The sequence below is a fragment of the Streptomyces sp. NPDC058620 genome, from assembly GCF_042717135.1.
Classification (GTDB): domain Bacteria; phylum Actinomycetota; class Actinomycetes; order Streptomycetales; family Streptomycetaceae; genus Streptomyces.
Genome location: NZ_JBHXQO010000039.1, coordinates 1 through 56,161, shown reverse-complemented (window position 1 = coordinate 56,161; position 56,161 = coordinate 1). Strand labels below are relative to the sequence as shown.

Annotated in this window: 56 protein-coding genes, 1 tRNA gene and 1 pseudogene (1 of these 58 cut by a window edge); 18 read left to right on the top strand and 40 right to left on the bottom strand. The window is 68.9% G+C overall.

The window, feature by feature from the left end:
- The 13 genes from ACFWSK_RS27950 to ACFWSK_RS27890 all read right to left on the bottom strand — a co-directional run.
- Positions 1-796 carry the 5' portion of an alpha/beta hydrolase family protein gene (locus ACFWSK_RS27950; protein ID WP_383791774.1) on the bottom strand. Its footprint begins 80 nt before the window's first position, so 796 of the gene's 876 nt are visible here — the first part of the coding sequence; it begins with the start codon at positions 794-796; its stop codon lies off the left edge, out of view.
- A gap of 135 nt (positions 797-931) precedes the next feature.
- Positions 932-2,122 (bottom strand): kynureninase, encoded by a 1,191-nt coding sequence (kynU, locus tag ACFWSK_RS27945; RefSeq protein ID WP_383791771.1) that lies wholly within the window; start codon positions 2,120-2,122, stop codon positions 932-934.
- Positions 2,115-2,963 carry a tryptophan 2,3-dioxygenase family protein gene (locus tag ACFWSK_RS27940; protein WP_383791768.1) on the bottom strand — a complete coding sequence of 283 codons (849 nt, stop codon included), beginning with the start codon at positions 2,961-2,963 and terminating at the stop codon, positions 2,115-2,117. The genes kynU and ACFWSK_RS27940 overlap by 8 nt, the downstream gene beginning before the upstream one ends.
- A 240-nt stretch (positions 2,964-3,203) precedes the next feature.
- Complete coding sequence (locus ACFWSK_RS27935) at positions 3,204-3,617, bottom strand: DUF3151 domain-containing protein (protein WP_362848404.1); 414 nt, start codon at positions 3,615-3,617, stop codon at positions 3,204-3,206.
- Positions 3,618-3,655: 38 nt separating this feature from the next.
- The gene (locus ACFWSK_RS27930) at positions 3,656-5,170 is read right to left on the bottom strand and encodes an MFS transporter (protein ID WP_383791765.1); all 1,515 of its coding nucleotides are present in this window, start codon (positions 5,168-5,170) and stop codon (positions 3,656-3,658) included.
- Between the two features lie 118 nt (positions 5,171-5,288).
- Positions 5,289-6,443 carry a MalY/PatB family protein gene (locus ACFWSK_RS27925; RefSeq protein ID WP_383791761.1) on the bottom strand — a complete coding sequence of 385 codons (1,155 nt, stop codon included), beginning with the start codon at positions 6,441-6,443 and terminating at the stop codon, positions 5,289-5,291.
- Between the two features lie 83 nt (positions 6,444-6,526).
- Positions 6,527-7,549: a class II fructose-bisphosphate aldolase gene (gene fbaA, locus ACFWSK_RS27920; protein WP_383791758.1), complete on the bottom strand. Its 1,023-nt coding sequence runs from the start codon at positions 7,547-7,549 to the stop codon at positions 6,527-6,529.
- 178 nt (positions 7,550-7,727) lie between these two features.
- Positions 7,728-8,267, bottom strand: coding sequence for an orotate phosphoribosyltransferase (gene pyrE / locus ACFWSK_RS27915; RefSeq protein WP_383791755.1), 540 nt, complete (start codon positions 8,265-8,267; stop codon positions 7,728-7,730).
- Positions 8,268-8,297: 30 nt separating this feature from the next.
- Positions 8,298-9,092 (bottom strand): aldose 1-epimerase, encoded by a 795-nt coding sequence (locus tag ACFWSK_RS27910; protein ID WP_383791752.1) that lies wholly within the window; start codon positions 9,090-9,092, stop codon positions 8,298-8,300.
- Positions 9,093-9,113: 21 nt separating this feature from the next.
- Positions 9,114-10,046, bottom strand: coding sequence for an SRPBCC domain-containing protein (locus ACFWSK_RS27905; protein WP_383791749.1), 933 nt, complete (start codon positions 10,044-10,046; stop codon positions 9,114-9,116).
- A gap of 86 nt (positions 10,047-10,132) precedes the next feature.
- Positions 10,133-11,731, bottom strand: coding sequence for a polyamine aminopropyltransferase (locus tag ACFWSK_RS27900; protein WP_383791746.1), 1,599 nt, complete (start codon positions 11,729-11,731; stop codon positions 10,133-10,135).
- A gap of 175 nt (positions 11,732-11,906) precedes the next feature.
- Positions 11,907-12,428, bottom strand: a complete 522-nt coding sequence (locus ACFWSK_RS27895) for a DUF2617 family protein (protein WP_383791743.1) — start codon at positions 12,426-12,428, stop codon at positions 11,907-11,909.
- 317 nt (positions 12,429-12,745) lie between these two features.
- Complete coding sequence (locus ACFWSK_RS27890; protein WP_383791740.1) at positions 12,746-12,988, bottom strand: hypothetical protein; 243 nt, start codon at positions 12,986-12,988, stop codon at positions 12,746-12,748.
- A gap of 127 nt (positions 12,989-13,115) precedes the next feature.
- Between ACFWSK_RS27890 and ACFWSK_RS27885 the strand changes: the two genes are divergently transcribed.
- The gene (locus ACFWSK_RS27885; protein WP_383791737.1) at positions 13,116-14,309 is read left to right on the top strand and encodes a pyridoxal phosphate-dependent aminotransferase; all 1,194 of its coding nucleotides are present in this window, start codon (positions 13,116-13,118) and stop codon (positions 14,307-14,309) included.
- 108 nt (positions 14,310-14,417) lie between these two features.
- Here the strand turns inward: ACFWSK_RS27885 and ACFWSK_RS27880 are convergent, their stop codons facing one another.
- From ACFWSK_RS27880 to clpB, 3 genes are all read right to left on the bottom strand, one after another.
- Positions 14,418-14,963, bottom strand: a complete 546-nt coding sequence (locus ACFWSK_RS27880; protein WP_383791734.1) for a YbjN domain-containing protein — start codon at positions 14,961-14,963, stop codon at positions 14,418-14,420.
- 77 nt (positions 14,964-15,040) lie between these two features.
- Complete coding sequence (locus tag ACFWSK_RS27875; RefSeq protein ID WP_383791731.1) at positions 15,041-16,306, bottom strand: MFS transporter; 1,266 nt, start codon at positions 16,304-16,306, stop codon at positions 15,041-15,043.
- 356 nt (positions 16,307-16,662) lie between these two features.
- Complete coding sequence (gene clpB / locus ACFWSK_RS27870) at positions 16,663-19,263, bottom strand: ATP-dependent chaperone ClpB (RefSeq protein WP_383791728.1); 2,601 nt, start codon at positions 19,261-19,263, stop codon at positions 16,663-16,665.
- A gap of 211 nt (positions 19,264-19,474) precedes the next feature.
- On the opposite strand from clpB, the gene ACFWSK_RS27865 reads away from it, so the two are divergent.
- Positions 19,475-19,876, top strand: a complete 402-nt coding sequence (locus tag ACFWSK_RS27865) for a pyridoxamine 5'-phosphate oxidase family protein (protein ID WP_383791725.1) — start codon at positions 19,475-19,477, stop codon at positions 19,874-19,876.
- A gap of 112 nt (positions 19,877-19,988) precedes the next feature.
- Here the strand turns inward: ACFWSK_RS27865 and ACFWSK_RS27860 are convergent, their stop codons facing one another.
- Both ACFWSK_RS27860 and ACFWSK_RS27855 read right to left on the bottom strand, forming a co-directional pair.
- A complete protein-coding gene (locus ACFWSK_RS27860; RefSeq protein ID WP_383791722.1) occupies positions 19,989-20,309 on the bottom strand; it encodes a (2Fe-2S)-binding protein in 321 nt (106 codons plus the stop codon).
- The gene (locus tag ACFWSK_RS27855; protein WP_383791719.1) at positions 20,306-20,500 is read right to left on the bottom strand and encodes a hypothetical protein; all 195 of its coding nucleotides are present in this window, start codon (positions 20,498-20,500) and stop codon (positions 20,306-20,308) included. The genes ACFWSK_RS27860 and ACFWSK_RS27855 overlap by 4 nt, the downstream gene beginning before the upstream one ends.
- Positions 20,501-20,651: 151 nt before the next feature.
- Here ACFWSK_RS27855 and ACFWSK_RS27850 point away from each other — a divergent pair, with 151 nt between their 5' ends.
- Together ACFWSK_RS27850 and ACFWSK_RS27845 are read left to right on the top strand one after the other, a co-directional pair.
- Entirely contained in the window at positions 20,652-21,632 is a 981-nt protein-coding gene (locus tag ACFWSK_RS27850; protein WP_383791716.1) for a helix-turn-helix transcriptional regulator, read from the top strand.
- A gap of 190 nt (positions 21,633-21,822) precedes the next feature.
- Positions 21,823-22,839, top strand: a complete 1,017-nt coding sequence (locus tag ACFWSK_RS27845) for a LuxR C-terminal-related transcriptional regulator (RefSeq protein ID WP_383791714.1) — start codon at positions 21,823-21,825, stop codon at positions 22,837-22,839.
- Positions 22,840-22,863: 24 nt separating this feature from the next.
- Here ACFWSK_RS27845 and ACFWSK_RS27840 read toward each other — a convergent pair whose 3' ends face one another.
- The 4 genes from ACFWSK_RS27840 to dnaK form a co-directional block, all read right to left on the bottom strand.
- Positions 22,864-23,316, bottom strand: a complete 453-nt coding sequence (locus ACFWSK_RS27840) for a heat shock protein transcriptional repressor HspR (RefSeq protein WP_383791711.1) — start codon at positions 23,314-23,316, stop codon at positions 22,864-22,866.
- A 1-nt stretch (position 23,317) separates the two neighbouring features.
- A complete protein-coding gene (gene dnaJ, locus ACFWSK_RS27835) occupies positions 23,318-24,505 on the bottom strand; it encodes a molecular chaperone DnaJ (protein ID WP_383791708.1) in 1,188 nt (395 codons plus the stop codon).
- Between the two features lie 93 nt (positions 24,506-24,598).
- Entirely contained in the window at positions 24,599-25,249 is a 651-nt protein-coding gene (grpE, locus tag ACFWSK_RS27830; protein ID WP_383791705.1) for a nucleotide exchange factor GrpE, read from the bottom strand.
- Positions 25,246-27,102 (bottom strand): molecular chaperone DnaK, encoded by a 1,857-nt coding sequence (gene dnaK, locus ACFWSK_RS27825; protein WP_383791702.1) that lies wholly within the window; start codon positions 27,100-27,102, stop codon positions 25,246-25,248. The genes grpE and dnaK overlap by 4 nt, the downstream gene beginning before the upstream one ends.
- 297 nt (positions 27,103-27,399) lie before the next feature.
- On the opposite strand from dnaK, the gene ACFWSK_RS27820 reads away from it, so the two are divergent.
- From ACFWSK_RS27820 to ACFWSK_RS27805, 4 genes are all read left to right on the top strand, one after another.
- Positions 27,400-28,107, top strand: coding sequence for a sugar transferase (locus tag ACFWSK_RS27820; RefSeq protein WP_383791700.1), 708 nt, complete (start codon positions 27,400-27,402; stop codon positions 28,105-28,107).
- 95 nt (positions 28,108-28,202) lie between these two features.
- A complete protein-coding gene (locus tag ACFWSK_RS27815; protein ID WP_383791697.1) occupies positions 28,203-30,470 on the top strand; it encodes a (Fe-S)-binding protein in 2,268 nt (755 codons plus the stop codon).
- 307 nt (positions 30,471-30,777) lie between these two features.
- Positions 30,778-31,959: an FG-GAP repeat domain-containing protein gene (locus ACFWSK_RS27810; protein ID WP_383791694.1), complete on the top strand. Its 1,182-nt coding sequence runs from the start codon at positions 30,778-30,780 to the stop codon at positions 31,957-31,959.
- A gap of 96 nt (positions 31,960-32,055) precedes the next feature.
- Complete coding sequence (locus ACFWSK_RS27805; protein ID WP_383791690.1) at positions 32,056-32,967, top strand: YIP1 family protein; 912 nt, start codon at positions 32,056-32,058, stop codon at positions 32,965-32,967.
- A gap of 114 nt (positions 32,968-33,081) precedes the next feature.
- Here the strand turns inward: ACFWSK_RS27805 and ACFWSK_RS27800 are convergent, their stop codons facing one another.
- Positions 33,082-33,582 (bottom strand): phosphoribosyltransferase, encoded by a 501-nt coding sequence (locus ACFWSK_RS27800; RefSeq protein ID WP_383791688.1) that lies wholly within the window; start codon positions 33,580-33,582, stop codon positions 33,082-33,084.
- A gap of 6 nt (positions 33,583-33,588) precedes the next feature.
- Positions 33,589-34,164, bottom strand: coding sequence for a dCTP deaminase (gene dcd, locus ACFWSK_RS27795; RefSeq protein ID WP_383791684.1), 576 nt, complete (start codon positions 34,162-34,164; stop codon positions 33,589-33,591).
- Between the two features lie 523 nt (positions 34,165-34,687).
- Here dcd and ACFWSK_RS27790 point away from each other — a divergent pair.
- Positions 34,688-34,758: transfer RNA gene (locus ACFWSK_RS27790), tRNA-Gly, on the top strand.
- A 54-nt stretch (positions 34,759-34,812) separates the two neighbouring features.
- Here ACFWSK_RS27790 and ACFWSK_RS27785 read toward each other — a convergent pair.
- The 11 genes from ACFWSK_RS27785 to ACFWSK_RS27735 form a co-directional block, all read right to left on the bottom strand.
- On the bottom strand, positions 34,813-35,991 hold the full coding sequence (locus ACFWSK_RS27785; RefSeq protein WP_383791680.1) for a tyrosine-type recombinase/integrase: 1,179 nt from the start codon (positions 35,989-35,991) through the stop codon (positions 34,813-34,815).
- Entirely contained in the window at positions 35,991-36,200 is a 210-nt protein-coding gene (locus tag ACFWSK_RS27780) for an excisionase family DNA-binding protein (RefSeq protein WP_383791794.1), read from the bottom strand. Before ACFWSK_RS27780 ends, ACFWSK_RS27785 begins: the two co-directional genes overlap by 1 nt.
- A gap of 523 nt (positions 36,201-36,723) precedes the next feature.
- Positions 36,724-38,202: an ATP-binding protein gene (locus ACFWSK_RS27775; protein WP_383791677.1), complete on the bottom strand. Its 1,479-nt coding sequence runs from the start codon at positions 38,200-38,202 to the stop codon at positions 36,724-36,726.
- Between the two features lie 3 nt (positions 38,203-38,205).
- Positions 38,206-39,072, bottom strand: coding sequence for a bifunctional DNA primase/polymerase (locus tag ACFWSK_RS27770; protein ID WP_383791674.1), 867 nt, complete (start codon positions 39,070-39,072; stop codon positions 38,206-38,208).
- An 85-nt stretch (positions 39,073-39,157) separates the two neighbouring features.
- Positions 39,158-39,619, bottom strand: coding sequence for a hypothetical protein (locus tag ACFWSK_RS27765; protein ID WP_383791671.1), 462 nt, complete (start codon positions 39,617-39,619; stop codon positions 39,158-39,160).
- Positions 39,620-39,825: 206 nt separating this feature from the next.
- Complete coding sequence (locus ACFWSK_RS27760; protein ID WP_383791668.1) at positions 39,826-41,943, bottom strand: FtsK/SpoIIIE domain-containing protein; 2,118 nt, start codon at positions 41,941-41,943, stop codon at positions 39,826-39,828.
- A gap of 63 nt (positions 41,944-42,006) precedes the next feature.
- Positions 42,007-42,561 (bottom strand): hypothetical protein, encoded by a 555-nt coding sequence (locus ACFWSK_RS27755; RefSeq protein WP_383791665.1) that lies wholly within the window; start codon positions 42,559-42,561, stop codon positions 42,007-42,009.
- A 24-nt stretch (positions 42,562-42,585) separates the two neighbouring features.
- Positions 42,586-42,924, bottom strand: a complete 339-nt coding sequence (locus ACFWSK_RS27750; protein WP_383791662.1) for an RRQRL motif-containing zinc-binding protein — start codon at positions 42,922-42,924, stop codon at positions 42,586-42,588.
- Positions 42,924-43,772 (bottom strand): DUF2637 domain-containing protein, encoded by an 849-nt coding sequence (locus ACFWSK_RS27745; RefSeq protein ID WP_383791658.1) that lies wholly within the window; start codon positions 43,770-43,772, stop codon positions 42,924-42,926. Before ACFWSK_RS27745 ends, ACFWSK_RS27750 begins: the two co-directional genes overlap by 1 nt.
- Positions 43,769-44,053 (bottom strand): DUF6303 family protein, encoded by a 285-nt coding sequence (locus tag ACFWSK_RS27740; RefSeq protein WP_383791655.1) that lies wholly within the window; start codon positions 44,051-44,053, stop codon positions 43,769-43,771. Before ACFWSK_RS27740 ends, ACFWSK_RS27745 begins: the two co-directional genes overlap by 4 nt.
- Positions 44,050-44,316, bottom strand: a complete 267-nt coding sequence (locus ACFWSK_RS27735) for a DUF6284 family protein (protein WP_383791652.1) — start codon at positions 44,314-44,316, stop codon at positions 44,050-44,052. Before ACFWSK_RS27735 ends, ACFWSK_RS27740 begins: the two co-directional genes overlap by 4 nt.
- A gap of 530 nt (positions 44,317-44,846) precedes the next feature.
- On the opposite strand from ACFWSK_RS27735, the gene ACFWSK_RS27730 reads away from it, so the two are divergent.
- Positions 44,847-45,623, top strand: coding sequence for a GntR family transcriptional regulator (locus ACFWSK_RS27730; protein WP_383791649.1), 777 nt, complete (start codon positions 44,847-44,849; stop codon positions 45,621-45,623).
- Positions 45,624-45,635: 12 nt separating this feature from the next.
- The gene (locus tag ACFWSK_RS27725; RefSeq protein WP_383791646.1) at positions 45,636-46,184 is read left to right on the top strand and encodes a UTRA domain-containing protein; all 549 of its coding nucleotides are present in this window, start codon (positions 45,636-45,638) and stop codon (positions 46,182-46,184) included.
- A 528-nt stretch (positions 46,185-46,712) separates the two neighbouring features.
- Here ACFWSK_RS27725 and ACFWSK_RS27720 read toward each other — a convergent pair.
- Positions 46,713-47,933, bottom strand: coding sequence for a hypothetical protein (locus tag ACFWSK_RS27720; RefSeq protein WP_383791643.1), 1,221 nt, complete (start codon positions 47,931-47,933; stop codon positions 46,713-46,715).
- A gap of 340 nt (positions 47,934-48,273) precedes the next feature.
- Between ACFWSK_RS27720 and ACFWSK_RS27715 the strand changes: the two are divergent.
- From ACFWSK_RS27715 to ACFWSK_RS27705, 3 genes and pseudogenes are all read left to right on the top strand, one after another.
- A pseudogene (locus ACFWSK_RS27715) lies at positions 48,274-48,390 on the top strand (DNA-binding protein); the annotation flags it as partial.
- Positions 48,391-48,727: 337 nt separating this feature from the next.
- Positions 48,728-49,075 carry a transcriptional regulator gene (locus tag ACFWSK_RS27710; protein WP_383791640.1) on the top strand — a complete coding sequence of 116 codons (348 nt, stop codon included), beginning with the start codon at positions 48,728-48,730 and terminating at the stop codon, positions 49,073-49,075.
- On the top strand, positions 49,072-49,743 hold the full coding sequence (locus ACFWSK_RS27705) for a nucleotidyl transferase AbiEii/AbiGii toxin family protein (protein ID WP_383791636.1): 672 nt from the start codon (positions 49,072-49,074) through the stop codon (positions 49,741-49,743). Before ACFWSK_RS27710 ends, ACFWSK_RS27705 begins: the two co-directional genes overlap by 4 nt.
- Before the next feature lie 518 nt (positions 49,744-50,261).
- Here ACFWSK_RS27705 and ACFWSK_RS27700 read toward each other — a convergent pair.
- The gene (locus ACFWSK_RS27700; protein ID WP_383791633.1) at positions 50,262-50,714 is read right to left on the bottom strand and encodes a hypothetical protein; all 453 of its coding nucleotides are present in this window, start codon (positions 50,712-50,714) and stop codon (positions 50,262-50,264) included.
- Between the two features lie 686 nt (positions 50,715-51,400).
- Here ACFWSK_RS27700 and ACFWSK_RS27695 point away from each other — a divergent pair.
- Both ACFWSK_RS27695 and ACFWSK_RS27690 read left to right on the top strand, forming a co-directional pair.
- Complete coding sequence (locus tag ACFWSK_RS27695) at positions 51,401-52,204, top strand: DPP IV N-terminal domain-containing protein (protein WP_383791630.1); 804 nt, start codon at positions 51,401-51,403, stop codon at positions 52,202-52,204.
- Positions 52,205-52,356: 152 nt separating this feature from the next.
- Positions 52,357-52,641: a hypothetical protein gene (locus ACFWSK_RS27690; RefSeq protein ID WP_383791627.1), complete on the top strand. Its 285-nt coding sequence runs from the start codon at positions 52,357-52,359 to the stop codon at positions 52,639-52,641.
- 122 nt (positions 52,642-52,763) lie between these two features.
- Here the strand turns inward: ACFWSK_RS27690 and ACFWSK_RS27685 are convergent, their stop codons facing one another.
- Together ACFWSK_RS27685 and ACFWSK_RS27680 are read right to left on the bottom strand one after the other, a co-directional pair.
- Complete coding sequence (locus tag ACFWSK_RS27685; RefSeq protein ID WP_383791624.1) at positions 52,764-53,246, bottom strand: hypothetical protein; 483 nt, start codon at positions 53,244-53,246, stop codon at positions 52,764-52,766.
- Positions 53,247-53,356: 110 nt separating this feature from the next.
- A complete protein-coding gene (locus ACFWSK_RS27680; protein WP_383791621.1) occupies positions 53,357-53,716 on the bottom strand; it encodes a DUF6228 family protein in 360 nt (119 codons plus the stop codon).
- Between the two features lie 148 nt (positions 53,717-53,864).
- On the opposite strand from ACFWSK_RS27680, the gene ACFWSK_RS27675 reads away from it, so the two are divergent.
- The gene (locus tag ACFWSK_RS27675) at positions 53,865-54,224 is read left to right on the top strand and encodes a type II toxin-antitoxin system RelE/ParE family toxin (RefSeq protein ID WP_383791618.1); all 360 of its coding nucleotides are present in this window, start codon (positions 53,865-53,867) and stop codon (positions 54,222-54,224) included.
- Between the two features lie 6 nt (positions 54,225-54,230).
- Positions 54,231-54,572, top strand: a complete 342-nt coding sequence (locus ACFWSK_RS27670; protein WP_383791614.1) for an XRE family transcriptional regulator — start codon at positions 54,231-54,233, stop codon at positions 54,570-54,572.
- A gap of 583 nt (positions 54,573-55,155) precedes the next feature.
- On the opposite strand, the gene ACFWSK_RS27665 is transcribed toward ACFWSK_RS27670, so the two are convergent.
- Positions 55,156-56,161 (bottom strand): IS30 family transposase (locus tag ACFWSK_RS27665; RefSeq protein WP_383791611.1); only part of this gene is annotated, 1,006 nt, incomplete at its 5' end.

Genomic DNA, 56,161 nt, shown 5'->3' with positions numbered 1-56,161 from the left:
CGTCCTCCAGCAGCGTCAGCCCCACCATCTCCCCCGCCTTCGCCGCCGCGTCGACGAACGACTCCGACACCGCAGGAGGCACGGTCAGATCGCAGATGCCCTGCACCACGGCCGTCGCGATACCGGTGGGCAGCAGGACGGCCGGGTCGACGAATGCGCTCCGCTCCGCGAAGTCCCCTTCCCCGCCCAGGAGTTGCTGCACCGCACCGGAGCAGACGTCCAGCTCGACGGCGGTCGCGAAGTCGGCGACCGGTGCCAGCGCGACGACACCGCGCAGCGGCGGCGGCGCGGGCAGCCGCCACGGCGACCCCTCGGGAAGTACGTGCCGGGCAGCGGCCCACAGCGCCAGCTGACCGCCCGCCGAGTGCCCGGTGACCACGGTCCGCCGCACATCGGCCTGCGGCAGCTCCCGCCCGGCCAGCAACGGCATCGCGTCCATCGCGGCGGCGACGTCGTCGAACGTCTCGGGCCAGCGGCCCGCGGCCGGTTCGGAACCACGCTGCCGCGGGATCTCGCCCCCGCGCCGGTACTCGACGCTGGCGACGGCGAAGCCGCGCCGGGCCAGGAAGTCCGCGAACGGCGACACATGGTGCCGGTCGTACGGGGCACGCCACGCCCCGCCGTGCAGCAGGACGACGAGCGGTGCCCCGGTCCGGCCGTCCCGGGGGGCGTAGAAGTCGATCACCTGGTCGGGATGACTGCCGTAGGCCGCGGACCGGTCGGGGGCGATCACCGGATGGGCGAACGCCGACTCCTCCTCGGCGGCATCACGATCACGCGCGGCAGAATCCGACATGCTGCTCCAACCGTCCTACGAATATGCCCAACTGGCTTGACCTGCGGGGACGGTATCAGCACCGGGCAGCCCCTCTCGATCACCGGACGGGCACATTCAGCCCGTCCGGCGACCGAGAACACAGCGGCAGCCGGGCTATCCCTTCAGCACGTCCGCAAGAATCCGCGCCGCGCGCTCCGCGTCCGCGAAGCCCACGTACAACGGCGTGAACCCGAACCGCAGCACATCCGGCCGCCGCAGGTCCCCGACGACGCCCCGCTCGATGAGCGCGCGCATCACCGGCTCGGCGTCCTCGCACCGCAGCGCGACCTGGCTGCCGCGCTCCGCGTGCGCGGAAGGGGTGACCGAGGTGACCCGGCCCTCCGGCACGTACGCGGCGACGCACTCCAGGAAGAAGTCCGTCAGTGCGAGGGACTTCGACCGTACGGCGGCCACCTCCACCCCGTCCCACACGTCCAGCGACGCTTCCAGCGCCAGCATGGACAGGATGTCCGGGGTGCCGACCCGGCCCCGTACCGAACCGTCGGCGGGTGTGTACCCGGGTGTCATCGCGAACGGGTCGGCGTGCGAGGTCCAGCCCGGAAGGGGGGAGTCGAAGGCCGCCTGGTGACGCTCGGCGACATACAGGTAGGCGGGCGAACCGGGGCCGCCGTTCAGGTACTTGTACGTGCAGCCGATGGCCAGGTCGACCCCGTGCTCGTCCAGGCCGACGGGCAGGGCGCCCGCGCTGTGGCACAGGTCCCAGACGGCGAGGCCGCCCGCCGCGTGCACGGCGGCGGTGAGACCGGGCAGATCGTGGAGCCTGCCCGTGCGGTAGTCGACGTGGTTGAGCAGGACGACCGCCGTACGGGGGCCGAGCGCGGCCGGTACATCGGCGGGTGCGACCGGGACGATCCGGTGGCCGGTCATCCGGGCGGCGGACTCGGCGATGTAACCGTCCGTGGGAAACGTCGTCGCGTCGACCAGGATCTCGTCGCGTCCGTCCGCGGCGAGGCGGCTCGCGGCGACGACGGCCTTGAAGACGTTCACGCTCGTGGAGTCGCCCACCACGATCTGTCCCGCCGCGGCCCCGACGAGCGGGGCGATGCGGTCGCCGATCCGCTCGGGCGCGGTCCACCAGCCGCTCTCGTCCCAGGACCGGATGCGCAGCGCGCCCCACTCACGGGTGACGACCTCCTGGAGCCGCGCGGGTACGTGCCGGGGCAGCGCGCCCAGCGAGTTCCCGTCGAGGTAGACGGTGTCGTCGAGCGTGAACAGCTCGCGGAGCTTGGCCAGTTCGTCGGCGGCGTCGAGTGCCGCCGCCTTGTCGGCGTAGGTCTCAGACATGGCTGCGCGCCGTCCACAGCTCGGGGAAGACGTTCTTCGTGGCCCGCTTCTCCAGCCAGGCGACCCCGGCCGAACCGCCGGTCCCGGTCTTCGAACCCATCGCGCGGCGGGTGGCGACCAGGTGGTCGTTGCGCCAGCGCCAGACCAGCTCACCGACATCGGTGAGCGCCTCACCGAGGCGGACCAGCTCGTCGTGCTGGTCGGGGTTGGCGTAGATCTGCGCCCATACCGTCTCGACCTCGGGCGACGGCTCGTACTTCTTGGCCAGGTCCCGGCCGAGCACGGACTGCGGCACCGCGTGCCCGCGCCGGGCGAGCAGGGCGAGCACCTCGTCGTACAGGCCGGGCTCGTGGAGCGCCTTCTCCAGCTCGGCGTACACGCGGGGCGCGCCCCGGTGCGGTACGAGCATGGAGGCGGACTTGTCCCCGAGCAGGAACTCCATCCGCCGGTACATCGCCGACTGGAATCCGGAGCCTTCGCCGAGCGCGCCGCGGTAGGAGTTGAACTGGGCGGGGGTGAGGCCGGCCAGCGGGGTCCAGGAGGCGTTCAGCGCCTCCAGCTCCCGCACGGACCGCTTGAGCGCATCCCGCGCCACAGGTATGCGGTCCTCGCGCATGGCGTGCGCCGCGGTCTCCCACTCATGGACGATGACCGTGAACCACAGCTCCATGACCTGGGTGGTGACCAGGAAGACCATCTCGCCGGGGTCGTCCGAGCGAAGGTGCTGGAGGTGGGTCAGGACATCCGCCTGGACATAGTCCTCGTACGGAGTCGTTCCCGCGAAGTCCAGGTGCGGGGTGTCCGCACCGGTGGCTTCGGGGTCGGGGTGGTTCGTCGACATTTCTGTCTCCTCGACACGAGCTTCCGGGTAGCGGTCCGCCCCTTCCCTGAGGAAGTGGAGCTCCGGTCCCCTGCCCGCATCCTAAGCCGGGCCCGCGGGCGTCGTCGTCCCGAGGCAGGTCAGGGGCGCGAGCGGGCAGGTCAGGGGCCGGGCCGTCCCTCCATCACCCTGCGCCGGGGCGGGCAGCACACGGGCCCCGCGGACGGGATGCGTCCACGGGGCCCGGTACGGAGGAGGCTGTCAGCCCAGGGTGTCGGCGGCGGTCTGCGAGGAGTCGCGCAGGAACGTCGAGCAGCGCTCGTACTCGTCCTTCTCGCCGATGTCCCCCGCGGCGCGGGCCAGGGCGTGCAGCGCGCGCAGGAAGCCGCGGTTCGGCTCGTGCTCGAACGGGACGGGGCCGTGGCCCTTCCAGCCGGCCCGGCGCAGGGCGTCGAGGCCGCGGTGGTAGCCGGTCCGGGCGTACGCGTACGACTCGATGACCCGGCCGCCCTCGTACGCCTCGTCGGCGAGCTGCGCCCAGGCCAGCGATGAGGTGGGGTACTTCGCCGCGACATCGGCGGGCGCCGCGCCGTTGGCGAGCAGCTCGCGCGGCTCCGGGTCGTCGGGCAGATGGGTCGGGGAGGGCCCCCCGAGCAGGTTCTCGTGGATGGACATGGGTTCAAGTGTGCCTGGTGGGACGGGCCCGTGGGGCATCACCCCGCCTCCCGTTCCGGTGCGCGTCCCGGCCGGCTCACGGGCTCCAGGGGCGGGGCCGTCACTCCGCAGTGCACGGCGCACACCGGCCTGGCCGCCTTGGGCGGGGTCCGCACCGCCCACCAGGCGATGACCGCGCCCAGCACCAGCAGGCCCGCGCACATCGGCATCGCGCGCCGGAAGGTCGAGGCGAACTCCTCGGCGTCGCGGTACGCCTCCGGGCCCATTCCGGCGAGCAGCGGCAGTGCGGCCACGGCGATGAGCCCGGCGGCCCGCGCCGCCGCGTTGTTGATGCCACTGGCGAGCCCGGCCCGCTCGGCGTCCACGGCCGCCAGGACGGTCGCGGTGAGCGGCGCGACGAGGACCACCAGGCCGAGGCCGAGCACGAGGACGGCGGGCAGTACGTCGGAGACGTACGAGGAGACGGTGGCCCCGGGCCCGACCCGCAGCATCAGCAGCATTCCGGCGGCGGCCAGCAGGGGCCCGGCCGTGAGGGGGATACGGGGCCCGATCCGCCGGCCGAGATCACCTGCCCACGCGGAGAACAGCAGCATGAGCACCGTCGTCGGCAGCAGGGCCGCGCCGGCCCCGAGCGCCGAGTATCCGGCGACGACCTGGAGCTGCATCGCGGAGAGGAAGAAGAAACCGCCGAGCGCCGCGTACACGCACAGGGTCACGATGTTGACCACGGTGAAGAGCCGGGAGGCGAAGATCGACAGCGGCAGCATGGGGTCGGAGCGCCGCGCCTCCACCTGCACGAACGCCGCACCGAACAGCACCCCGCCCACTGCCGCACCGATGACCACAGGCGAGGCGCCCTGCCCCGGCGCCTCGATCAGCGCGAACGTCACGCCCGCCAGCGCGAGTGCCCCGAGGGCCGCCCCGAGTACATCGAAACGGCCGTGCGCCTGGGGGTCGCGGGACTCCGGTACGTGGCGCAGGGCGACCGGCACGCAGAGGGCGGCGATCGGCAGGTTCAGCAGGAACACCCAGCGCCAGCCCGGCCCGTCGACGAGCCAGCCCCCCACGAACGGCCCGATCGCGGCTCCCACCCCGCCGAGCCCCGACCAGAGTCCGACGGCACGGGCCCGGTCGTCCGGATGGAAGCCGGCCTGGATGAGCGCGAGCGATCCCGGGGTGAGCAGCGCCCCGCCGACTCCTTGCAGGGCGCGGGCCGCGATGAGAACGCCCGCATTGGGTGCGATCCCGCAGAGCAGCGAGGCCACGGCGAACCACACGACCCCGATGACGAACACCCGCCGCCGCCCGTACCGGTCCCCGAGCGCCCCACCGAGAAGGATGAGCCCGGCGAGCGTGAGCATGTAGGCGTTGACGGTCCACTGAAGCGCGGCGAGATCGGTCCCGAGGTCCTCGCCGATGCGGGGCAGGGCCACGTTGATCACGGTGGAGTCGAGCATGGCCATGCTCGAACCGAGGACGGTGGTGAGGACGACCCAGCGTCCGGCGGGGGAGGCGACCCGGATTCCGTCACCGTCGGCACGCGCATCGTCCATGCAGCCAGCATCACCGGTCCCCGCCCGTGCTGCGAGTGGGGCGCCGCCTTGTCCTCAGACGCCGGACGGGGAGGAACGCCCGCCGCGTGCGCACCCGGCCTCCCCCGCACCGCGCCCCCTACCGCTCCACACTCACCGCCCGGATCAACGCCTCCACCCCCGCCACCACCTTGCTCCGCGGGCACCCCACATTCAGCCGCAGGAACCCCGGCGCCCCGTACACCGCCCCCGGCATGATCGCGACCTTCTCGCGTTCGATCAGCACGCGCTGCAACGCCTCGTCGTCCACACCCAGCGGTCGCAGGTCGATCCACGCGAGGTACCCCGCCTGCGGCGGCTCCCACCCCAGCTCGGGGAACGCGCCGTTCAGCCGTTCCGCCACCAGAGCCAGGTTCCCCGCCACATACGCGCGGACCGCGTCCAGCCACCCCGCACCTTCCCGGTACGCCGCGATGTGCGCGGTCAGTGAGAGCACCGCCGGCGAGGCGAGCCCTTCCGCCGTCTCCATGCGCCGCAGAAACTCCGCCCGGTCCGAGGCCCGGCCGATGATCCCGTACGACCCCGTCAGCGCCGGGAAGTTGAACGCCTTCGACGCGGACGTGATGACCGCCCAGCGTCCGTCACCCCCCACCCGCGTCCAGGGGACGTGCGGGTACCCGTCGTGCACGAAATCCGCGTGTATCTCGTCGCTGATCACCGCCACCCCGTGCCGCCCGGCCAGCGCCGCCATCTCCGCCAGCTCGTCCGCCGTCCACACCCGCCCGGTCGGATTGTGCGGCGAGCACAGCACGAGCACCTTCGCGTCGGCCCGAGCGAGCTCGCCCTCCAACGCCTCCACGTCCCCCACCGGAACCCCCCGCAGCTCGCGCCCGAGCCCGGTGATCGCCTTGCGGAAACCGTCGTACGTGGGGGTGTGGACGACCACCCCGTCCCCGGCGTCCGTCCACATCCGCAGGAGCTGCGAGAGCTGGCTGAGGACGGACGGCCCGTAGACCAGCCGTCCGGTGTCGAGCCCGGTGCCGTACCGGGTCTCGTACCAGTGGGCTATCGCCGACCGGAAGTCGTCCTGCCGCCAGTCCGTGTAGCCGAACACCCCGTGGTCGAGCCGGGCCCGCAGTGCCGCCAGCACCTGCGGGGCGGTCTCGAAGTCCATGTCGGAGATGGTGAACGGCAGCAGCCCGTCCACTCCGAACCGGTCGGCGACCCCGTCCCACTGGACGCACCAGGTGCCCTTGCGGTCGACGACGGCGTCGAAGTCGTAGGACGTACTCACAGCGGTTACCTCACCTCACTCGGACATGCCATGGGCCCGGCACCCCAAGGGGTACCGGGCCCACCACACGATGATCGTGCCGACTACTTCAGCTTGGTGCCCGTGGAGCGCAGGTTGGCGCACGCCTCGGTGACACGCGCGGCCATGCCGGCCTCGGCCAGCTTGCCCCAGCTGCGCGGGTCGTACGCCTTCTTGTTGCCGACCTCGCCGTCGACCTTCAGGACACCGTCGTAGTTGCGGAACATGTGGTCCACGACCGGGCGGGTGAAGGCGTACTGGGTGTCGGTGTCGAGGTTCATCTTCACGACGCCGTTCTCCAGCGCGGTGGCGATCTCCTCAGCGGTGGAGCCGGAGCCGCCGTGGAAGACGAAGTCGAACGGGGACGCCTGGCCGTACTTGGCGCCGACGCCCTCCTGGAGGTCCTTCAGCAGCTCGGGACGGAGCACGACGTTGCCCGGCTTGTAGACACCGTGGACGTTGCCGAAGGACGCGGCCAGCAGGTAGCGGCCCTTCTCGCCCAGGCCGAGCGCCTCGGCCGTACGCAGCGCGTCGTCGACGGTCGTGTACAGCTCGTCGTTGATCTCGTGCGTGACGCCGTCCTCCTCGCCACCGGTCGGGGTGATCTCGACCTCAAGGATGATCTTGGCGGCGGCGGCCTTGGCGAGCAGCTCCTGCGCGATGGACAGGTTGTCGGCGAGGGTCTCGGCCGAGCCGTCCCACATGTGGGACTGGAACAGCGGGTTCAGACCCTTGGCGACGCGCTCCGCGGACACCTCGATCAGCGGACGCACATAGGTGTCCAGCTTGTCCTTGGGGCAGTGGTCGGTGTGCAGCGCGACGGTGACGTCGTACTTGGCGGCGACGATGTGCGCGAACTCGGCCAGGGCGACAGCGCCCGTGACCATGTCCTTGTTGTACTGGCCGCCCAGGAACTCCGCCCCACCGGTGGAGATCTGGATGATGCCGTCGCTCTCGGCCTCCGCGAAACCGCGCAGTGCAGCGTGCAGGGTCTGGGTCGAGGTCACGTTGATGGCCGGGTAGGCGAACTTGCCTGCCTTCGCCCGGTCGAGCATCTCGGCGTAGACCTCGGGGGTTGCGATGGGCATCTGTCCGCTCCTTGGGATGTGCGGGTGTGCAGTGCTGGTCCCTGACCTGGGGGCGACGTCATCGTCGCCCCCATCTTCCCAGACTCTCGCCGCGGCTCCACCCGGCCTCCTCCACCCAGGCATACGCAAGGGCGGGCCGTTTCACGTGAAACGGCCCGCCCTTGTTCGAATCCGCAGGTCAGGCCAGGTCGAGGTCCGCCACGGAGTACACGTGGACGTACGGCAGCCCGGCCTCCGCGACGGCGGGAGCCGCCCCCCGCTCCACGATCACGGCGACGGCGACGACCTCGCCCCCGGCCTCGCGCACCGCCTCCACGGCGGTCAGCGGCGAACCGCCCGTCGTCGAGGTGTCCTCGACGACCAGGCAGCGGCGGCCCTTCACGTCCGTGCCCTCGATCCGGCGCTGCATACCGTGCGCCTTCTGCGCCTTGCGGACGACGAAGGCGTCCAGGCTCTGCTCGCGCGCCGCGGAGGCGTGCAGCATCGACGTGGCCACCGGGTCGGCACCCAGCGTCAGACCGCCGACGCAGTCGTAGTCCAGATCTGCGGTGGCATCGAGCATCACCTGGCCGACCATCGGCGCGGCCTTGCCGTCCAGCGTGATCCGGCGCAGGTCGATGTACCAGTCGGCTTCCAGACCCGAGGAGAGGGTCACCTTGCCGTGCACCACGGCCTTGTCCTTGATCTGCTGGAGCAGCTCAGCGCGTACGTCAGTCATGTCAACGAGGGTAAGCGCTGCCGTCGCCGGTCAGAGCCGCACCCAGCTCCAGGTCGTCGCGATCTCCAGGGGCTCGATCGGGGTGACCAGCCGGGGCGTGGTGTTCAGCCCGTTCGGCGGGCCGGACTGCGGCTCGACGCACACCGCCTCGTCCTGCTCGTCGTAGACGACGACCCACTCGTCACGGCTCTTCACCGTCAGCTCCAGCTGCTCCGGCCAGGTGAGCTTCACGTCGACGCCGTCGGGCATCCCGAAGCAGTCGTCCCACGGGCCGGGCAGGGGGTCGATCCGGCGGCCGGTCGGCAGGTGGTTCTCGCCGCGCTCCTCCTGCCAGGCGGCGTCGAAGTCGAGCCGTACGTCCTGGCCTCCGATGGTGCGGAGGAACCACGGGTGCCAGCCGGCCTGCGCCGGGAAGGAGTCCACGTGCGCCTCGACGCCCATTCGCAGCGTCAGCGAGTTCTCGGCGAGTTCGAAGGTCTGCGTGACCCGGCCCGGGTAGGGCCACGGTTCGGCCAGGTCGTAGTAGAAGGCCGCCTCGGTCCCGGCCTCCCTGGCGGTCTGCCAGGCGAGGTCGCGCCCGGTGCCGTGAATGGCGTGCGGCGGGGAGTTCAGCGGAAGTTGGTGCAGTTCGCCGCCGTTGCGGAACTGCCCGTTCTCGGTGCGGCCGCACCACGGCACCATGGGGAAGCAGCCGTACCGCTCCCCCTGGCGCAGCAGTTCGGTGCCACCGATCCGCAGGCTGCTGATCCGGCAGCCATGGGTGGGGTCAACGGTCAACTCGGCGTCGCCGACGGTCAGCCGGACGTTCTTCGCAGCTCTGCTCACCCCACGACACTACTTGCGCCGCTACCTACGCCGCCGCAGCGCACGACCCACGACCACGGCCGAGGCGAGCGCGAGGGCGGCGGCGGGGGCGATCCAGCGCAGGGTCGTCGCGGTCCCGTCCGCATCGGGCGAGGGCACGGGTGCGTACCGGCCGCGCGGCGGCGCGTGGTCGACCTCCTCGGTGCTGCGCCCGATCATGGTGCGCCTGGCGTGCGCGGCCTCGGCCGGAGGCCCGTCCGGCACGGTGAACTCCACCTCCGCGAGGGGGTCGAGCGAGGGCGGCGGCACCGGAGCCTCGAACACGGACCCCTTGCCGGGCGCAGGCTCCTCGCACGGCGCCTCCTCGGGCGACGCCTCGTCAGGCGCGGCCTCGTGCGACGGCTCGGTCTCGTCGCGCGCGGCCTCGTGCGACGGCTCGGTCTCGTCGTCGGCTGTCGCACCCGGCGCGGCGGCCTCGTCGTCGGCGGCCGTCGCACCCGGCGCGGCAGCCGCGCCCCCGGCGGCGGACTCCCCCGGCGACATCGCCAGCGACTCCGTCACCAGCTGCTGTGTGAAGCGGTCGAGCAGCCGGTGGGCCGCCGCCAGTGCTGCCGCGTCCCCCAGCTCCACGATGCGGCCGTCCCCGCCCGCCGTGCCCGCGAACTCGATCGTCGTACCGCCGTCGGTCTCCGTGAGCGTGAGCGTCAGGGCCAGGTGCGCCGAGCCCGTACCCCGGGCCTCCACGCCCTCCCCGGCCACGGCGAAGGTGTCACCGTCCCGGCCGGCGAGCTTCAGCACACCCCGGTAGGTGATCGTGTGGCCGCCGATCCTGATCTTCAGGCGGCCGGACAGCGGGCCCGCCGACGCGTCGGCGTCCTGTTGGAGTCCCGGCACGCAGCGCGCCACCCGGGCAGCATCGCCCAGCGTCCGCCGCAGGGACAGGACCGGAACCGGAACGAACACCTCATGCTCCATGGACACCGAGCCTACTCAGCCCCGGCCACCACGTCAGCGCTTCCCCCCTTCCGCATGCCGACGCTTCCGCGCCCCGCACGGCGCCGTCACGGTTCCTCCCAGTAGCGCGGATGCACCAGCGTGGACGGCGTCTGCTCCCGTACCCGTACGCGCTCCGCGGCCAGGCCCGCCGTCCGCAGCTCGCGCTCCCCCAGCGACCGCAGCTCCGGCGCCCCGGGGTCCAGGGCGAGGGCCGGTACGGTCCGGCGCGAGGCCAGGACGAAGCCCCAGTCGCGCGGTTCCCGCGAATGCTCCGTGACCCGGTCCGGACCGGCCGCGAATCCCGGGGTCCTGCCTGTGACGCGGTACGGGCGCGTCGACAGGCCGCCCGCACGCACGGATGCCTCCGCCGTCCAGAACGACCGCGGCCGCACACCCACCGGCCCCGCGTGCACCACCAGCCGCCCGCCCGGTGCGAGGGCCTCCCCGACCAGCCCGTAGAACTCCGCCGAGTACAGCTTCGTGTTCGCCGTGATCCCGGGGTCCGGCAGATCCGACACGACGACGTCGTAGGAGCCGCGCGCCTCCCGCAGCCAGTTGAACGCGTCCTCGCCGACCGTGCTGAGCCGCGGGTCCTCGTGCGCGTGCCCGTTCAGCTCGGACAGCGCGGGGTCCGTTCGGGCCAGTCGGGTGACGGCGGCGTCCAGCTCGACGACCGTGACGGCCCGGACACCCGCGTAACGCAGCACCTCGCGGGCGGCCAGGCCGTCACCGCCGCCCAGGATCAGCACGCGCCGGTGGGGCCCGCGCATCGCCGGGTGCACCAGCGCCTCGTGGTAGCGGTGCTCGTCGCGGGCGCTGACCCGCAGCCGTCCGTCCAGATAGAGGTCCAGGGAGTCCCGCCCCTCCCCGGTGAGGACGACCTCCTGCACCTCGGTCCGGACGGCGACCCGCACCCGGTCCCCGTAGACCGCGTGCCGGGCCGCGCGCTCGAAGTCGTCGACCAGCACCGTGGCGGTGGCCAGCAGCGCGATCACCGTGACATTGGCCAGGACCAGCAGCCACCGCGACCGGGAGCTCAGGTCCCGCCGGAAGAGCCACAGCACCAGCGCCCCGCCGGCCGCCGCGTTGACCGCACCGGTGAACAGCGCGCCGGTGAGCTGACCCAGCATGGGCAGCAGCAGGAACGGGAAGGCGAGCCCGCCGACCAGCGCCCCCACGTAGTCGGCGGCGAAGAGATCGGCGACGGCCCCGCCCGCGTCCTGCCGGTCGACCCGCTGGATCAGCGTCATCAGCAGGGGGATCTCCGCACCGATCAGCACACCGATCGTCAGCGAGAACCCGACCAGGGCGTGCCGCGACTCACCGAGCCAGGCGAACGACGCGTACAGCACGAGGGCCGACGACCCGCCGACGAGCGCGAGCGCCGCCTCGATGAGCCCGAACCCGACCGCCGCGCGACTGCGTAAACGTTTCGCGAGGAGCGATCCGATCCCCATCGCGAACACCATCACGGACAGCACGACGGACGCCTGTGTGACCGAGTCGCCGATCAGATACGAGGCGAGCGCGACCAGCTCCAACTCGTACACGAGACCGCATGCGGCGCAGATGAAGACGGCGGCCAGCACGAGGAACCGTCCGGTCCTCGGCCGTACGGGAAGCCGCGCCGCGCCCCCTCGCAACGGCACCTGCTGGTCGATCATGAAGCGAACGCTACGTTACGGAACAGTCGCCGCCTGTCACCCACACGGGTGCAAGTGAGGCATCGGCGCGCCCCTGCGCAGCGGCCCCACCGGGGCGGAGTCCGAGCGGACGCGGGTCGCGGCGCCCGGACGGCTCCGGCCGGAGAACCGGCCGGAGCACCGGTCAGAGCGCCGGTCAAAGCGCCGGGGCAGGCACCCGCACGCCCACCCGGGTACGCGTCACCACCAACTTCCCCTCCTGCGGGTACGCGTGCCAGGTGCGCCACCGCACCTGACCCTCGGTCCGCTGCGCAAGGAGCGCGGTGAAGGCGTGCGGGCTGCCGGGAAACGTCCCGGCCAGACCGTGCGGATGGTCGGCGACGAGCGCCAGCAGCTCCTGTGCGCGGCCCGCGAACGCGGCTCCGGTGAGCGTCTCGACGCGCGCCGCGAATTCGTACTCCCAGTCGCCGAACCGCTTGGCGACGCCGAGGGGCAGGGGGGTACTGCTTCCGGGGATACAGGCAACGGTCTCCGAACAGGTGCCGCGGTCCTCCTCCAGGAGGACCTGATGGGAAGCGCCGAGCAGCCTCAACTGCAGCTTCGCCTCGTCGAACTGGAGATCGAGGACGGCGAGGGCAGGCAGCGGCTCCCGTCCGAGCGCCCAGGCCAGGTCGGCGGCGCGGGTGTCGGAATAGGCCGTCTGAAGGGTCGTGAGCATGGTTCGGCTCCGCAAACACACATGGACACATGGACAGGGGGGCGCCCCCTGGAGATGCGTGTGGGGGAGGAAAGCGCCCGAACAGATCCAACTGGGGTCCGAGGGCTGAATGTTCTGTACAAGGAGGGAATCACGAAGTACGCCGCACTCACAGCGATTTTGCCCAACTTGACGTGGTTTCCATCCCCCAGGGGGCAGCCCGGTTCAACTGTTCAACCGAAACTCTCCGCGTGGCTCAACAAAAAGGTGTCCAGCGGGAGTTCACCCACCGGACACCTCACACGCGGAGTGCCCGCCGACGGACCGGCTGCGCGGTGTCAGCTGCCTCCCCCGCAACCGCCCCCGCAGGACGAGCTGCTGCTGCTGCCGCAGGAGGAAGTGCCGCCTCCGCACGACGAGCCGCTGTACGAACCGCCGGCGCTGCTTCCGGCGACCCGGCGCCGCCGCGCCGCCTTCCCCCCGGGCACCGGCCTGCGACGGCTGCGGACGACGCCGACGACCACGCCCCCCACGGCCAGCACCGCGGCGATCCCGACGAGTACCCCTATGAAGGTCTCCACGGACCTCACGTCCTTCCATCCCCCGAAGCGAGGTCACCCGCTTCCTGTGTGTCTGGGGGATTCCCTCCGCCTCGCGGGGCCAAAGCAGACTTGAGCAACTCCAGAGCTTCGGCACAGGATGGCGGCCATGACACAGGGACGACCGCTGCTCAACCGCCGGCTCACCGAGTTCGGCACGACCATTTTCGCGGAGATGTCCGCGCTGGCCGCCCGGACCGGTTCGATCAACCTCGGCCAGGGCTTCCCCGACACCGACGGACCCGAGGAGATCCGGGAGGCCGCGGTACGAGCCCTGCGCGCGGGGCACGGCAACCAGTACCCGCCCGGCCTGGGCATCCCCGAACTGCGTACCGCGATCACGGAGCACCAGCAGCGCTTCCACGGACTGGTGTACGACCCCGACACCGAGGTCCTCGTCACGGCGGGCGCCACCGAGGCCATCGCGGCCGCCCTGCTGGCCCTGGTGGAGCCCGGCGACGAGGTGATCGCCCTGGAGCCGTACTACGACTCGTACGCCGCCTGCATCGCCATGGCGGGCGGCACCCGCGTCCCCGTCACCCTGCGCCCGCACGACGGCGTCTACGGGCTCGACCTCGACGAACTCCGCGCGGCCGTCACCCCCCGCACCCGCCTCATCCTCCTCAACACCCCGCACAACCCAACGGGCACCGTACTCAGCCGCGAGGAGCTGGCCGCGATCGCCGCACTCGCCTGCGAACGCGATCTGCTCGTCGTCACCGACGAGGTCTACGAACACCTCGTCTTCGAGGGCGAACACGTACCGCTCGCCTCGTTCCCCGGCATGCGCGAGCGCACGGTCACCATCAGCAGCGCGGGGAAGACTTTTTCGTACACCGGCTGGAAAGTCGGCTGGATCACCGCGAGCCCGGAACTGGTCACGGCGGTCCGCTCGGCGAAGCAGTTCCTGACGTACGTCTCCGCCGGACCGCTCCAGTACGCCGTCGCCGAGGCCCTCCGCCTGCCCGACACCTACTTCGACGCGCTGCGCGCCGACCTCCGTACGAAGCGCGACCTGCTGAGCGACGGACTCACCGACGCCGGCTTCGGGGTCTACCGGCCCGCCGGGACGTACTTCGTCACCACCGACATCCGCCCCCTGGGCGGCGGGGGCGACGGCCTCGCCTTCTGCCGCGCCCTGCCCGAACACTGCGGCGTCGTCGCCATCCCGAACGCCGTCTTCTACGACCACCGCGAGCAGGGCGCGCCCTTCGTGCGGTTCGCGTTCTGCAAGCGCACCGAGGTGCTGACGGAGGCGGTCACCCGTCTGAAGTCGCTCACCCACTGGAAAGCGGGCACCTGAAAGCGGGCACCTGAAAGCCGGCAACGCCCGCACAGACGGAAGCCCGGACCGGAGCAGCGGCCACTACGGCCCCACGCTTCGGTCCGGGCCGCGGTCCCGGTGTCCGGATCAGGCTTCCGGCGACTCGGTGTCGTCGGGCTTCGCCTCGGCGGACTCCAGGCCCAGCCGCTCCACGAGCCACTTGTCGAACTCGATCGAGGCCCGCACCCAGCTGACCGTCGAGGAGACGAAGTGCTCCAGGCTGACGCCCGTACCGATGAGCATCTGCGCCTCACCGATCAGCCGGACGGAAGCCGCGGCGCCCTCTTCACCCTCATGGGCGTGCGTGTAGACCTTCGGCCACAGGGTGCGGCGGTTCCAGTCGTCGATCGCGTCGAGGAGCACGGGACGCTGGTCGATGGCGTGGGGGCGGTCGTAGAACGTACGGACCGAGAAGACCTGCTGCTCGTCCTCGCCGCGGAACATGAAGTACGTGCGGAATTCCTCCCACGGCGCGGCGAGGTCACCCTCGTCGTCGACGACGAACTTCAGCTCCATCTGCTCGAGCAGCTGCTTGACGAGGTCCTGGTCAGGGACGACGGGACCGGCGGGTCCTGCCGCCTGCGGGTCGGGCTGCCCCCCGAAGTTGGGAATCGAGGACGGGTCGATAGACATCGCCGGTTACTCCTGTGGATCGCACGTGGTTGCCTGACTTTGCCTTCGACCCTAACCGTGAATGACGGCCAGTAGTCCTACGCCCTGAGGGGAATCGTCCCCGCGTCCTTCCCCCGGGCCTTCGACCAGGCCAGGGCGGCCAGAACCGCGCAGATCGTTCCGAGAAGCCCGGCGCCCCCGATGGTGTCGGCCGACGAACCCGACAACTCCGTGGCGAGGCCGCCCGACGCGACTCCGATCCCCTGCATCGCGGTGAGCCCCGATCTCGCCAGTCCCAGCGCCTGGCCGCGCTGGTCCACCGGGGTGAGCAGGACGAAAGTGGCTCCGGCGGTGACCTGGTAGGCGGAGAACACACCCGAGACGATCAGGAGCAGCACAGCGGTCCGGACATCGGGGCCCGCCCAGTAGGCGAGCAGCGGCAGATTCGCGCCGATCGCCAACGGGCCGAGGAGGCGGCGGCGGCGCTCGTCCCCCACCCACGCCCGGCCCAGGAGAGCCGCGCCCAGCACCATGCCCCCCGGATGCGCGGCGAGCAGGACGCCCACCGAGGCGGCGCCCCCGCCGGCCTCTTCGGCGAACGGGGCGGCCAGCCCTTCCGGCAGCACGATGAATCCCGCGAGCCAGCCCAGGGCCATCAGAGACCGCAGCCGGGGGTCCGACCAGATCAGCGTGGCCGCGCCGCGGACCTGGCTGTGCAGCCGCTTCGGGCGCTCTTCGGCGTTCGCGACGGGCCGCGCCTTCACGCCGAGGCGGATCAGGGCAGCGGAGAGCAGGAACGACAGGGCGTTCAGCCCCAGGGAGACGTGACTGCCCAGCCACACCACCACGACACCGCCACCGGCGAAGCCGATCAGCTGGCCGGCCTGGTGGGTGATCAGCATGGCCCGCTGACCCCGTTCGTATCTCCGCTCGCCGAGCACGGTCGGCAGCATGGCCCCCTGCGCGGCGCCGAAGGGTGCCTCGGCCAGTTGTGCCAGCACCAGCAGTCCGGCCAGCAGCGGCAGGGGCGTCCCGGGCAGGGCCATGAGCCCGATCAGGACCGCGCGCACCAGGTCACAGCCGATCATGACCGTGCGGCGGGGAAACCGGTCGGCCAGGCCGGACAGGAGCACCCCGGACAGCAGGGCGGGCAGCGTCGTCAGGGCGTAGGTGGCCGCCGTCCAGCCGGCCGACTCCGTACGTTCGAAGACCAGCAGTGACAGTGCGACGCGCGCGAGCTGATCACCGAGGACCGACTGAGCATAAGCCGCCCAGAGGGCGCGAAATTCGCTGAGGCGAATGAGATTGTCGCTTTTGCAATCCTTCGCCCCAGGGCCTATCCCATCCGGTATCCGATCCGTCATGCGCGTACCTTACCGGCGACGAATTCACTCCTACGCCGTCCCGGCAATCCGCGAAAAGGCGTCCGGAGCGGCCCGGCCCGGTGCGGGAATCGCACGGGCGCCCGGCTACCGACCGGTCCATGGCCGGGGGCCCCGTGTTATGTATCCGCCGGGTACATATTCCGTCGGCGGAACACACGACATATTCCATTCGGCCACGGAATGGACATTTTCGGCTCGATTTCGCGGACACTCAAACAGCTTCGGGCTCGATGACTGTGCGGGACACACATCAATGCGCCCGACGCCGTGCACAAATGCGTGGCGCCGGCCGCGGGCTGCGTTCCCGGCCGGCGCCACGACGCCCGCTGCGTGTTCTACAGGGTCTTTGCCGCGGAGGCCGGCCCCACGATCAGCCCGTCCCCGACCCGGTCCACCCGCACCGTGTCGCCGTCCGCGATCTCCCCCGCGAGGATCTCCTTGGCGAGCCGGTCGCCGATCGCCGTCTGGATGAGGCGGCGCAGCGGCCGTGCCCCGTACGCCGGGTCGTTGCCCTCCTCGGCCAGCCACGCCAGGGCCTCCGGCGTGACGTCGAGGGTGAGCCTGCGGTCCGCGAGGCGCTTGGCCAGGCGGCCGATCTGCAGTCCCGCGATGTGCGAGAGCTCGTCGCCGGACAGCGCGGAGAACACCACGAGGTCGTCGAGCCGGTTCAGGAACTCCGGCTTGAACGAGGCGCGTACGACCTCCAGGACCTGCTGCTCCTTCACCTCGGGCCTGGTCAGCGGGTCGACCAGGAACTGGCTGCCGAGGTTGGACGTCAGGATCAGGATCGTGTTGCGGAAGTCGACCGTACGGCCCTGTCCGTCGGTGAGCCGGCCGTCGTCGAGGACCTGGAGCAGGATGTCGAAGACCTCGGGGTGGGCCTTCTCGACCTCGTCCAGCAGGACCACGCTGTACGGGCGGCGGCGGACCGCCTCCGTGAGCTGGCCGCCCTCCTCGTAACCGACGTACCCCGGAGGGGCACCGACGAGCCGCGCGACGCTGTGCTTCTCGCCGTACTCGCTCATGTCGATGCGGATCATGGCCCGCTCGTCGTCGAACAGGAAGTCCGCGAGCGCCTTGGCCAGCTCGGTCTTGCCGACACCGGTCGGCCCGAGGAAGAGGAAGGAGCCGGTGGGACGGTCCGGGTCGGCGATTCCGGCCCGCGTACGGCGTACCGCGTCCGACACCGCCTGCACGGCCTGGGTCTGCCCGATCAGCCGCTTGCCGAGCTCTTCCTCCATGCGCAGCAGCTTCTGCGTCTCGCCCTCCAGGAGCCGCCCGGCGGGGATGCCGGTCCAGGCGCCGACGACATCCGCGATGTCGTCCGGGCCGACCTCGTCCTTGACCATGGTGTCCTTGGCGGCTTCCTGCTCCGCCTCGTCCGCCTCGGCGAGTTCGCGCTCCAGGCCGGGGATCTCCCCGTAGAGCAGCTTGGACGCGGTGTCGAAGTCCCCGTCGCGCTGGGCGCGCTCGGCCTGGCCGCGCAGGTCGTCGAGGCGTTCCTTCAGCTCACCGACGCGGTTGAGCCCTTCCTTCTCCTTCTCCCAGCGGGCGGTCAGGCCGCGCAGTTCCTCCTCCTTGTCGGCGAGGTCGCGGCGGAGCTTGTCCAGGCGCTGCCTGGACGCTGGGTCGGTCTCGTTCTTGAGCGCCAGCTCCTCCATCCGCAGACGGTCGACGGCGCGCTGGAGCTCGTCGATCTCCAGAGGTGAGGAGTCGATCTCCATGCGGAGCCGGGAGGCCGCCTCGTCCACGAGATCGATGGCCTTGTCCGGAAGGAAGCGGGAGGTGATGTAGCGGTCGGAGAGGGTCGCGGCGGCGACCAGGGCGGAGTCGGCGATCTGGACCTTGTGGTGTGCCTCGTACCGGCCCTTGAGCCCGCGCAGGATCGCGATGGTGTCCTCGACGGAGGGCTCGGCGACCAGGACCTGCTGGAAGCGGCGCTCCAGGGCGGGGTCCTTCTCGATCCGCTCGCGGTACTCGTCGAGGGTGGTCGCGCCGACCATGCGCAGCTCACCACGGGCCAGCATGGGCTTGAGCATGTTGCCCGCGTCCATCGCGGAGTCCCCGCCGGCGCCGGCGCCGACCACGGTGTGCAGCTCGTCGATGAAGGTGATGATCTGGCCGTCGCTCTCCTTGATCTCGGAGAGGACGGTCTTCAGGCGCTCCTCGAACTCGCCGCGGTACTTGGCGCCCGCGACCATCGCGCCGAGGTCGAGCGAGACGAGCCGCTTGTTCTTGAGGCTTTCGGGAACGTCGCCCTTGACGATGCGCTGGGCGAGTCCCTCGACGACGGCCGTCTTGCCGACGCCGGGCTCACCGATGAGCACGGGGTTGTTCTTCGTACGCCGCGACAGCACCTGGACGACGCGGCGGATCTCCTGGTCCCGGCCGATGACGGGGTCGAGCTTGCCTTCCCTGGCCGCGGCCGTGAAATCCGTACCGAACTTCTCCAGGGCCTTGTACTGACCCTCCGGGTCGGGTGTGGTCACCCTTCGCCCTCCCCTGCTCTTCTCGAACGCGTCCAGCAGCTTCTTCGCACTGGCACCCTGCTGAGTGAGGATCTCACCGGCGCGGCCGCCCTTGGACGCGATGCCGATCAGCAGGTGCTCGGTGGAGAGGTAGTCGTCGCCGAGCTCCTTCGCGCGCTGCGCGGCGTCGGCGATGACGGCCAGGAGCTCACGGTTGGGCTGCGGGGGCGCGACGGTGGAACCGGTGACGCTGGGCTGTGTCCCGAGGAGGCGTTCGGCCTCGGCGCGTACGGCCACCTGGTCGGCGTCGACGGCGGCCAGCAGGTCGATGATGTTCTCGTTGTCCTCGCCCGCGAGCAGGGCGAGCAGCAGGTGCCCGGGGGTCAGATCGGGGTGCCCGTCCTTCACGGCCCGGCTGGTGGCCGCGTTGAGGGCATCCCGGCTCTTGTTGGTCAGCTCGGCGTCCACGTGCGCTCTCTCCTCCGTGCGATGGGCGGTATGTCGTCAACGCGTATGCCGTTGACACTGACATGGTCAACGTGCACAAAGTTGAGCGTACTCCGCTCAAGCCGAAAACGGGAGCACTGCTGTGCTTCCCCCGCGACCCGCTGACGAGTGAACCGGCCACCGGACGCCCCCGCCACCGCGCCGCGGTACCCCGGCTGCCTAGGCTTGAGTCATGCACGATGTACGCAACCCCAGCCCCGAGTACCTCGCCTTCTGGCGCGAGCGCCACGTCTGCACGCTGACGACGCTCCGCCCGGACGGCACCCCGCACGTGGTGCCCGTCGGGGTGACGTACGACCCCGGGGCCGGGCTCGCACGGGTCATCACCAGCAAGAGCAGCCGCAAGGTCGCCCACGTCCTGGCGGCGGCGCCGGGCGAGGCACGGGCCGCGGTCTGCCAGATGCACAAGGCGCGCTGGGCGACGCTGGAGGGCGTGGCTACGATCCGCACGGAGCGGGAGGTCGTCGACGACGCGGTACGCCGCTACGCGGAACGATACGAGCGCACCCCGCGGCCCAACCCCGAGCGGGTCGTCATCGAGATCGCCCTGGACCGGGCGCTCGGCAGGGCCTGAGCCTGCCCGGGGCCGACGGCCCCGGGCAGCACAACGGCGCCATCGTGTTCAGGTCACGATGGCGCCGCTGTGTGGGGGAAGCGCCTGAACGATATGGAACGACGGGGGTCGTTCAGGCACTGCGGGGGGTGGCGGAGATGGCTTCAGATTCGAACAGCTCGTGGTCCCGCTGATCGAGGTTGACGAAGATCATGCCGTACCTGACGGCACAACGGACCGGTTGCGGGGCCCCGCGGGGCCGACGAAGGCAGCGATAGGCGCGGACGTCCTCGCCCTCTTCCATCACGACGACGACCGGCTCACCGAACAGGGTGACCATCAACGAGTCGCCACGACGGGGGAGTGCCGTGAGCAGATCGATGAAGTGCCACCCGGAGCGATAGGCCGTGGCCATCTCGCGCCGGAAGGTACGGTCGTCCGGCGGGGTGGTCATGCCTTTGTGCCGGCAGGGGCGACACCCCACGTGATGTCACCGAGCGTGGCCGGCGTGGAGTCGCCCCACGTAATGTCGCCGGTGGCCGTCTGCGTGGCAGCACTCACATCCGCTGCCGGTGCGCCCCAGGTGATGTCACCGCTACCCAGAGCGCCGTAGGCCAGGGCCCCCACGAAAGCAGTGGCAAGCACCGAGCGAAGCATTCGCTTATACATTTCGGCTTCGTCCTCACTTGATGGATTCATCTCCCCCGCACTAAGACGATGTCCCACCCGGCCACGCGAACACCACCGGATCGATGCATCATGTTCCTGCACGTTCAGGAACATGGGGGGTGGGCAAATGATCGCAAGTGCCTCAAAACCGGCACATCCTCACGGGATCACCGAACTATGCGATGCGGGACAGCGCCTCTACGCCAGCGCATTGCGATCCGGCCGGATACCGCGAGCGGAGGTCACGCCCGCCCCGTGCCTGATGGACTTCGCCCTCTTGCACCCGGATCCCGATGACGCCGACTGGCTTCGCCCCGTTCCCCCTTCAGCGGCGCTCGCCCAACGGCTGCATCCGATCGAGCGGGAAATCACGGAGCGCAGAAGGCTCTCCCTCGAGCTGGCCGAATCATTTGAGCCATTCATGGACATCAGCGCACAGGACCCGCCGACCACTCACGCCATCACGGTGCTCGAGGGCAGCACCCGGATCAACGCTGCCATAGACGTGGCCACCGCCGAATGTCACACCGAAGTACTCACCGTTCAACCCGGTGGCCTCCGGAGCGAGAACATTCTCAGTAAGGGGCTGGAACGCGGTCAGGCCGTGGTCGATCGCGGTGTCAGCATTCGTACCCTTTACCAGCACACTGTGCGACACCACCAAGGAACCTTCGCCTACGCGGAGCGCCTCGCCGAGGGTGTCCAGATCCGGACCCTGGAGGAACTCGTCGAGCGCATGCTCATCTTCGACCGGACGGTTGCCTTCATCCCCGCGCAGGACGACCGGACAGTCGCTCTGGAACTCCGGCATCCGGGGCTCGTCTCCTACCTCACAAGCGTCTTCGAGCAGTTGTGGCAACGCGCTACCCCTCTCCTGGAGGAGATTCGGTACGACCCGACTCCCGAAGGCGTCAGTGGCGTCCAGCGCTCCATCGCCCAACTCCTCGTCGACGGGTACGTCGACGAGGCCATCGCACGCCGCCTGGGCATGCACGTGCGCACGTGCCGCTCCCACATCGCGAAACTGTCCGCGACCCTGGGGAGTTCCAGCCGGGCACAACTCGGCTACCTGATCGCCCGGTCAGGAATCCTGGACCAGGATTCCTGACCTGCCCGACCGGCCCCTCCGGCATCCCCATCCCAGAGCCGGAAGGTGCGGCCGCGCAACGGGGGAGAGCACGGCCGCACCCTGATCCATCAGGGAAGTTCCCGGCTCCCCCGACGCATCCAGACTCCCCCGGTAACTACGCTTCCACCACCGTCATCTTGTTGCATTGCAAAAAGTGAGGGGCTCTCAAATGAATACGGATGGGACGAATGCAGTCCATCCGCACGGGAACAGAGAACTCTGCGAGCCGGCGATCCGGCTGTACGAGTCAGCCCTCAGAAATGGGCGCATTGCCCGCACCGAACTCGCTTCCACCCCCTGCCTCATCGAAATGGCACTCCTCCATCCCGACCCTCTGAACGACTCCTGGATGCGCCCGGTCTCCCCCTCCGCAGCCCTGGCCCACCTGCTGCACCCCATCACACGGGAAATCGACGAACGCATCCAGCTCACTGCCGCTCTGAGCAGTACCTTGTCCCCCCTGGCCTCCGTCGCCAGCGAGGACCTCGCTCTCGCCATCACCGTGCTCGAAGGGAAACAGACGATCCAGTCGACCATCTACGAGGCAAGCGCCACGGCCACTGCCGAAGTCTGGACGGCGCAACCCGGAAGCAACCGGCCGGCCGACAAGTTACAGGAGTCACTGGGCAACGCCCGGCTGGCCATCGCACGCGGGGCACAGCTCCGGCACCTCTACCAGCACTCGGCGCGCTACAGCACCGCCATCAGGGAATACCTCGATCAGATACCGGGGAGCAGCCTGAAGGTGCGCACCACTGAACAGACCGTGGAGCGACTGATCATCTTCGACCGCACGGTGGCGTTCATTCCGGCCACACCCGACCGGAACATGGCGCTGGAGATCCGCAATCCCGCGATCGTCCGCTATCTGGTCCGGGTGTACGAGACTCTCTGGGCCCAGGCCACCCCCTTCGCGGAACAGCTTCCGACAGCCGCCCCCGGCACCCCCGTCACCGCCGTCCAGCACAGCATCGCCCGCCTGCTCGTCGAAGGGCACGTCGACGACATCGTGGCCCGCAAGCTCGGCATCAGCGTCCGCACCTGCCGCGCCCACATCGCCAAGCTCATGCAGGCACTCGACGCGACGAGCCGTACCCATCTGGGCGCGCTGCTCGTGCAGTCGGGGATCGTCGCGACACCGGTCGCACCTGAGCAGGAGGCCCGCCACCCGGATGAACACGGGTGACGGGCCTCCTGACGGGCAACGCGGCTAGTCCGTGACCCGCTTGGGCTTGGGGCGCCACACCACCAGCGCGCTCGCCTGCTGCACGTCCTGGTACGGGACCAGGTCGCGGCGGTACGAGGCGTGTACCTGGGCCTCGCGCTGCTGCATGGCCACCGTCGCCCCGTCGACCGCCGCGGAGAGCTCCGCGACGCGCTGCTGGAGCGCGGCGACCTGGTTCTCCAGCTCGATGATGCGCTTGATGCCGGCCAGGTTGATTCCCTCGTCCTGCGACAACTGCTGCACCGTGCGCAGCAGTTCGATGTCGCGGGCCGAGTAGCGTCTGCCGCGCCCGGCGGTGCGGTCCGGGGAGACCAGGCCGAGGCGGTCGTACTGGCGCAGCGTCTGCGGGTGCAGGCCCGAGAGCTGGGCCGCGATCGAGATCACGTACACCGGTGATTCGTCGGTTAGCTGGTACGGATTATGTCGACGGCCGTCCATCTCAAGCTCCCTTCGCAGCCTGGAACAGCTCCGCCCGCGGGTCCTCCTCCGCGGTCGCCTTCCGGTATGCCTCCAGTGCGTCCCGGGCCTCGGGTGCGAGGTCCGTGGGCACTGCCACCTCCACGGTGACCAGCAGGTCGCCGCGGGTGCCGTCCTTGCGGACCGCACCCTTGCCGCGGGCGCGCATCGTACGCCCGTTGGGGGTGCCGGCCGGAAGCTTCAGGGTGACCGGGGGGCCGCCGAGCGTCGGGACCTTCACCTCGCCGCCGAGCGCCGCCTCCGTGAAGGCGATCGGCACGGTGACGGTGAGGTTGTCGCCCTTGCGGCCGAAGACGGGGTGGGCGTCGACGTGGACGACGACGTACAGGTCGCCGGCCGGTCCGCCGCGTTCGCCCGGGCTGCCCTTGCCGCGCAGCCGGATGCGCTGGCCGTTCAGGACGCCCGCCGGAATCCTGACCTGCATGGTGCGCGCCGACCTCGCCCGCCCGCTGCCCTTGCAGACCTCGCAGGGGTCCTCGGCGATGAGGCCGCGGCCCTTGCAGTCCACGCAGGGGTCGGTGAGCGAGAAGCCGCCGCCGCTGCCGCGCGACACCTGTCCGGTGCCGACGCAGGTCGGGCAGACCCTCGGGGTGCCGTTCTTGTCGCCGGTGCCGGAACACGCCTTGCAGGGTGCCTGGCTGGACATCCGCAGCGGGACCGTGGCCCCGTCGACCGCCTCGGTGAAGCTGAGCGTCACCTCGGACTCGATGTCCTGGCCGCGCCGTGGCTGCACACGGGTGCCCGCGCCGCCGCGGTTGAAGAGGCCGCCGAAGACGTCTCCCAGACCACCGCCGCCGAACCCTCCGGCGCCGCCGGCCTGGCCGCCGCCCGGGGCGCCTCCGAAGAGGTCGCCCAGGTCGAAGTTGAAGTTGCCCCCCGCGCCACCGGGACCCGCCCGGAAGCCGCCTCCGTTGCCGAAGAGCGCGCGGGCTTCGTCGTACTCCTTGCGCTTCTTGCTGTCGCCGAGGATGTCGTTCGCCTCGGAGATCTCCTTGAAGCGCTCCTCCGCCTTGGCGTCACCCTTGTTGGCGTCCGGGTGGAACTCGCGGGCGAGCTTCCGGTACGCCTTCTTGACCTCGGCGTCGGTGGCGTCCTTGGGGACGCCGAGAACCTTGTAGTAGTCCTTCTCGACGAAGTCCTTCGTACTCATCGACGTCCCTCCTTCCGGACGATCGGCCGAGGAGCCGGCCCTGGGGCCGGGCTCCTGGCCGGTCGGTGTGCACCGAGGTGGTCGGACTGAATGTCAGACCTCCTCCGTGCCACCGCTCTCCTCGTCGTCTGCCTTCTCTTCCTTCGCCGCTCCCGGCGTCGCGCCGGGCTGCGGCTCGGCCACGGCCACCCGCGCGGGGCGGATGGTGCGGTCGCCGATGCGATACCCCGGCTGCAGGATCGCCACGCAGGTGTCCTCTGTGACATCCGGCGCGTACGAGTGCATCAGGGCCTCGTGGATCGTCGGGTCGAAGGGCTCACCCTCCTTGCCGAACTGCTGGAGACCCAGCTTCGCGACGACCATCTCCAGCGATTCGGCCACCGACTTGAAGCCGCCGACCAGCTCGCCGTGTTCCCGCGCGCGGCCGACGTCGTCGAGCACGGGCAGGAGCTCGGTCAGGAGACCCGCGACCGCGATCTCCTTGACCGTTACCCGGTCCCGCTCGACGCGGCGGCGGTAGTTCTGGTACTCGGCCTGGAGCCGCTGGAGGTCGCCCGTGCGCTCGCTGAGCGCGGTGCGGACCTGGTCCAGCTGTGCGGTCAGACCGACTGTCTGTACTGAGTCCCCGGCCGGGGACGCCTCCTCCTCCGGAGAGGGGGTGGCGTCCTTCGGCTCAGCTCCGTCAGGGGTGGTGTCGGAGGGGACGTCAGGCTTCTCCTCGAAGCCCGGAGTCTCCTCGGTCACACCGCACCGCCCTTGGTGTCCTTCTCGTCGTCGACGATCTCGGCGTCCACGACGTCGTCACCGTCGGCCTGGGCCTGACCGGCGCCCGGCGCGTCGGCACCCGGCGTCGCACCCTCGGCCTGGGCGTTGGCGTACATCGCCTGGCCCAGCTTCTGGGAGACGGCCGCGACCTTCTCGGTGGCGGTACGGATCTCGGCGGTGTCCTCGCCCTTGAGCTTTTCCTTCAGCTCGGTGAGGGACTCCTCGACCTCCGTCTTGACGTCGGCCGGAACCTTGTCCTCGTTGTCCTTGAGGAACTTCTCCGTCTGGTAGACGAGCTGCTCGCCCTGGTTACGGGACTCGGCGGCCTCGCGACGACGGTGGTCCTCGTCCGCGTACTGCTCGGCCTCTTCGCGCATCCGGTTGACCTCGTCCTTCGGCAGCGACGAGCCACCGGTGACGGTCATCTTCTGCTCCTTGCCGGTGCCGAGGTCCTTGGCAGCGACGTGCATGATGCCGTTGGCGTCGATGTCGAACGCGACCTCGATCTGCGGCACGCCACGCGGGGCCGGCGGCAGACCGGTGAGCTCGAACATTCCGAGCTTCTTGTTGTACGCCGCGATCTCGCGCTCGCCCTGGTAGACCTGGATCTGAACGGACGGCTGGTTGTCCTCGGCCGTCGTGAAGATCTCGGAGCGCTTGGTCGGGATGGTCGTGTTGCGCTCGATGAGCTTCGTCATGATGCCGCCCTTGGTTTCGATACCAAGCGACAGCGGCGTGACGTCGAGGAGCAGAACGTCCTTGACCTCGCCCTTCAGGACACCGGCCTGGAGCGAGGCGCCGATGGCGACGACCTCGTCCGGGTTCACGCCCTTGTTGGCTTCCTGACCACCGGTGAGCTCCTTGACGAGCTCGGCGACGGCCGGCATACGGGTCGAGCCACCGACGAGAACGACGTGGTCGATCTCGGAGAGCTGGATGCCCGCGTCCTTGATGACGTTGTGGAACGGGTTCTTGCAGCGGTCCAGCAGGTCCGCGGTGAGCTGCTGGAACTGAGCGCGCGTGAGCTTCTCGTCCAGGTGCAGCGGGCCCTCGGCCGACGCCGTGATGTACGGCAGGTTGATCGTGGTCTCCGTGGAGGAGGACAGCTCGATCTTCGCCTTCTCCGCGGCCTCGCGGAGACGCTGGAGAGCCATCTTGTCCTTGGACAGGTCCACGCCGTGACCGTTGGCGAACTGCTTGACCAGGTAGTCCATGACGCGCTGGTCCCAGTCGTCACCACCGAGGTGGTTGTCACCGTTGGTGGCCTTCACCTCGACGACGCCGTCGCCGATCTCCAGGAGGGACACGTCGAAGGTGCCGCCACCGAGGTCGAAGACGAGGATCGTCTGGTCGTCCTTGTCGAGCCCGTACGCCAGCGCGGCGGCAGTGGGCTCGTTGACGATACGCAGGACGTTCAGGCCCGCGATCTCGCCGGCCTCCTTGGTCGCCTGACGCTCGGAGTCGTTGAAGTACGCCGGGACGGTGATGACCGCGTCGGTCACCTTCTCGCCGAGGTAGGACTCCGCGTCACGCTTCAGCTTCTGCAGGATGAAGGCGCTCATCTGCTGCGGGTTGAAGCTCTTGCCGTCCAGGTCGATCTTCCAGTCAGTGCCCATGTGGCGCTTGACGGAGCGGATGGTCCTGTCGACGTTCGTGACCGCCTGGCGCTTGGCGACCTCGCCGACGAGCACCTCACCGTTCTTCGCGAAGGCGACGACGGACGGCGTGGTCCTGGCGCCTTCGGCGTTGGTGATGACGGTGGGCTCGCCGCCTTCCAGAACGCTCACGACGGAGTTAGTCGTGCCCAGGTCGATGCCGACCGCACGTGCCATTTCGATTCCTCCAACTGAATACTTGAGTGGATCTGACTCAAGGATGCATGACACCCGCCCCAGAGTCAACAGACCTGAGCCGGGCCGACTCAACTAACGTGCTCACGCCCCAGTCCACCAGCGGTTTTCCCGCCCGAACCACCGCGCGGCGCCGCCCACCGCGCGCCCCACGGGACGACACCCGCCCCCTCCAGCGCGCCACACACCCCGCCCCACCATCGCATCATGGGATCGTTCTGTCACAAAATGCCGTTTGCCGGTCAAAACCGGCACGCCTCCGATCCCCGGGCAGGTGCGATGCAGAACGCGAACCGGACTGCGGTACGAACCAGGGCACACGCCCCCTCGCGGACCGCCACCACGACCGCGAGGGCGAAGACGGCCGCGGCGGCCCTCGCCCGTACCGCGACGCGCACCCTCGCGCGCACGACGGACCGACTGACGGCCAAGCGGCTCCTCGACCTCACGCTCGGCGCGGCCCTCCTGGCCCTCGCCTCACCGGCTCTCGCCGTGGGCGCCCTCGCCCTCGCCGTACGGCGACCGGCCGGCGGCGTACTGGTGCGCGAACAGCGGACCGGGCTCGGCGGCCGGACCTTCGAGCTGCGCTCCCTGCGCACCCGCCGCTGCCGCCTCGACCTGCTGTCCCGGCTGCCCCACGTCGTACGGGGAGAGCTCTCCCTCGTCGGCCCGGCACCCCTCGCGCCGGGCGATCCGAGGACCCTGGGCCCCGGGGCCGGACGCCGGCGTCAGGAGCTGCGGCCGGGCCTGACGGGCCTCGCGCAGGTGCGGGCCCGCTCCGGGATGCCCTGGGACGAACCCGCTCTGCTCGACCAGCACTACGCCGAGCACCACTGGATGGGACTTGACCTGGCGATTCTGGCGGAAGCGGTACGCCTTCCGCTGCGCGCGGCCCTGCGCGCCGTCCTGTACCGGTTGCCACGCGGCGGCAAGGGGTACCTGAGCGACGCAGATCACCGCCTGCCCGGCTACAGCGTGGCGGAATAAGTGGATAGTGTCGTCACAGACTCATTAAGTTACTGCTTAGTAATCCATAATCATTGGTGTAACCCAACCCCTCGCAGGCCCGAGGAGCCCCCAAAATGCAACTCGCCGCGATCATCGTGTCGCTGGTCATCACGGTGGTGGCCGTCGCGCTTTTCGGCCGCGCCATCGCGCAGATCTACCGCTTCGTGCGACTCGGTCAGCCCGTACCCGCGGGCACCCGCACGGGTGACCCCACACAGCGCACCATCACGCTGGCCAAGGAGTTCCTCGGCCACACCCGTATGAACCGCTGGGGCATCGTCGGCTTCGCGCACTGGTTCGTGGCGGTGGGCTTCTTCTCGCTGCTGCTCACGATCGTCAACGCGTTCGGCCAGCTCTTCCAGGCCGACTGGCTGATCCCGTTCATCGGCGACTGGCTGCCGTACGAGATCTTCACCGAGTTCCTCGGTCTGATGACGGTCCTCGGGATCGTGACCCTGATCGTGATCCGGCAGCTCAGCCGGCCGGGCAAGGCGGGCCGCAAGTCCCGCTTCGCGGGCTCCAAGACCGGCCAGGCGTACTTCGTCGAGGCCGTCATCCTCATCGTCGGCCTCTGCATCATGACGCTGCGCGGCCTTGAGGGCGCCCAGCACCACGTGACCAGCTGGGAGCCCGGCTTCTTCGCCTCGTACCCGCTGGTCGCCGCCTTCGACGGTCTGAGCCTCGGCACGCTCCAGCAGATCACCTACTTCGTCGCGGCGCTCAAGATCGTCACGTCGTTCACCTGGATGATCACGGTCTCACTCAACACCAACATGGGTGTGGCCTGGCACCGCTTCCTCGGCTTCCCGAACATCTGGTTCAAGCGGAACGCCAACGGTTCGGTCGCACTGGGCCCGCTGCAGCCGATGACCTCGGGCGGCAAGGAGATCGACTTCGAGGACCCGGGCGAGGACGACGTCTTCGGCGTCTCCCAGGTCGAGCAGTTCTCCTGGAAGGGCATCCTCGACTTCTCCACCTGCACCGAGTGCGGTCGCTGCCAGTCGCAGTGCCCCGCCTGGAACACCGGCAAGCCGCTCTCCCCCAAGCTCCTCATCATGTCGCTGCGCGACCACGCGCACGCCAAGGCGCCGTACCTGCTCGCAGGCGGCGGCAAGGACATGGAGGGCAACGAGAAGGCCACGGCCGAGCAGCTCAAGGACGTCCCCGCCTCGGCACTCGCCGAGGCCGAGCGCCCCCTCATCGGCACCGCCGAGGAGAACGGCGTCATCGACCCGGACGTCCTGTGGTCCTGCACCAGCTGCGGCGCCTGCGTCGAGCAGTGCCCGGTCGACATCGAGCACATCGACCACATCGTCGACATGCGCCGCTACCAGGTGATGATCGAGTCCGCGTTCCCGTCCGAGGCGGGCACGATGCTCAAGAACCTGGAGAAGAAGGGCAACCCCTGGGGGCTCGCCAAGAAGCAGCGCGTCGAGTGGACCAAGGAGGTCGACTTCGAGGTCCCGATCGTCGGCAAGGACGTCGAGGACCTCTCCGAGGTCGACTACCTGTACTGGGTCGGCTGCGCCGGCGCCCTCGAGGACCGCGCGAAGAAGACCACGAAGGCGTTCGCCGAGCTCCTCCACATCGCGGGCGTCAAGTTCGCGATCATGGGCGGCGACGAGAAGTGCACCGGTGACTCCCCCCGCCGCCTGGGCAACGAGCCGCTGTTCCAGCAGCTCGGCCAGGAGAACGTGGCCATGCTGAACATGGCGTTCGGCGAGGACGACGAGGACGAGTCGACGAAGAAGCCCAAGTCTTCGAAGAAGATCGTCGCCACCTGCCCGCACTGCTTCAACACCATTGCCAACGAGTACCCGCAGCTCGGCGGCGAGTACGAGGTCATCCACCACACGCAGCTGCTCCAGCACCTGGTGGACGAGGGCAAGCTGATCCCCGTGACCCCGGTCGAGGGCCTGATCACGTATCACGACCCGTGCTACCTGGGCCGTCACAACAAGGTCTACACGCCTCCGCGCGAGATCATCGCGAGCGTTCCGGGTCTGCGGAACGAGGAGATGCACCGCCACAAGGAGCGCGGCTTCTGCTGCGGCGCCGGTGGTGCCCGGATGTGGATGGAGGAGCGGATCGGCAAGCGCATCAACAACGAGCGCGTCGACGAAGCCCTCTCCCTCAACCCGGACATCGTCTCCACCGCCTGCCCGTTCTGCCTCGTCATGCTGACCGACTCGGTCAACGGCAAGAAGAACGACGGCCAGGCCAAGGAGTCGATCCAGGTGGTCGACGTCTCGCAGCTCCTGCTGGAGTCCGTGAAGACCCCGGCCGACCCGGCGGGCGAGCCGGAGACGGTGGACGCACCGGAGCCGGAACCGGTGAAGTAACCCTCACGTCGTACGCGTCGGCGTACTCACGCTGTCGTACGAAACGGAAGCGGCCGGACCTGCCTCGGGGGCAGGACCGGCCGCTTCTGTGTGTGCTCGGGGACTGTGACCGTGGGCTGTGCCCCGGGGCAAGGCGCTCCGGCCCTGTGATCCCGGACATGTACGCGACGGAACATCTGGAGCATCATGTGGGCCGAACACCTTCGAACGCGTCGGACCGCCCCGCCCCACCGGACACACCGGCCCGGGCCGGATCCCCACGCACCGCAACGCGCCACGACGCACCACGACGGATGAGGGACCTCCCGTGCGGACACGCATCACACCGGCCCTGTCGACGGCCACGGCAAGGACCACCGCCAGGTCCAACGCGACCGCCACCGCGGCACTCGCCGCGGGCACCGCCTGCCTGCTGCTCCTGACCGCCTGCGGCAGCCCCTCGTCCGCCAACGCCCCCTCGTCCGCGTCCACCGCCGCCACGGGCAAGAACGGCGACGCCCCGCCCGAGGCCCTCGCAGGCGGGGCCGGCGTCACCCGCGTCCCCGTCCCGCGCGGCAAGGGCAGCCGCACCGCCGACGACTTCAACGGCGACGGACGCCGCGACCTCGTCATCGACGACCTGGTGAAGGCCCCGGAGGACAGCCACGGCGACGACGTGGGCATCGGCGTCGTCTACGGCTCCGCCGACGGCGGCCTCGACCCGGCGGCACGTCAGCTGCTGAGCGCGAGGACCCACGCGGCCAAGGCCGGCGACACGCTCCCGGTCGCGTTCGACGCCGAGGCGGCCTGCGACCTGGACGCCGACGGCTTCACCGACCTGGTGGTGGCCACGGACCCTCCGTACAACGGCATCGGCCGCCCGCCCGTACCGCTCCAGGTCCTCTTCGGCTCCCCCGAGGGCCTCACCGGCAAGGCCGTCACCCTGCGCATCCCCGGAGCGGCCCGGTTCGGCAACGAGTGGCCCGACCACCCGGTCTGCGGCGACTTCGACGGCGACCAGCGCACCGACCTCGCCGTCACCGCGGGCGAGGGCCGGATCAGCTACCTCCGTGGCCCCTTCACCCGCGCCGCCGCCCCGCGCGCCGCCGCGTCCCTGCCGGGCGGCGGCCCGTACCTCGCCGCCCCCGAGCCCCGCGCCGACACGAACGGCGACGGGTACGACGACCTCGTCCACTCCGCCAAGCCCCTCCAGCCGGGCGCCCCAGCCACGGCCACCCTGCTGCTCGGCTCCGCGAACGGACCGGCGCGCCCCGGCGGCGCGTACCGCGTCAAGGCCCCGGCGCACGGCATCCCCACGGCCCCGGTCCGCAGCGGCTCGGGAGCCACGGAAACGATTCTGCTCAGGTACGCGGACTTCGACGGCGACAAGAAGCCCGACACCGTCGTCCGCACCTACCGCGGCGAGAGGACGGACCTGGTCGCCCTGTACCCGTCGACGACCCCGGACCGCCCCCGCGTCACGTTCACCACAGCAGTGTTCCTGCCCTGAGGGCGCCCCCTAGGGGATGTCACAGCTCGGCCGCAAAGGCGGGCGGGTTCCCCCGGCTCCCCCACCCCACACACGCGGACCAGGTACGTTCGATTCGTGGCTGGATTCAGGATCGGACGCGGCCGGGACAACCGCACACCGCAGCAGCACCCGCAGCGACAGCCGTACGGCACGCAGGCACCACCGCCGCCGTACGGCCAGCAGTCGTGGCCTCCGGCAGGAGGCACCGGAGCGCCGTACAACGGCGGCGGGCACCAGGGCGGACCTCGCGCGGGCAGGCACCAGGGCGGGCAGAACGCCGGCAGACACGAGGAGCCCGAGTACTTCGGCGACCCGTATCACCAGGGGCCGCCGCAGGACCCGTACGCCAACAGCCCGGGTCACACGACGGCGTTCAGCATCAACGAGGACCCGTACGGCGACGGCGACACCTACCGCGCCGGCCAGGCTCCCGCCCAGCCCGCGGGCCCGCGCCTGCCCTGGAAGGACCTGCTCAAGGGCATCGTGCTGCGCCCGGGCCCGACGTTCTGGCAGATGCGCGACTACCCGGTCTGGGGCCCCGCGCTCGTCATCACGTTCCTCTACGGACTGCTCGCGCTCTTCGGCTTCGACCAGGCCCGCGACGAGGCGATCAACGCGACGATCTCGACGGCCGTGCCGTACGTCGTCGTCACCGGTATCGGTTTCGTCATCGGCGGGCTGGTCCTCGGCGCGGTCACCCACACCCTGGCCCGCCAGCTCGGCGGCACCGGCTCCTGGCAGCCGAGCGTGGGCTTCTCCATGCTGATCATGTCGATCACGGACGCCCCGCGCCTGCTCTTCGCGGTCTTCCTGGGCGGCGAGAACTCCCTCGTGCAGGTACTCGGCTGGGTCACCTGGCTGGCCGCCGGCGCGCTGTTCACCTCGATGGTGAGCAAATCGCACGACCTGCCGTGGCCGAAGGCGCTGGGCGCATCCGCGATCCAGCTGATCGCCCTGCTGTCGATCATCAAGCTCGGCACGATCTGAGCGGCTCCCCACGGACGACGCAAGGGCCCCCGGCACCAGCCGGGGGCCCATCTCAGATCTTCGGTCCGCTGTTTCGGTACCGCTATGACGCCGTCCTGCGCATCTGCCCCACGACTACGAGTCGAGGACCTGTCCCTCACGACGCACGACGGGCTTCTCCACGCTCCACGGGAAGTTGATCCACTGATCGGTCTTCTTCCACACGTACTCGCACTTCACGAGCGAGTGCGACTTCTCGTAGATGACCGCGCTGCGCACCTCGGCGACGTGATCGATGCAGAAGTCCCGCACCAGCTTCAGCGTCTTGCCGGTGTCGGCCACATCGTCGGCGATGAGGACCTTCTTGCGCGAGAAGTCGATCGCGTTGGGGACCGGCGCCAGCATGACGGGCATCTCCAGGGTGGTCCCCACCCCGGTATAGAACTCCACGTTGACCAGGTGGATGTTCTTGCAGTCGAGCGCGTACGCCAGTCCGCCCGCGACGAAGACCCCGCCGCGCGCGATGCTGAGCACCACGTCCGGCTCGTACCCGTCATCGGCCACGGCCTGCGCGAGCTCGCGCACCGCGCTCCCGAAGCCTTCGTACGTCAGATTCTCCCGCACGTCACCGCTCATCCGGCATCACACCTGCGTCCGATGGAAGTTCATGAACGATCGCGAGGCCGTCGGCCCGCGCTGACCCTGGTACCGCGAGCCGTACCGCTCGGAGCCGTACGGGAACTCGGACGGCGAGCTGAGCCTGAACATGCACAGCTGCCCGATCTTCATGCCCGGCCAGAGCTTGATCGGCAGCGTCGCGACGTTCGACAGCTCCAGCGTCACGTGACCGGAGAACCCGGGGTCGATGAAGCCGGCCGTCGAGTGCGTCACCAGCCCGAGCCGTCCGAGCGAGCTCTTCCCCTCCAGCCGCGACGCGAGATCGTCGGGCAGCGAGATGACCTCGTACGTGGAGGCGAGCACGAACTCGCCGGGGTGGAGGATGAACGCCTCGTCCCCCTCGGGTTCGACCGTGCGGGTCAGGTCGGTCTGCTCTACGGCAGGGTCGATATGCGGATAGCGGTGGTTCTCGAACACCCGGAAGTAGCGGTCGAGCCGCACATCGATGCTCGAGGGCTGCACCATCGACGCGTCGAACGGGTCAATGCGCACCCGTCCGGCGTCGATCTCGGCCCGGATGTCCTTATCTGAGAGAAGCACGTCCCGAGGATACGCAGAACGCGCGAGCCCGCCCCAACCGGACCGCCCTCGCGCGCCCGCCTGCCACTTCGCTCCGGCTCCTCGACCGTGCCCGACACCCCCGGGCGAAAGCCCTACCGCTGCTCGAACACCACAGGAACCGCCTGCCTCAACCGGGCACAGCGCGGACAGCGGATGAGCCGCCCGGGACCGATCCGGCCGGACCCGAGCTGCTGCATCGGGAACGACGAGGTAGCAAAAACGTGCCCTTCGGCACAACGGACGACGGTGCGCTCCATCGACTCCATCAAGCCCCTTCCCCAACCAAGCCTTGGACGAGAAAGGCCACATTAGGGGATGAACAGGACGCCGCTCCAGGCGGCACTCCGACCACCACGCTACGCCTTCAACTCCCGCCCACCACACCCGTGTCCACCCCACCGCACCCCCGCACCAACGCGGGGAAGACCCCGCGGCTCCTACGCCGGGGGCCTGCCATGGGGTACAGTGTGCGACGATGCACTGCCGATCATCGGCGCGCTTCGCGGGTGTAGTTTAATGGTAGAACATGAGCTTCCCAAGCTCAGAGCGCGAGTTCGATTCTCGTCACCCGCTCTTCCACGAACCCCCAGGTCATCGGCCTGGGGGTTCGTCGTTGTCTAGACCTCTCTAAGCGCCTTGCACCACCTCCGCACCACCTGACCCCTTCTCGCGCTCCCCACGCGCCTTCTCGCGAACAGCTCGCACCATCCGGTCCAGGCCGCCCGCCACCTCTTTCTGCCGCTCGTGGTCCGAGTGCTGATAGATCAGGGCCGCCTTCTCCGTCGACTGGCCAGCGCGCACCATCGTGTCCTTGAGCGTGGCTCCCGACCGAGTCGAAAGGGTGTGCCCGGTGTGCCGGAGGTCGTAAAAGCGGAAGTTCTCCGGCAGGCCGACCGCAGTCCGCGCCTTGCGCCACTTCCGACCGAAGGTCGAGCGGCGGAACGGCTTGCCCTTCTCCCCGACGAACAACAGTCCTTCCGGCCCCTTCTCCGCGTACCAGTCCACGTGTCGCTGAAGGTCCTTCCGCAGGAACTCCGGCAGGACAACCACGCGCTTTCCGGCCTCCGACTTCGTCGGCCCCTCCGCCCGCTTGCCCGAGGCCAGCTCCGGAGCGGCCTTCCGCACGACGACGGTGACGTTGTCCACGTCCACGTCTTTCCGCCGGAGTTCCGCCTGCTCTTCTGGCCTCAGGGGCCCGTAGGCCCCGAGGTAGACCATCAAGCGCCACCGGATGCCGATGGCGTCGGCAAGTGCGTCGACCTGGGCGACCGTCGCCACTTGGCCCGACTGAGAGACCTCCTTTCCGGCACCGCGAATGCGGCAGGGATTCCGCCGAATCAGTTCATCGTCGGTCGCAGTCTCCAAAATGGCTTTCAGCAGCCGGTAGGACTTCGCGACGGTCGTGGCACCCGTGGCGGTCAGGCGCTCCGCTCGCCACTCCCGTACGCGCGGTGGGGTGATCTCGTCCAGGTCGAACACGCCGAACGTGGGCACGAGATGGAGCCTGAGCAGCCGGTTATACAGCTCCTCCGTAAGGGGCGCGACGCCCCTTTCCACCACCCACTTCGTCGCGTATTCCTCGAAATTCACCGCGCCGGCGTCCGGGTCCCGCCACGCGTCGCGGGTCATGTCCGCTTCGACCTGCGAGAGCCAGATCTCGGCAGCGGTCTGCGTCTCAAAGGTCTCGGGTGCGCGGCGTCGTTCCCCTGCCGGGTCCAGGTAGGAGGCGGTCCAGCGGCCCGACCTGTACTGCCTGACGGCTCCGAACCGACGCATCGTCATCGCGTTCTTCTTGCGCTTGGCCATCAGGCAGCCCTCCTCATGCGGCGCCGCGGCCGGATCGGTTCAACGGTGTTAGCTGCAAGGAACTCTTCGACGGCACTCGCCGGGAAGCGCACGTGGGTACCGACCTTCAGGTACCGGATGCGTCGCTCAGCAACGAGTCGGCGGGGGAACCGTTCGGTAGTCCCCAACAGCTCCGCGAGCGCGGGAACGCTTAAGTAGGTCTCTTCCAGTGCCGCAGGTCTGGGCACAGAGGGAACGGCGGTGAGTCGCCGGGCAGGGTGAGCAAGGTTGCTCATTGACTGGCTCCCTGGGATTCGAGGCGGGCGTACTGCGGAGCACGCCCCGCGTGTGTCCTAGGTGTGGATTTCTGCGTCACAGCGTCACGAGCGTCACGCGGGCTTCTGGCCTGGTGTTTTGCGTGACGCAGTGGTGTGGGGGTGCGTCATTGGTGCGTCACGGGCTGCGTCACGCCGTGACGCAGGTGACGCAGGATGACGCAGAGATTTCCGTCTGCGTCACGCCTGTATCCGCAGGCCAGGGGCTGTTCTTTCCGTGAGCGTGACGCTGTGACGCAGAGCTTCCCTACTTAGGAAAGAAGAAGGGGGTGTCTGTAGTGGTCCGGTTGCCCTCAGAGAGTGAATGAGGGGCCGCTGCGCGGCACGACTACCGGGCGGCGTTCCGCCGAACAGCAAGAGGAGCACGCCCCCGGGGGCCGGTGCTCCTCTTGCTTGTCCGGGGCGACCGAGCTGCGGGTCAGAACGCTTCTGTCTGCTCGTCTGGGGGCGGGCTGGTGGAGCGGCGGGTCATTTCGAGGTAGCGGCCCTCACGGGTACGGCCGCTGTCGATGAGGACTCCCCGGGCGGCCAGGGTCGGTTGGAGGCGCTTGAGTCGGTCGGAGAGGACTTTGCCGGTGGTCGGCCAGCCCTTGGGCAGGGGCCGCAGGTCGTCGCCGCTGTAGAGGCGGCTGAGGCAGTGCAGCCACTCGGTGGACGTCATCTGCTGCTCGGCGCCCGGGGCCATGCCGTCGGCGTGCGTGAGAACGGTCTGTGCGAGCAGATCACCTTCGATGACGTCGTCGTTCAGGTCGTCCAGGCTGGCCCGGTAGGCGGGCAGTGCTCCGAGGCTGGTTGCCACGTCGAACTGCGCGCACAGGTGGGCGAAGTCGGCCATCCGTAGATCGGTGGGGGTCTGCGCCTCGGCCGCACGGATTTTGACCGTGAGGTCGAGGAGCGAGCCGAGGATGACGGGCAACGCCTCTTCGAACTCCGCCCACAGTTCCGCCTCGGTGCGGCGGACGAGGGGCCGTTCCAGTCGCAGGGGCAGGAGTCGTTCGGCGAGGTCGGGGCGGATGACTCCGACGTCGATGCCGGTGAGGAGGAGGGGGCGGCGGTAGCGGGCCCGGTGCACGTCCCCGTCGGTGAACAGGGCGCGCTTCACCGACTCGGCTCCGGTGACGATGCAGCACATGGCGTCGGACAGGTCCGGGGCCATGTGGGAGAGGTTGTCCAGGGCGGTGATCCATCCGGCCGCGACGGCCGCGATCAGGTTCTCCTCATCCTTCGGAGCCCGGCGCAGATCCCCGCTCATCCCCTCGACGACCCGCAGGAGCATCCGTCCGGCCGTGGACTTCCCCGCCCCCTGTGGCCCGGTGAGGAACGGGGCAGGGACGGGCACCGACGGGCCCAGGCAGCCAATCAGCCACGCGATGGCCAGGCACTCAGTCTCCGCGTTCGCGAAGTTCGTCAGCCTAAACAGGAGATCGATGCCCTTGCCGTCGGTGTCCTTGGCCGGCAGGGGGAGTTCCCCGGTGAGCTGGGTGCGCCGCCAACACACCTCGCGCGGGTCGGGGATGGTGATGTCCCAGCCGGTGGGGTGGATACGGACGGACTGCCCGTCATTGCGGCCCAGGTCCAGCCACGTCGCCCCGTCGAATCCGGGGGCGACGCGGATGTGCACCGGCTGGGTGTCCTCGGTCAGTGCGAGCGCTTCGATCAGGTCCAGTGCCTCCTTGAGTGCGGTCCCGTTGAACACGCCGCGGCCGTCTTTGAACAGGCCGACCATGAGTTCCTGCCGGTGGCTGCCGGTCGTGCCCTGGGAGCGGATCGGACGGGCCACGGGGTGGCCGTTCTTCTGGGCGTACACGGTGCCGTCGGCGGTGCGGAAGTACCGGAAGTGCTGCTGCGCGTAGTCGGTGATGACCTCGCGTGCCGGGTTCTTCTCGTCCTCGGACATGGCTCACATCCCCAGCGCGGTGCGGGCGTTGGTCCACGCGTCGGTGCAGTGCCGGAGGGATTCCCCCTTGCCCTGCGCGGCGGCGAACAGTCGCCCAATATGGGTGTCGGTCAGGCAGCCGCACCGGCCATGGGCGGACAGGACGGCGAGGAAGGTCCGGTACGCGGTTGCGTGCACCGCGCTGGTTGCCTGGGTGATCTGCTGCTCGGCCATGGCGATGCCACGCTCCAGATAGGCGGGCGTGCGGTGGCGGCACTCCCCGCCACCGGGCCGGGTGGGAACACTGACAATGCGGGGTGCGGGCGGGAGCGCGGGAGACCCCTTGACGACCAGCCCGCGCACGGTGTCCGGCAGGTCGGTCATGGTGCCGGTGCCGGGGCCGAGCCACCGCGCGTAAGACATGCGCGACTTGATGTCGACGCCCGCACGGACCGCGTTCGCGGACTGCATCGCGCCCCGGTAGACCCAGTGCTCGCCGCGAGTGGTGAGCACGGTCCTTGTGGGCGGCAGGGTCCGTCGGGCCCAGGTGACGGCGGCGGTGTCGTCCAGGTCTACGACGGTGAGTCCGGCGCCGCCGGGGTGGTAGGCCACCGCTGCCGCTTCTCGCCACAACCTCTCCCACTCCCGCGACCGCAGGGCGGTGGGGTCGGTGGTGGCAGCAGCCCATCCGTGGCAGGGGCGGGGGCAATGGCAGGGCCCGGGGGTTTTCATGTTCGGACGGCCGCCGCAAGCGTTGTCCCGGCAGGCCGGGCAGTTCCCGAACGGGACCTTGCCCGCCCGCAACGGCAGGACGGGAACCGTGCGGGCGGCGAGGTCCAGGGCGGTGTTCAGGTGGGCGGGCACTCGCCGGATGAGGGTGGGTTGGGTCATGCTGGGTGTCTCCAGTTCTCTGATGAGGGTGGCTGGACGAGGGCGGCCCCGGACTTTGGCGAGACGGGGGCCGCCTTCGGCGTAGCTAGCCGTGGAAGTGGTTGCGCTTGATGACGGCCTTGCGGATGTTCACCGTCGTGCCGCCCTTGTGCTGGCCGGTGGCGGTGAAGACCTGGATGGCGATCCAGCCGCCGAAGATGACGGCGGCCAGGATGATGAGTTGCTGGATCAGGGCGGCGAGTGCGGCGATGAACGCGGTCAGCAGGACCAGGCCGCCGCAGACCGCGGCGAACCCGACCCCGCCCAACGCGATGTTCACAGCGGCCCGCGAGATCACCGGCTTGACGGTGACCGGTTCGGGGTGGGCGGGGGCGATGGCGTAGCCGGTGATGACCCGCCCGTCGGGCAGGACGATGGTCGTCACCGCAGGGACTGTTCCGGGTTGGACGGGCACGAGCGGCGCGGCCTGAACGGTGGCGATCGGGGTGGGCTGGTGGATGGTCACGGCCCGCTGGGCGGGCTGGTGGCTGGCGTGGTCGGGGAACATGTGGAATCCCTTCCTCTGCTGGGTCAGGGAGGCGGAAGCACCCCCATCGGGAGGCGCGTGGAGAGGGGTTCGGGGGTGCTGAGCTGGGGTGACTCCCTGCCTCCCTAAACATCATTTGTGCAGGTCAGGTCCAGGGAGGCGGGTCAGGGAGGCGGTTAGGGAGTTCTCCCTGCCTCCCTGACCCGCCCGGGGTTGGCTCCCTGTGATCAGGAAGCGGAAGCGGAACCGTCGCTGTCCCGGTTCGCGAGAGCGCGGGCGATGCGCTCACGGCCCACGACCATGCGGCCATCGGACTTGTAGGGCTCGGCCGCGGTGCCGTCCAGGACCCGCTTGAGGTCGGCGTGCGTCCACTTGCCGTAGCTGTCCTCGGACAGCACCGCGAGACGCTGCAACACGTCCTGGGTCAGGACCCGGTTCGTGTTCCCGATGACGGCCGCAATGTCCGCGAGCGGGTCACGCTCCTCGCCCTGCTCGATGACGTGCAGGGTGGTGACTCCGTCGCGCAGAGCGCGGGCCCGGTTGGCGATCTCCTTGGCCTGGTCGTCATCGATGTAGTGGGTGCGGATGGTGATGGATGCCTGGCCGGCCGGGATCGCGATACCGTCCGACGCGACGACCAGCGTTCCCTTGTCCAGGCCCTGACGCAGCAGATGGGGAGCGGCCCCGCCGTCGACGGCCTTGTCTCCCAGCGCCATCTTGGCCTGCGACTCGGTGCCCAGGACCAGCGATGCGCGGGTGTGGGCACCCTCGCGGACCAGCTTGGGCAGGTTCTGATCGGTCGGGTCCTGCGTGCCCTCCCACAGGGTCACGTCGACCGCCCGCCCCTGGTTGTGGACCTTGCGCACCGCCATGAAGTAGCGGGACGTGGCCTTCGACCCGCCGTACGGGCGCTTCTCCGCGTCCATGACCGGGCACATGAACGCGAGCTGCGCCTCGTCCACGATCCCGACCAGCGGCGTGAACTTCGTTCCCGGCGGCGCCTGGAGACGGCGCTCCATCTCCGCGACGAGACCCTCGACCATCTCGGTGGCCTGGATGACGTGGTCATCCGTCGGCCCCTGGATAAGCACCGTGGCCAGGCCGTCGAACATGCCCCAGTCCCCGATGCCCTTGAGGTCGGCGATCCGGAACTCCACCGTGCGGTCCAAGGCCAGCCACAAGGCGAGGGCCCGGAGGGCTGCGGTCTTGCCCTGGTTGGACAGCCCGGTGATGAGCAGGTGGCGCTGATACAGACTGATCGCCGCCGCGTCCCCGCGCAGGTCCTGGCCCCACGGAGCCTTACCGGACTTGTAGTCGGCCCTGGCGTCCGCGTCCGTGACCAGCGGAGACGGGCCGATCGGCTCGTCCAGCGCACCACTGTCCGCGATCCACAGCCGGACGGTGCGAGCCGCTTCGGGGATGGTGATGAACACTTCGTGCTCGTGCCGGGACAGGTTCTCGGCGAGCTTGCGGCGCCGCTTCTGCACCTCGTTCGTGGCGACACCGGAGGGCAGCGTCACGTCGACTTCGACGCCGCATCCGGCGATCCGGATCGGTCCCAGCATGGAGGCGCCCGCGTCGCCCATCTCCTTGATCGCGGTCCGCAGCGGTGCGATACCGAGGTTGCGCAGGGCGAGGACGACGACGGACGGGGTGATCGGCTCACCCGCACTGGACCGGGCGTTGGCGGGCAGCGCCCACTGGGGTGCGGCCTGCTGGTTCTTGCCCACCGCCCACAGACCGAGCAGCACCGCCCACGGCCCCAGGGTGACCAGGGGTCCCCAGGTGACGGTGATGATGAGGATGATCCAGCGGACCAGTTCGATGAGCGCCATGGTCGGCGCCCCGATGTCGGTCCAGTCCTTGTTGGCGACGGCGAGCATGATGCCCAGGATCAGCAGACCGCCCGCCCCGATCCCGGCGCCGGCCGCGATGCCCTTGGCCGCGTCCATCGGGGCCGTGAGCAGGTCCATGCGGCGGCGGTGGCGTTCCTGCCGGAAGCGCTGCCCGCGCTCCTCCCACTCCGCTGCCGCTTCCATGTTCCCCGCGGCTTCAGCCGCACGCAGCAGACGCTCATACCGGGAAGCCGTGCGGCCCTCCCACGTGCGGCGGGCCACGATCCGCGACCCGCCCAGCACATACATCCCGTGGCGAGCGGTGACACGGCAGACGGTCTTGGTGTTCTCGTGCGTCGCCACGGTGCGCACACGCCTTGCGGAGCGCACCCACAAGGGCACAGGAGGCTTTTCAGCGGCCGGAGTTGCTACAGCAGCCACAGCGACGGGCGGGGCCGCCTCAGGGGCGGTGGTGGTCTTGTCGAAGAGGGGAACGACGTTGTCGCTCATGGCGCAACGACTCCTGACTGCCCCGGGACCCGGAGCGAGGGGAAGTGGAGGTGCGGGGGTGGGTCAGGCTGCGGCGGCGGGGACGAGGCGACCGGCGAGGTATTCGGCGCCGTACGCCTCCTTCTCCTCCTGCTCCAGGCAGCGTTCGTGCTCCCGGTACTGGCGGCGGGACTGCTTCTCGACTCCCAGGTCGTGGCGCAGACCAGCGACGAGGCGGTCGTGGACGCCTTTGCGGCTGGTCTGCATGGCGTGGACCAGCTCGTGCACGAGGGTGATCGCGAACACCGCCTCGTTGGGGTGCTGGTCGACGTTGAGGACGACCAGGACCCCGCCGTCGGCGAGCGGGATGGACCGCCCGGCGACTTCCCGGGCGTAGCGCTTCGCGTCCCGCAGGGCGCGGGCCTGGACCCGCTTGTCGGTGCATCCGGCGGTCTCCCACTCGGCAGCCGTGCAGACCTCGGCCAGGTTCCGCTCCGAGGTGAGAACGACCTTGACGTCGGGCATCCGGCCGGGCACCGCCCGGTTCACGACCGTGACGGCCTGCTCGGCCAGACGCTTCGCGGTCCGCAGGGTCCCGCCGTAGCCGAAGAGCTTGTGTGTGCTGACGGTCAGCTTCACTACATCTCCGTTCGATGCCGCAGCTCAGGCGGCAGACTCGGTGTCCAGGTCGGAGCAGGGCACGCACATGCCGAGCGAACGCGGGATGCAGTACCCCGCGTCCCGTCGGCAGTTCGGACAGGTCCGCCGCGCGGCCATGGCCTTAGCCAGGGCAGCGGCACGGCCCGGGGTCATCGGGCGGACCGGTTTGGCCCGGTCGATGCGGTAGAGGTAGGCGACCAGCGGTCCCCGCTTGCGGCGGGGCCGCTGGAGTTCGGCGACGACGTCCTGACCCCCCGGCCGCAACCCCAACGCGCGAAGCTGACGGCGGGTAGCCAGACCATCGGGAGCCATACGCCACCGGTAATCCGGAAGGGCGCCCATCAGGCCGCTGCCTCATCCGGCACGGTGGTCCGCTCGGCGCGCAGGGTCTCGCGCAGTACACGGGCCTTGGCCGCAGAGGTGTGGACCGCCTTGCGGATGGCTTCGCCGGTCAGTTCCTCGACCGGCCAGTCGGCGGTGGCCGACCGGGCTTCATCGAGAAGCTGCTCGGCGGTGCGGACCGGTCGACTCGACCGGGCGACGTCCGGGACCCGACCGGTCGCCCGACGCGGCCGGACCGACTCCTCAGCGAATACGCCGACCGGGGCCAGCTCGGTCGACGGCAGTTCCTCGACCGGTTCCGGCGCCGGAAGCGCGGGCGGAGTATCGACCGGTGCCAGGGGGGTGAGGGTCGACTCTTGCAGGTCAGAGGTAGACCGATTTGCGGTTGTCTCTGTCGTTTCCTCCGCAATTGCGGGGTCGACCGGTCGGTGGTGCAGGACCTTGGCGACGAGGTCGGAGCCGAAGTAGATCGACCCGACCGGCAACGACGTCGCCAGCAGCACCAGGGCCCAGTTCGCGGGGTCCCAGTCGGCCAGTCGACCCCAGTCGACCGACTTGCTGTGCAGCTCGGGGACGAGGCCGTGCACGTAGTTGAGGACGAGCGAGGCGATCGTGTAGGCGGCCAGGACCCGCAGCGCGAACCTGCGTGAGTCGCCGGTCAGTACGAGCGTGGCGACGAGGGCGAGGGCCATGAGGCCATCGACCACGAACGGGTACAGCAGGGCGGCCGTGCTGTCCGCGCCGGTCGCGGTCGCCACGTCCCGCAGCGCGTTCCAGGAAACCCGGAACGCCATCCCGACCACACCGACCAGAGCCGCGATGAGAAGCCCTTTACCGAAGCGGTTCATGCCGCACCGCCCGTCCGCTCGCGCACCGGCAGGGAGGCGAGCAGGTGAACCTGGGCGTCGTCGCTGTCCTCGCTCCACTCCCACTCGGCACCCTCGACCGGCTCGTAACCGAGCAGAGCAAGCGCGGCCGTCCGGGCGGCCCGCGTCGGGACCTCCAGACCGGTGAACACCTGCTCGGGCCACGCGTCGGTGGTGTTCATCAACGCCACGAACACCCGCCACCGGTCGGTGGAGCGCGACTCGGCCAGCAACGCCGTGTGCGTCCTCGTTGCGGTGCTCATGCGGCACCGCCCGTCCGCGCCGTCTCGGCTCGGTTCGTCAGGTCCCGGCGGGCGGCCAGCACCCGCCGGCGGGCCCTGCGGATGCGCCGCTCGTCCAGCTCGGTCGGCGTGCGATCGATGGTCATGATCTGCGCGTCCAGCAGCTCGACGCCCGCCAGGATGACGGGCATCTCCAGCTCGATCGCGTCCAGCTCAGCGGCCGACGGCTCCATATCGAGCGAGACGGCCGTAACGAGGTCCTGAAGTGCAGCGATGGTCTTCATGGGTCGTTGTCTCCTTCATGGGTCGGACGGCCCGAACAGCGGCCCCGGTGTTCGAGCACCGGGGCCGCGCGCCGTCTGCGGATGAAGCAGGAAGAGGTGTTCCGGCTCCCCTCTGCCCCGCCCGTACGAGACGGGCAGGGGAGGCAACCGGCCGCAGCAATGCGCGGCGGTGATCAGGGTCGTTCGGGTGTCTCCTTCGGGAACACGAGCTCCCGGTTTAGGCGTATGGAGACATGACCTTTCGGTCTAAGCCCTCCGGGACTGACAAGGGACCCGGGACCCTCCCCCCGACCAACGCGGGGCTCCTGTGTCGTGCGTTCGAAGCAGCCCAAAGAGGGCTCCCTCACGCTCCGCTGAACTAGTTCTGCGGTGCGCTGAGACGATTAAGACACGCCCCCGGGCGGGCGTCAATAGAACTAGTTCAGCGAGTCTGGAATCACCCCGCTCGCGAGCGCGACGAGCCCGGGTATCCTTCTAGGACTAGTTCTGCAACACTGGGGTTGGAGCGTCACTCACCAAGGGAGTCCTGCGTGCAAGAGATCAAGGTCCCGAAGATTCAGCGCCTAGCGGCTGAGCTTCGGACGAAGATCCAGGAGGGGGTCTATGCCCCCGGTTCGGCGCTGCCCAAGGTTCGAGAGCTTCAGGAGTCCGAGGGCGTCGCGTACCAGACCGCTCGCGACGTATACCGAGTGCTCGAAGATGAGGGTCTAATCATTTCCCGCAGGGGTGAGGGCACCTTCGTCTCACCGATCCTCGGCAAGATTCACAGGGATGGGACTGGCCGCTACATCAAGTCGGCCAGGGAAGAAGAAGGCGCACGTGGTGCTTTCGCAGCTGAGATCGCCCGACTCGGCATGACCTCGACCGCAACCACCGTGATCAGTCGGGAGCGGCCTCCGAAGCGAGTCGCGCAGATCCTGGGCATCCACCACTCCGCGAAGGCTCTCGTCAGAGCGAGGGTCATGCGCGCCGACGCCACAGTCGTACAGGTAGCAACGTCCTACTTCCCCGGTGACGTGGCATTCGGTACCCAGCTGGAGCAACAGGACACTGGGGACGGCGGCAGTAAGTCTCGCCTCACGGATCTCGGGTACCAGCAGGTACGTATCAGGGAGACCGTGGATGTGAGGCTTCCGAGCAAACAGGAAGCCGAAGCGCTCAGTACCTCTGCGGACAGGATGGTCTACGAGATCACCCATATCGGCCTCACCGAGCACAACAGGGCCGTGGAAGTCTGCGTGCACGTCATGCCCGTCACCCTCTGGTCGCTCAGCTATGAGTGGCCCATCGACCAGAACGCTGTCTGAGAGGAAATCGAAGTGAGCAGCAACACCGCCATCGTCCGTGACGCTACAGAGCGCTACCGCACCGAGCGCCGGGAGGCCGGCGAGAGTCGTGGAGCCTTCGAGACCGAGATCAAGCGACTTGGGGGTGCCCCTCGTGTAGAGACGGCAGTCCGTCGTGACACTGCTCCCGCGCAGGTTGCGAACCTTCTCGGCATTGCGGCTTCCGATCAGACCGTGATTCGTGCCCGGCACATGTACGACGATGACCGCCTGGTTCAGCTCGCCGACTCCTACATCCCCCTGGACGTGGCCGAGGCCGCGAGTATCGAGAACCCTGACCCCGGGTTGGGCGGCATTATCAGCCGGATGCGCGATGCAGGCTTCGAGCAGACCGAGGCGATTGAGGAAGTGTCGCTGTACGAGGCCACCTCCGTAGAAGCTGAGGCGTTCGGCGTCGAACCGGGCAGCAACCTCCTACAGATCACGCACACCGGATACACCGAAGGTGGGCGGGCTGTTGAGGTCACCGTTCACCGCCCCAGCCCCGGCTGGGTTCTCAGGTACAGCCCGCCGATCAGCTAGTCCCGGCACCTTCGATGGCCCGCACCACGTGGTGTGGGCCATCGCCGTTTCCGGGACCGAGAGCGCTCAGGGGACTCGCCACGCGGCGGTTGATCACCAACTGATTCGCTCCACCTCCGCACAACCTCAGCACCACCTAGGGCGGTCAACCACGGTCAACTACGGGGTTTCCTCAAGCTCAGTAACACTTCCCTGGTGATGCAACTCCGCAGGTCAGGGAGGATACGTGGACGCTCAGGGTCAAGATTCCCAAGCTCAGAGCGCGAGTTCGATTCTCGTCACCCGCTCTTCGCAGAAGGCCCAGGTCAATGACCGGGGCCTTTCTTGTTGCCGGGACCCTTTGTTGCGTGGTCGCGTGCCTTCCACGTGCCCCGAGCCGCACGAGCACGCCGCTCGGAGCGGTACGCGCTGCACCACCTCGCACCACCTGCGCCGGCGCTCCGCCGAGAGGGTCGCCATCTATCCACCGGCAACCTGAAAAGTTCGCGGCGTGCCGCGCCGGATCTGCGGTGGTAACGATTCCGGAACTCAGACGATCGACTTGATGGTCCTGTCCGCGTACCGCAGCGTCTCGTCAACGGCCTTGCCCATCTCGCGCACATCATCGGGCTTTGCCGTGAGGAGTACAGGGACGTTGATGATGCTCGTGGCAAGAAAGCATCCCGCCACGGTTAGGAATTCCTTGTACCGCTCACGGCCCTCGTGCCCGAGCGATTCCCAGTCCCAGGGCTCCGGCGGCAGACCCGCCCTCCACTTCTCCAGGGAGTGAGTGCCGTGGACTTCGACGTATTCCATGATGGCCGTGGCGCGCGACAGTACATCGACCATCGTGTCGAAGCCTTGCTGTGACTGCTCCAGAGCCGTCTCCGCAGCCTCGACCTCAATTCGGAGACGCTGCTCCTCCTTCTTGTTTCGGCGCTGCCGCAGAACGTAGAAGCCGGCGGCCGCCAGCGCTGCCACCGGGGCGGCGACCATGCCGGTGAGCAGGAAAATTCCACCCGCCATGCCCGCACCGCCCGCGGCCAGCGCGCCTCCTCCCAGGAGGGCCAGCGTCGCGTTGGTCGCGGCAACCCCGGAGAGCGTCGTAATAGCCGCTCCGGTCGAGGCGGACCCGAACAGCGCGGCCGCGGTGAAAGCACCGTAAGCCGCGGCGCCGCCGACCGCCGCTCCGGCCGCGCCTCCGGCGGCGGCACCACGGATCGCGTGAGCGATCCCGGCGGACATCGCCTCGATACGAATCGCCATAGGGGTTTCGCCCGTGCCCTCGGTCTCCTCACTCAGCCGCTCCGGCTCGGGAGCCCCGCTGACGCTTCTGGCCAGCTCCACGAACCTCATGAAAAACTTGTCGCGGACGACATCATGAACACGGTTGAAGGCTTCTGCGTGTTCTTGGGTGATCTTCGACCGCTGGGCCGCTTTCTCGTTGATCTCGGCGTGGCGTCTCTTCGTCTCCGCGACTTGATCGCGCAGTTTCACCGGCCGTTGGCCCCGCTGAAGAGCGAGGAACCTGGTTCGCTCCTCCGCCTCCTGCTTGAGTTGTGCGGGTGTCAGCTGAAGCGCCAGGGCGACGGCCGCCAGACGGTGCTCCCCAGGGCTTACGAGCCCGCGCTCGATCCGGGAGATCGAAACCGCTCCGCCCTTCCCGTAATCGGCCCGCTCAGCCAACTTATCCTGGGTCATGGAAGGTATCTGAGCCTGGCGGTGCTCGCGGATCACGAGACCAATTGCCTCTGCGCTGAAATCATTCACCGGTTCCGGCCCCCTTAGCCAGCGGGCTGTGGCGACGCCAGGAGGACCGAGCCTCACGCACCAGCGCACCACCGGAGTGGAGCGCCCGAGCGCCGTCCCCAACGAACTGCTTGGCCGCCTTGACGACAGCCGGATCACGACGGACTGCGTCGGCGGTCTGGATGTTCTGGGCCGCAGTAATGGTCAGTTGGGCAACATTGAGACGAGACATGACAGTGGGTCCTCCGTCGCTCACGGTGTCTACGGACGCAACATAGCTCCCCTTAGTGTTCGGGGCCCGCACTATGGTGAAACTTGCCGCTACGGTGACACGCTCAGCGTCTGAGTCCTCCTGCGCCCAATCGATGCCACGGTCGCCGAGGTAGCACTGCGCCAGCCAAAACCGGGCGCCCTCCTGGCATCCGACAGCGACGACATGGCCAAGCTCTGCGGCAACCAGGGCCGCATCATCCCTCTCAGACTCGCCAGCCCACCCGGAGCATGCACCTCGGCAGGTTCTGTTGCACTGCCGCCACCCGTGCCCCATCCGTGCCCAGCAGAGCGGACAACATTGGTCATGTACGGCTCCCAGGGGGTACAGGCAACTACCCCACTCCCGACAACCGTGCAGGTCAGAGCCGCCCCACCCGCTCAAGCACCCGTGATTCCCAAGCTCAGAGCGCGAGTTCGATTCTCGTCACCCGCTCCACAGCTCGAACCAAAAGCCCCAGGCCAGCGGCCGGGGGCTTCTTTGTATGCAGCACCTTGTCACCGTCCGGTCGGCCCCCAGCGGCCCCTCCCTGGATAATCGGGGTATGGCATCACAGCCCAGCCTTTCCGATCTCCGCCGTGCCAAGTTTGCCCGGCGCGCACCCGCAGCGCTCTCCGAGCTCGCCGGCCCCGAGCACGGCACAGTGAGCCTGCCACTCCACCTGGCGTGGTCGGGACTGACCACTTTCAACCTCGATCAGCCCCGGTTGCGGATGAGCTACTACCGCATCGTCCTGGCCGAGGGCCAGCATGACGATCTGATCCGGTACCTCAATCATGGCCTTCTCATCAGCCTGTGGCCCACACTGCGCACGCTGATCAGCCGTGATGTCCGTGAAGTCTGGGAACGCGCCTTCGACGAGTTGGCTCACAGCGCCCAGGCCGTGGCGTGAACCTCACCGACCTGCACCGTCGCTTGCTTGCAGACGTGCTTGCCGTAGGCGGTGCATACCCTCTGGCGCTTACCGGCGGTTACGCGGTCCAAGCGCACGGCCTGGTCGACCGGCTCAGCCAGGACCTCGACGTCGCGACCGAGAACCCCGAGCGCATGGAGGACATTGCGACTGCCGTGCGCATCGGCTTGGAGCAGCGCGGGTGGCAGGTCAGCGCTCTGGAAACAGACCCGCTGTCCGCGCGCCTGATCGTCACCGATCCCACCAGCCGTGAAGGGTGCGAAGTCGACATCCTCAAGGAAGCCCTCTGGCGACCGCCTGTGCACACCGAGCACGGCTTGGTGCTGTCACTCGAAGATGTCGTTGGAACCAAGGTCCGCGCGCTGTCCGACCGCGGGCTCGCCAGAGACCTGATCGACGTTCAGGCCGCAGCGAACCACTGGAGTCACGTCGAACTCGAAGAGCTCGGACGGCGCCATGCCCGCGACTCCTTCGACCTGAGCGAGCTGCAAGCTCGACTGGGCGGAGCCGACTGGATCGACGACACGGAATTCGCCGCCTACGGACTCGACGAGCAAGCAATCACCAGGCTGCGGCAGTGGGCACAGACATGGGCCGGCGACATCGGCGAACGACTCCAGGAGCAGGAGGCTCCGCACGAAGACTGAGGGCCGCACACAGACCGGACGTGCTCGGCAGGATGCACCTCAGGCTGCTCAGCCCTCAACGACCGTGCCCCATCCGTGCCCTTCGGAGCGGACAACAGCGGTCAAGCACGGCGCCCAGAGACCACGTAATTTTCGACCGATCCAGGCAAACATGCAGGTCAGAGCCGCTACAGCCGTTCAAGAACCGTTGATTCCAAAGCTCAGAGCGCGAGTTCGATTCTCGTCACCCGCTCCACAGCTCGAACCAAAAGCCCCAGGCCAGCGGCCTGGGGCTTCTTTGTCGTCTAGACCTCCTATGGTCCGCGTGCCATTCGCATGCCATAGGAGTCATCACGACGAGCCAGATTGAGGCTTCAATCGCCACTCACCGCAAAGGGCGGCCGAGAGTCCCGAATGCCGGGACGCATTTTCCAGCGACCTGCGCCACAGGCCTTGGGGTGCATGCCCGCCTGAGGGCCCTTCTGCTGACGTATCTCCTGGCCGGAGCGTGTGATCGCGCGATTCGAACCTGATTACCCTCACCAGGCAGGAGGGCGAGACTGGTCGCCACCCTCGATCTCCTTCGGCCAGTCAACGGGGGCACCATCCGTCCGGCTCAGGATCCCGGGGTCGGGTGGGCACTCTTCGTCATGCGGTCCGGACCAGTAGGCCCGCCGCGTGCGCGGAAGGGGTATCTCCACCAGCTTGCCGTCGTGGATCATCCACAGCCCGAAACAGTCATCCTCCTCGTCATGTATCAGGACCTGAACCGTCTCTGGCCGGGGCCACGGCAACGACTCCAAGTGCTTGAGAAGTCCGGATCTGCTGCGTATCCGCACGAACTCCGTACCCCAGCCGAACCCCCAGTTCCCGCCTGGGCGCATCTCGAAGAACACGCCGTTCCAGGTACGCGTGTCGTCCTGCCGCGTCAGAGGCTCCATGACTGCGTCCGCGTCCTGCGCCAGCACGATGACCTCAGCGATTCTGCTCATGCCGGAATACCACCGTGAATCACGGATGCATCGCAACCGAGATCTATCGAAGGTCAATTGATGGCAGCCATGGGTGCCTGCGTCGGCGATCAGGGGAACCAGGCCGCCTCCGGATCGCTGAAGAGCGTGTCAGGCCAGCCTGATGCCGCCGGTAATTTGCATGGCGGAATGGGCGCTGGACTTGCTCCAGTAGCGGACGATCCGGGCGCAACCGACCTCGGGAGGCGGGGGAAAGGACCTCGTAACGAGACGGAAGTCGAGCCAACATGCCCGGGGTATAGGAGTTTTGGCCCAATGGGCACTCACAGCGTCCCGCACCACAGCGGGGAACAGCGGTCAACAACAGCCCGTCTCATGGGCCCATCAGGGGGCCCTCAGGGGCATCCTGCCCGGTCAGGTCACCGAAGTACCTCAAACCCCCTTGACTCCCAAGCTGAGGCGCTGGTCCAGGATCTGATGGGCCTGACCCGGCCCCTGTGACGTTTCTTGATCCGGTTGCGCTCTTTGTACAGGGGGCCGGAAGCGCCGGCTGCCCCAGGAGGGCTCAAATGCTTTTCAAACGCTCCGTGTTGGCCGTAGGAATCGTCGTCGCTGCTGGTCTGCCGGTAGCAGGGGCCGCCGCGGCGGAGCAGGGGGCGCCGGCCGGCCGGATCACTGCCACCGACTATTCCTCCGACTCTCCCGCTATGGTCTCGCTCGACCCCGTGAGCGGTGAAGTCATCGGGACCTTCGCGCAGAACGCCGAGGACGGCGTCCTCTCTCCGAAGGGCTCCACCGTTGCGTACATCCAGCGCGACGACACCTGCATTCCCCAGACCGAGGGCTGCATGTACGCCCGGAACCTCGTGGTCGCCGACGGCGACGGCAGTGACCAGCACATTCTGGTCCCGGGTATTGCGCCCGAAACCAATGAGGCCCCGTCCGTCGAGCGCCCCGACTGGTCCCCGGACGGCAAGCGGATCGTCTACGACAGCCCGCGCGGTATGGAGTGGATCAAGAGCGACGGCACGGGACACGAGGTGCTCACGACAACCGGCGGCGCGGGCACCTTCTCGCCCGACGGCCAGAGCATCGCCTTCGTGAGGACCACCACGTACGAGACGCCCGACGGCTGGGAGAACGGCAGGGACGTCTGGGTCATGGACATCGCCACCCGGCAGACGCACCAGATCAGCACCGTTCGCAACGCGCTGTCCACGCCCGTCGACTGGTCCCCCGACGGGCAGCGCATCGTATACGTCGCCGAGAACGGCCTGAGCGCCGTCCACGCAGCAACCGGCGCCGTCACCGAGCTGCAGAGCAGCTGGACGACCCCCCTCAGCAACATCCAAGGCCCCGTCTTCTCGCCCGACGGCACCCGGATCGCCTTCTCCGCCGTGGACGACCTCGACCACACCCAGCGCACCTACGTCGCCGACTCCGCCGACGGAAAGAACCTCCAGATCCTCACGGACCAGGCTGTGACCCCCACCGACTGGCTGAACAGGTAGCCGGAACGCCGGCCGCGGGCCCGGGTGGTGCCTGCGGCCGGCCGTCCCGTGGTCGGCGGCCCAAGGGGTGCACAGTGGGCGCGACGAACGGCTGCGATAGCAGGAGCCCACGGACGCCTTGCCGCCGACCGCCCAACAACTACCGTGTCCGCGTGGATGAAGAACCGGTGGTCATCAAGCTCACGCGCGATCAAGCATTCGTCCTGTCTGACTGGCTCTACGAGGCCATGTTCAAGTCCGACGACTTGAGCGCCATCGTGAACGACCGCTCGGTCTGGTCTGCGATCTACGCCATCTCCGGGACACTCGACACGACGCTCAGCGAGATCTTCGCACCCGACTACGGCGAACGCCTGGCTGCGGCGAAGCAGCGCCTTCGCGAGGCCATGGGCGGCGAGGAAGAGGAAGCACCAGCCCAAGCCGTGTCGGAGGACTGACCCGGCCCATCAGGGGCGCACCACAGCGCACCAGAACAGCCGGTCAACTGCGGTCGCTGCGAGAAGGACCGAGGCGGTTCAGTAGAGCCAAGGGGGCAAGCCCCGCACTGCGGCCAGAAGTGCTACAGACCCCCTTGGTGCTGGGACAGCCATTCCAGGTGACGCGAGCGAAGTGCGTCCCGTTCGGCGCGAGTCGCGGTCATTACGTCGACCCCGCCGTCGTACGGGTGGACAAGCCACCCGAGGCCCCTCGGCGCGATAATGACCCCCGCAGTCTCGAAGTCCGCGACCTCTCGCAACAGTGGGTCAAACGTCGCCGGCAGGTTCGTGAGCGGCCCCACGTAGAGGTGCGTATACGTGCGGGCCTCCGGCTCCTCGGTCTCGTTCTCCAGGACGGTCCGCCAGTGTTCTCCAGGGGCGACACGCTCCAGGTCCGGTTCACGTCGGCGCGGAGATGGATCAGCGCTCCATTCGCAGGTGATCGCGATGAGTTCCTGCGCCGCACCGAGGTCGGCGAGGATCGCGTGCTGCCGTTTGAGCAAGGTCGCGTACTCCTCCTCGGTGACGGCGTACCTCTTGGACTCCGGCAGGCTGTGGAAGCGCACCCATCGGTCTGGATGAGCGGTGCGCAGCAGATGTCCGAGTGGGAGCGTGTCGCCTCAGTTGGATTCCCACGCCGTATCGAGGTCCAGCAGGCTGTTGTCAGCGGGCGACGTCATGGACTGCTCGTCAGGAACGCGTGGAAGTCGGCCGCCAGATTGCGCATGTCCTCGCCCGCGGCGTGCGCTGTGGTGGCCTCGAAGCGCCATACATCGGACGGCGGCCGGCCGTGAAGCCCCCATGTGAGGTGGACGTAGCCCCCGGGGTCGTGCTCAGCCGAGAGCGTCAAGTCACGTTCGAGGGAGCGCCACGTACGCACTCCTTCCCATCCCCGGAAGTCCTCAGCCAACTCCGCGAGGAATGAGTCGAGGCCATCGCCTCTCAAAGTCCGCACCGACACCTCGACACTCAAGGGATCATCGGGAAGGTACGCCCTCCGCGTTCCTCCCGGCACCGATCCACAGGTTCCGAGCATTGCTCGGTGATATGTACCCTCTGGCGCTTGCCAGTGGCCATGCGGATCAGGCGCACGGGCTCGGACAAGCCCAGCCACCGTAGACCTCGCCTATATTACCCCTGCATGATATTATGCACGGGTGGTGTCCTGGTGGGCGGGAGAGTGAATGCCATTCAAGATCACCGTTATCGAACCGGCAAAGAGCTGGCTACACAGCTTGCGCCACGCCGACAGGGACACACTCCTCCAGATCACTGCTGCCATCAACGTCCTGCAACAGGAAGGCCCGGCTCTCGGCCGCCCTTTGGTCGACCGCATCACTGGATCGAGCATCTCGAACCTGAAGGAGCTGCGGACGGGATCGTCCGGAGCCAGTGAGGTGAGGGTCCTGTTCGTGTTCGATCCTGGGCGCAACGCCGTGATCCTCGTGGGCGGCGACAAGGCGGGCAACTGGTCGGGGTGGTATCAAGCAGCGATCAAGGAAGCGGAAGACGCCTACAAGGCGTACCAGAATGACCAGGAATGAGGAGTCATGAGCGCCACTAAGCCGAAGACGGCCAGCTCCGTCGACTGGGATGACCTCAAGGACGAGTTTGGCTTCTCCACCGAAGAGGCCAAGGAAGTCCAACAGCGCACCACCGCGTTGCTGTCGGGGGTACGCGCACATCGCCTCGCTGAGGTACGCAAGCGCCAGAAGATGACGCAGACGGCAGTGGCCAAGACTCTCGGCGTCACCCAAGGGCGCATCTCGGCCATAGAGAAGGGTGCCATCAGTCGATCCGAGGTCGAGACTCTCGCCGCATACGTGGCGGCCCTGGGCGGGCAGCTCAAGCTGGTGGCTGACTTCGGCGACGAATCCCTGGTTCTGGGTTGAAGCGGCAGGCATCCAGCACGCCGACAGCCCAGTTACTGACTCTCCAGCGTCTCCGGCAGCTGACCATCAACACCTGATGTAGACCATGGTGCTCAGTCCCCGGGAACTCCGATACGGGGACAGTGGTCTGTCCAGCGCTGCTCGCGAAGCCGGAGGCGGAGTATCCGTCGCAGCCGGGCCAACACCCAGCCACCACCCGCGCCGACGTCAGCTCCCCTCCTGCGCCGTGCCCTCAACCCCAATCAGGCATTGCGCTGATCGCTCCCGCGAACCACGATCAAGGGCCGCTTCTGTGCCCACGCCCACGAGTCTGGACCGCACCTCAAGATCCGCACGAGCAGGTGCATGCACAGGCCGTGCCACTACGTGCCAGTCACGGGGGTAACCAGCGGTCAACAGGGGAGTCCCCGGACCGCCGGGAAGTAACGTGCGGCAGCATAATTTCGCAGGTCAAGGACCACATCACCCCCGAAGTGCTGGTTGCTTCCCAAGCTCAGAGCGCGAGTTCGATTCTCGTCACCCGCTCCATGATGAAGGCCCTGGTCAGAGGCGGATTCTCGGGGTCCTCGCAATACCTGATGGCTTACGCGGTCGTCAGTAGATCACGCAGGCGCTCGGCTGGGGTTCTCCAGCCGAGCGTTTTGCGTGGTCGGCTGTTGAACTGTTGGGCGACGTGTTCGAGGTCTGCGGGGCTGTGCACGGACAGATCGGTGCTCTTGGGGAAGTACTGCCGCAGCAGGCCGTTGGTGTTTTCGTTCGATCCGCGCTGCCAGGGCGAGTGCGGATCACAGAAGTAGACCGGTACTCCCGTGGCCACGGTGAACTGCTTGTGCGCGGCCATCTCGCAGCCCTGGTCCCAGGTCAAGGAGCCACGCAGGTGCTCGGGCGGGGTCTGGATCAAGGGCACCAGCACGTCGCGGACCTCCTCGGCGGTATGCCCTCCGGGCAGATGCCCGAGCATGACGTAGCGGGTGGAGCGCTCGACCAAGGTCACGATCGCACTCTCGCTTCGGGGGCCGACGATCAGATCGCCTTCCCAGTGGCCGGGAACCGCCCGGTCCTCGGCCTCGGCAGGGCGCTCGGAGATCATCACCATCTCGTCGACGAACCGGCGAGTGCGCTGTTCCGGGCTGCGGTGTGGCTTGCGGCGGGTGCGCCCCGTGCGCAGCGCGACCGCGACCTCGCGGCGCAGCCCGCCACGTGCCTGGACGTAGATCGCCTGGTAGATCGTCTCCGGACTCACCCGCATGCTCTCGTCGTCGGGGAACTCGATGACCAGAGCGTGACAGATCTGCTCGGGTGACCACCGTTCCCGCAACTTGTCCGCGACGAACTCGCGCAGTGAACCCGCACGGGCGAGCTTGGACTCCTTGGGGCGCGACCGGCTCTTCGCCCACGCCCGCTGGGCCCGATGCGGCTGATAGACGCCATCAACCGCACGGGTGTCGATCTCGCGCTTGACGGTGGACGGCGGCCGGCCCAGTGCCCGTCCGATCGCGCGTAGCGACTGGCCCTCACCACGCATGTCAGCGATCAACTCCCGCTCTGTCGCCGTGAGGAACCTTGGGTGCAGCACGGCCTCGACCGCC

Coding starts and splice junctions, on each gene's coding strand:
- kynU (WP_383791771.1), bottom strand. CDS start 2,122: ATGTCTGAGACCTACGCCGACAAGGCGGCGGCACTCGACGCCGCCGAC.
- ACFWSK_RS27940 (WP_383791768.1), bottom strand. CDS start 2,963: ATGTCGACGAACCACCCCGACCCCGAAGCCACCGGTGCGGACACCCCG.
- ACFWSK_RS27935 (WP_362848404.1), bottom strand. CDS start 3,617: ATGTCCATCCACGAGAACCTGCTCGGGGGGCCCTCCCCGACCCATCTG.
- ACFWSK_RS27930 (WP_383791765.1), bottom strand. CDS start 5,170: ATGGACGATGCGCGTGCCGACGGTGACGGAATCCGGGTCGCCTCCCCC.
- fbaA (WP_383791758.1), bottom strand. CDS start 7,549: ATGCCCATCGCAACCCCCGAGGTCTACGCCGAGATGCTCGACCGGGCG.
- pyrE (WP_383791755.1), bottom strand. CDS start 8,267: ATGACTGACGTACGCGCTGAGCTGCTCCAGCAGATCAAGGACAAGGCC.
- ACFWSK_RS27905 (WP_383791749.1), bottom strand. CDS start 10,046: ATGGAGCATGAGGTGTTCGTTCCGGTTCCGGTCCTGTCCCTGCGGCGG.
- ACFWSK_RS27900 (WP_383791746.1), bottom strand. CDS start 11,731: ATGATCGACCAGCAGGTGCCGTTGCGAGGGGGCGCGGCGCGGCTTCCC.
- ACFWSK_RS27895 (WP_383791743.1), bottom strand. CDS start 12,428: ATGCTCACGACCCTTCAGACGGCCTATTCCGACACCCGCGCCGCCGAC.
- ACFWSK_RS27885 (WP_383791737.1), top strand. CDS start 13,116: ATGACACAGGGACGACCGCTGCTCAACCGCCGGCTCACCGAGTTCGGC.
- ACFWSK_RS27880 (WP_383791734.1), bottom strand. CDS start 14,963: ATGTCTATCGACCCGTCCTCGATTCCCAACTTCGGGGGGCAGCCCGAC.
- ACFWSK_RS27875 (WP_383791731.1), bottom strand. CDS start 16,306: ATGACGGATCGGATACCGGATGGGATAGGCCCTGGGGCGAAGGATTGC.
- ACFWSK_RS27865 (WP_383791725.1), top strand. CDS start 19,475: ATGCACGATGTACGCAACCCCAGCCCCGAGTACCTCGCCTTCTGGCGC.
- ACFWSK_RS27860 (WP_383791722.1), bottom strand. CDS start 20,309: ATGACCACCCCGCCGGACGACCGTACCTTCCGGCGCGAGATGGCCACG.
- ACFWSK_RS27850 (WP_383791716.1), top strand. CDS start 20,652: ATGATCGCAAGTGCCTCAAAACCGGCACATCCTCACGGGATCACCGAA.
- ACFWSK_RS27845 (WP_383791714.1), top strand. CDS start 21,823: ATGAATACGGATGGGACGAATGCAGTCCATCCGCACGGGAACAGAGAA.
- ACFWSK_RS27840 (WP_383791711.1), bottom strand. CDS start 23,316: ATGGACGGCCGTCGACATAATCCGTACCAGCTAACCGACGAATCACCG.
- dnaJ (WP_383791708.1), bottom strand. CDS start 24,505: ATGAGTACGAAGGACTTCGTCGAGAAGGACTACTACAAGGTTCTCGGC.
- dnaK (WP_383791702.1), bottom strand. CDS start 27,102: ATGGCACGTGCGGTCGGCATCGACCTGGGCACGACTAACTCCGTCGTG.
- ACFWSK_RS27820 (WP_383791700.1), top strand. CDS start 27,400: ATGCAGAACGCGAACCGGACTGCGGTACGAACCAGGGCACACGCCCCC.
- ACFWSK_RS27815 (WP_383791697.1), top strand. CDS start 28,203: ATGCAACTCGCCGCGATCATCGTGTCGCTGGTCATCACGGTGGTGGCC.
- ACFWSK_RS27800 (WP_383791688.1), bottom strand. CDS start 33,582: ATGAGCGGTGACGTGCGGGAGAATCTGACGTACGAAGGCTTCGGGAGC.
- ACFWSK_RS27785 (WP_383791680.1), bottom strand. CDS start 35,991: ATGGCCAAGCGCAAGAAGAACGCGATGACGATGCGTCGGTTCGGAGCC.
- ACFWSK_RS27775 (WP_383791677.1), bottom strand. CDS start 38,202: ATGTCCGAGGACGAGAAGAACCCGGCACGCGAGGTCATCACCGACTAC.
- ACFWSK_RS27770 (WP_383791674.1), bottom strand. CDS start 39,072: ATGACCCAACCCACCCTCATCCGGCGAGTGCCCGCCCACCTGAACACC.
- ACFWSK_RS27765 (WP_383791671.1), bottom strand. CDS start 39,619: ATGTTCCCCGACCACGCCAGCCACCAGCCCGCCCAGCGGGCCGTGACC.
- ACFWSK_RS27760 (WP_383791668.1), bottom strand. CDS start 41,943: ATGAGCGACAACGTCGTTCCCCTCTTCGACAAGACCACCACCGCCCCT.
- ACFWSK_RS27750 (WP_383791662.1), bottom strand. CDS start 42,924: ATGGGCGCCCTTCCGGATTACCGGTGGCGTATGGCTCCCGATGGTCTG.
- ACFWSK_RS27745 (WP_383791658.1), bottom strand. CDS start 43,772: ATGAACCGCTTCGGTAAAGGGCTTCTCATCGCGGCTCTGGTCGGTGTG.
- ACFWSK_RS27740 (WP_383791655.1), bottom strand. CDS start 44,053: ATGAGCACCGCAACGAGGACGCACACGGCGTTGCTGGCCGAGTCGCGC.
- ACFWSK_RS27735 (WP_383791652.1), bottom strand. CDS start 44,316: ATGAAGACCATCGCTGCACTTCAGGACCTCGTTACGGCCGTCTCGCTC.
- ACFWSK_RS27710 (WP_383791640.1), top strand. CDS start 48,728: ATGGCATCACAGCCCAGCCTTTCCGATCTCCGCCGTGCCAAGTTTGCC.
- ACFWSK_RS27700 (WP_383791633.1), bottom strand. CDS start 50,714: ATGAGCAGAATCGCTGAGGTCATCGTGCTGGCGCAGGACGCGGACGCA.
- ACFWSK_RS27695 (WP_383791630.1), top strand. CDS start 51,401: ATGGTCTCGCTCGACCCCGTGAGCGGTGAAGTCATCGGGACCTTCGCG.
- ACFWSK_RS27680 (WP_383791621.1), bottom strand. CDS start 53,716: ATGCTCGGAACCTGTGGATCGGTGCCGGGAGGAACGCGGAGGGCGTAC.
- ACFWSK_RS27675 (WP_383791618.1), top strand. CDS start 53,865: ATGCCATTCAAGATCACCGTTATCGAACCGGCAAAGAGCTGGCTACAC.
- ACFWSK_RS27670 (WP_383791614.1), top strand. CDS start 54,231: ATGAGCGCCACTAAGCCGAAGACGGCCAGCTCCGTCGACTGGGATGAC.